General features: G+C 59.7%; 56 protein-coding genes and 1 CRISPR repeat array (1 of these 57 cut by a window edge). Of the genes, 27 read left to right on the plus strand and 29 right to left on the minus strand.

Going from position 1 to position 56827, the window contains the following annotated elements; all coding sequences use genetic code 11:
* Positions 1-27 precede the first annotated feature (27 nt).
* A CRISPR array of direct repeats spans positions 28-1157; the repeat unit is 29 nt; unit sequence CGGTTCATCCCCACGTGTGCGGGGAGCAG.
* Between the two features lie 84 nt (positions 1158-1241).
* The 10 genes from cas2e to A9G06_RS01075 form a co-directional block, all read right to left on the minus strand.
* Positions 1242-1535 (minus strand): type I-E CRISPR-associated endoribonuclease Cas2e, encoded by a 294-nt coding sequence (gene cas2e, locus A9G06_RS01030; protein WP_064341168.1) that lies wholly within the window; start codon positions 1533-1535, stop codon positions 1242-1244.
* The gene (gene cas1e / locus A9G06_RS01035) at positions 1535-2449 is read right to left on the minus strand and encodes a type I-E CRISPR-associated endonuclease Cas1e (RefSeq protein ID WP_069554000.1); all 915 of its coding nucleotides are present in this window, start codon (positions 2447-2449) and stop codon (positions 1535-1537) included. The genes cas2e and cas1e overlap by 1 nt, the downstream gene beginning before the upstream one ends.
* Entirely contained in the window at positions 2449-3075 is a 627-nt protein-coding gene (gene cas6e, locus A9G06_RS01040; RefSeq protein ID WP_234784142.1) for a type I-E CRISPR-associated protein Cas6/Cse3/CasE, read from the minus strand. The genes cas1e and cas6e overlap by 1 nt, the downstream gene beginning before the upstream one ends.
* Positions 3066-3611, minus strand: a complete 546-nt coding sequence (cas5e, locus tag A9G06_RS01045) for a type I-E CRISPR-associated protein Cas5/CasD (protein ID WP_216093208.1) — start codon at positions 3609-3611, stop codon at positions 3066-3068. The genes cas6e and cas5e overlap by 10 nt, the downstream gene beginning before the upstream one ends.
* A 93-nt stretch (positions 3612-3704) precedes the next feature.
* The gene (gene cas7e / locus A9G06_RS01050) at positions 3705-4841 is read right to left on the minus strand and encodes a type I-E CRISPR-associated protein Cas7/Cse4/CasC (RefSeq protein WP_064341171.1); all 1137 of its coding nucleotides are present in this window, start codon (positions 4839-4841) and stop codon (positions 3705-3707) included.
* A 19-nt stretch (positions 4842-4860) separates the two neighbouring features.
* Positions 4861-5376 carry a type I-E CRISPR-associated protein Cse2/CasB gene (gene casB / locus A9G06_RS01055; protein ID WP_064341172.1) on the minus strand — a complete coding sequence of 172 codons (516 nt, stop codon included), beginning with the start codon at positions 5374-5376 and terminating at the stop codon, positions 4861-4863.
* Complete coding sequence (casA, locus tag A9G06_RS01060; RefSeq protein ID WP_234898256.1) at positions 5373-6896, minus strand: type I-E CRISPR-associated protein Cse1/CasA; 1524 nt, start codon at positions 6894-6896, stop codon at positions 5373-5375. Before casA ends, casB begins: the two co-directional genes overlap by 4 nt.
* A gap of 14 nt (positions 6897-6910) precedes the next feature.
* The gene (locus A9G06_RS01065) at positions 6911-9613 is read right to left on the minus strand and encodes a CRISPR-associated helicase/endonuclease Cas3 (RefSeq protein WP_069554002.1); all 2703 of its coding nucleotides are present in this window, start codon (positions 9611-9613) and stop codon (positions 6911-6913) included.
* Between the two features lie 54 nt (positions 9614-9667).
* Positions 9668-10654 carry a WYL domain-containing protein gene (locus A9G06_RS01070; RefSeq protein WP_069554003.1) on the minus strand — a complete coding sequence of 329 codons (987 nt, stop codon included), beginning with the start codon at positions 10652-10654 and terminating at the stop codon, positions 9668-9670.
* Between the two features lie 99 nt (positions 10655-10753).
* Positions 10754-10945 (minus strand): DUF3283 family protein, encoded by a 192-nt coding sequence (locus tag A9G06_RS01075; protein WP_064341176.1) that lies wholly within the window; start codon positions 10943-10945, stop codon positions 10754-10756.
* A 115-nt stretch (positions 10946-11060) separates the two neighbouring features.
* On the opposite strand from A9G06_RS01075, the gene umuD reads away from it, so the two are divergent.
* The 14 genes from umuD (at position 11061) to A9G06_RS01150 (ending at position 22913) form a co-directional block, all read left to right on the plus strand.
* The gene (umuD, locus tag A9G06_RS01080) at positions 11061-11504 is read left to right on the plus strand and encodes a translesion error-prone DNA polymerase V autoproteolytic subunit (protein ID WP_025327594.1); all 444 of its coding nucleotides are present in this window, start codon (positions 11061-11063) and stop codon (positions 11502-11504) included.
* Positions 11485-12744: a translesion error-prone DNA polymerase V subunit UmuC gene (gene umuC, locus A9G06_RS01085; protein WP_069554004.1), complete on the plus strand. Its 1260-nt coding sequence runs from the start codon at positions 11485-11487 to the stop codon at positions 12742-12744. Before umuD ends, umuC begins: the two co-directional genes overlap by 20 nt.
* A 449-nt stretch (positions 12745-13193) precedes the next feature.
* Entirely contained in the window at positions 13194-13646 is a 453-nt protein-coding gene (locus A9G06_RS01090; protein WP_139126124.1) for a hypothetical protein, read from the plus strand.
* A 76-nt stretch (positions 13647-13722) separates the two neighbouring features.
* On the plus strand, positions 13723-13974 hold the full coding sequence (locus A9G06_RS01095) for a hypothetical protein (protein WP_069554006.1): 252 nt from the start codon (positions 13723-13725) through the stop codon (positions 13972-13974).
* 78 nt (positions 13975-14052) lie between these two features.
* Complete coding sequence (locus A9G06_RS01100) at positions 14053-14415, plus strand: hypothetical protein (RefSeq protein WP_069554007.1); 363 nt, start codon at positions 14053-14055, stop codon at positions 14413-14415.
* Entirely contained in the window at positions 14412-14627 is a 216-nt protein-coding gene (locus A9G06_RS01105) for a hypothetical protein (protein ID WP_069554008.1), read from the plus strand. Before A9G06_RS01100 ends, A9G06_RS01105 begins: the two co-directional genes overlap by 4 nt.
* Positions 14627-14953: a type IV toxin-antitoxin system YeeU family antitoxin gene (locus tag A9G06_RS01110; protein ID WP_069554009.1), complete on the plus strand. Its 327-nt coding sequence runs from the start codon at positions 14627-14629 to the stop codon at positions 14951-14953. The genes A9G06_RS01105 and A9G06_RS01110 overlap by 1 nt, the downstream gene beginning before the upstream one ends.
* Positions 14954-14981: 28 nt before the next feature.
* Positions 14982-15245 (plus strand): hypothetical protein, encoded by a 264-nt coding sequence (locus A9G06_RS01115; RefSeq protein WP_069554010.1) that lies wholly within the window; start codon positions 14982-14984, stop codon positions 15243-15245.
* A gap of 59 nt (positions 15246-15304) precedes the next feature.
* Positions 15305-16231: a DNA cytosine methyltransferase gene (locus tag A9G06_RS01120; RefSeq protein WP_064341942.1), complete on the plus strand. Its 927-nt coding sequence runs from the start codon at positions 15305-15307 to the stop codon at positions 16229-16231.
* 172 nt (positions 16232-16403) lie between these two features.
* Positions 16404-17858: a DNA sulfur modification protein DndB gene (locus A9G06_RS01125; RefSeq protein WP_069554011.1), complete on the plus strand. Its 1455-nt coding sequence runs from the start codon at positions 16404-16406 to the stop codon at positions 17856-17858.
* Positions 17859-17946: 88 nt separating this feature from the next.
* A complete protein-coding gene (locus A9G06_RS01130) occupies positions 17947-19194 on the plus strand; it encodes a MoxR family ATPase (RefSeq protein ID WP_069554012.1) in 1248 nt (415 codons plus the stop codon).
* A 172-nt stretch (positions 19195-19366) separates the two neighbouring features.
* On the plus strand, positions 19367-21334 hold the full coding sequence (locus tag A9G06_RS01135; RefSeq protein WP_069554013.1) for a hypothetical protein: 1968 nt from the start codon (positions 19367-19369) through the stop codon (positions 21332-21334).
* Positions 21335-21535: 201 nt separating this feature from the next.
* Positions 21536-22093: a helix-turn-helix transcriptional regulator gene (locus tag A9G06_RS01145; RefSeq protein ID WP_069554015.1), complete on the plus strand. Its 558-nt coding sequence runs from the start codon at positions 21536-21538 to the stop codon at positions 22091-22093.
* Positions 22074-22913: a site-specific integrase gene (locus A9G06_RS01150; protein ID WP_069554016.1), complete on the plus strand. Its 840-nt coding sequence runs from the start codon at positions 22074-22076 to the stop codon at positions 22911-22913. The genes A9G06_RS01145 and A9G06_RS01150 overlap by 20 nt, the downstream gene beginning before the upstream one ends.
* A 214-nt stretch (positions 22914-23127) precedes the next feature.
* Here the strand turns inward: A9G06_RS01150 and A9G06_RS01155 are convergent, their stop codons facing one another.
* On the minus strand, positions 23128-23628 hold the full coding sequence (locus A9G06_RS01155) for an SRPBCC domain-containing protein (protein WP_005334766.1): 501 nt from the start codon (positions 23626-23628) through the stop codon (positions 23128-23130).
* A 160-nt stretch (positions 23629-23788) separates the two neighbouring features.
* Here A9G06_RS01155 and A9G06_RS01160 point away from each other — a divergent pair, with 160 nt between their 5' ends.
* Entirely contained in the window at positions 23789-24208 is a 420-nt protein-coding gene (locus A9G06_RS01160; RefSeq protein ID WP_069554129.1) for a GNAT family N-acetyltransferase, read from the plus strand.
* On the opposite strand, the gene A9G06_RS01165 is transcribed toward A9G06_RS01160, so the two are convergent.
* The 5 genes from A9G06_RS01165 to A9G06_RS01185 all read right to left on the minus strand — a co-directional run bounded on the left by A9G06_RS01165 (position 24198) and on the right by A9G06_RS01185 (position 30007).
* The gene (locus A9G06_RS01165) at positions 24198-24716 is read right to left on the minus strand and encodes a hypothetical protein (protein WP_005353702.1); all 519 of its coding nucleotides are present in this window, start codon (positions 24714-24716) and stop codon (positions 24198-24200) included. The two genes, A9G06_RS01160 and A9G06_RS01165, sit on opposite strands and share 11 nt — an antisense overlap.
* 10 nt (positions 24717-24726) lie before the next feature.
* A complete protein-coding gene (locus A9G06_RS01170) occupies positions 24727-25440 on the minus strand; it encodes a winged helix-turn-helix domain-containing protein (RefSeq protein WP_253182299.1) in 714 nt (237 codons plus the stop codon).
* A 454-nt stretch (positions 25441-25894) separates the two neighbouring features.
* A complete protein-coding gene (locus A9G06_RS01175) occupies positions 25895-27421 on the minus strand; it encodes a methyl-accepting chemotaxis protein (RefSeq protein WP_069554018.1) in 1527 nt (508 codons plus the stop codon).
* Positions 27422-27485: 64 nt separating this feature from the next.
* Positions 27486-28217 carry an ABC transporter substrate-binding protein gene (locus A9G06_RS01180; protein ID WP_005334783.1) on the minus strand — a complete coding sequence of 244 codons (732 nt, stop codon included), beginning with the start codon at positions 28215-28217 and terminating at the stop codon, positions 27486-27488.
* Positions 28218-28768: 551 nt separating this feature from the next.
* Complete coding sequence (locus A9G06_RS01185; RefSeq protein ID WP_040065362.1) at positions 28769-30007, minus strand: uracil-xanthine permease family protein; 1239 nt, start codon at positions 30005-30007, stop codon at positions 28769-28771.
* Positions 30008-30312: 305 nt separating this feature from the next.
* On the opposite strand from A9G06_RS01185, the gene A9G06_RS01190 reads away from it, so the two are divergent.
* Together A9G06_RS01190 and A9G06_RS01195 are read left to right on the plus strand one after the other, a co-directional pair.
* Positions 30313-31503, plus strand: coding sequence for a hypothetical protein (locus A9G06_RS01190; protein WP_069554019.1), 1191 nt, complete (start codon positions 30313-30315; stop codon positions 31501-31503).
* Positions 31500-31841: an RT0821/Lpp0805 family surface protein gene (locus tag A9G06_RS01195; protein ID WP_069554020.1), complete on the plus strand. Its 342-nt coding sequence runs from the start codon at positions 31500-31502 to the stop codon at positions 31839-31841. Before A9G06_RS01190 ends, A9G06_RS01195 begins: the two co-directional genes overlap by 4 nt.
* An 89-nt stretch (positions 31842-31930) precedes the next feature.
* Here A9G06_RS01195 and A9G06_RS01200 read toward each other — a convergent pair whose 3' ends face one another.
* On the minus strand, positions 31931-33646 hold the full coding sequence (locus A9G06_RS01200; protein ID WP_069554021.1) for an NAD-dependent malic enzyme: 1716 nt from the start codon (positions 33644-33646) through the stop codon (positions 31931-31933).
* Between the two features lie 274 nt (positions 33647-33920).
* Between A9G06_RS01200 and A9G06_RS01205 the strand changes: the two genes are divergently transcribed.
* The gene (locus A9G06_RS01205; protein ID WP_069554022.1) at positions 33921-34685 is read left to right on the plus strand and encodes an ABC transporter substrate-binding protein; all 765 of its coding nucleotides are present in this window, start codon (positions 33921-33923) and stop codon (positions 34683-34685) included.
* An 87-nt stretch (positions 34686-34772) separates the two neighbouring features.
* Here A9G06_RS01205 and A9G06_RS01210 read toward each other — a convergent pair whose 3' ends face one another.
* The 9 genes from A9G06_RS01210 to A9G06_RS01250 all read right to left on the minus strand — a co-directional run bounded on the left by A9G06_RS01210 (position 34773) and on the right by A9G06_RS01250 (position 43831).
* Positions 34773-35183 (minus strand): DNA breaking-rejoining protein, encoded by a 411-nt coding sequence (locus A9G06_RS01210; RefSeq protein WP_227274116.1) that lies wholly within the window; start codon positions 35181-35183, stop codon positions 34773-34775.
* A gap of 159 nt (positions 35184-35342) precedes the next feature.
* The gene (locus A9G06_RS01215) at positions 35343-36314 is read right to left on the minus strand and encodes a formate dehydrogenase subunit gamma (protein WP_005334792.1); all 972 of its coding nucleotides are present in this window, start codon (positions 36312-36314) and stop codon (positions 35343-35345) included.
* Positions 36311-36934 (minus strand): formate dehydrogenase FDH3 subunit beta, encoded by a 624-nt coding sequence (gene fdh3B, locus A9G06_RS01220; RefSeq protein ID WP_042020245.1) that lies wholly within the window; start codon positions 36932-36934, stop codon positions 36311-36313. Before fdh3B ends, A9G06_RS01215 begins: the two co-directional genes overlap by 4 nt.
* Before the next feature lie 4 nt (positions 36935-36938).
* Complete coding sequence (locus tag A9G06_RS01225) at positions 36939-39815, minus strand: formate dehydrogenase subunit alpha (RefSeq protein WP_069554023.1); 2877 nt, start codon at positions 39813-39815, stop codon at positions 36939-36941.
* Between the two features lie 23 nt (positions 39816-39838).
* On the minus strand, positions 39839-40042 hold the full coding sequence (locus A9G06_RS01230; RefSeq protein ID WP_005303194.1) for a transcriptional initiation protein Tat: 204 nt from the start codon (positions 40040-40042) through the stop codon (positions 39839-39841).
* A 133-nt stretch (positions 40043-40175) separates the two neighbouring features.
* The gene (locus A9G06_RS01235; RefSeq protein WP_069554024.1) at positions 40176-40793 is read right to left on the minus strand and encodes a molecular chaperone TorD family protein; all 618 of its coding nucleotides are present in this window, start codon (positions 40791-40793) and stop codon (positions 40176-40178) included.
* Positions 40794-40802: 9 nt separating this feature from the next.
* On the minus strand, positions 40803-42557 hold the full coding sequence (locus A9G06_RS01240; protein ID WP_069554025.1) for a 4Fe-4S binding protein: 1755 nt from the start codon (positions 42555-42557) through the stop codon (positions 40803-40805).
* 103 nt (positions 42558-42660) lie between these two features.
* Positions 42661-43260: a DUF3306 domain-containing protein gene (locus A9G06_RS01245; RefSeq protein WP_069554026.1), complete on the minus strand. Its 600-nt coding sequence runs from the start codon at positions 43258-43260 to the stop codon at positions 42661-42663.
* On the minus strand, positions 43253-43831 hold the full coding sequence (locus A9G06_RS01250) for a DUF3305 domain-containing protein (RefSeq protein WP_069554027.1): 579 nt from the start codon (positions 43829-43831) through the stop codon (positions 43253-43255). Before A9G06_RS01250 ends, A9G06_RS01245 begins: the two co-directional genes overlap by 8 nt.
* A gap of 314 nt (positions 43832-44145) precedes the next feature.
* Between A9G06_RS01250 and A9G06_RS01255 the strand changes: the two genes are divergently transcribed.
* From A9G06_RS01255 to A9G06_RS01265, 3 genes are all read left to right on the plus strand, one after another.
* Positions 44146-45048, plus strand: a complete 903-nt coding sequence (locus A9G06_RS01255) for a nuclease-related domain-containing protein (protein ID WP_069554028.1) — start codon at positions 44146-44148, stop codon at positions 45046-45048.
* Between the two features lie 112 nt (positions 45049-45160).
* Positions 45161-46018 (plus strand): formate dehydrogenase accessory sulfurtransferase FdhD, encoded by an 858-nt coding sequence (locus A9G06_RS01260; protein ID WP_069554029.1) that lies wholly within the window; start codon positions 45161-45163, stop codon positions 46016-46018.
* Between the two features lie 15 nt (positions 46019-46033).
* Complete coding sequence (locus tag A9G06_RS01265) at positions 46034-46900, plus strand: helix-turn-helix transcriptional regulator (RefSeq protein WP_013723539.1); 867 nt, start codon at positions 46034-46036, stop codon at positions 46898-46900.
* 80 nt (positions 46901-46980) lie between these two features.
* Here the strand turns inward: A9G06_RS01265 and A9G06_RS01270 are convergent, their stop codons facing one another.
* Together A9G06_RS01270 and A9G06_RS01275 are read right to left on the minus strand one after the other, a co-directional pair.
* Entirely contained in the window at positions 46981-49083 is a 2103-nt protein-coding gene (locus tag A9G06_RS01270; RefSeq protein ID WP_069554130.1) for a cache domain-containing protein, read from the minus strand.
* A 26-nt stretch (positions 49084-49109) separates the two neighbouring features.
* Positions 49110-50465, minus strand: coding sequence for a sigma-54 dependent transcriptional regulator (locus tag A9G06_RS01275; protein ID WP_069554030.1), 1356 nt, complete (start codon positions 50463-50465; stop codon positions 49110-49112).
* Between the two features lie 255 nt (positions 50466-50720).
* Here A9G06_RS01275 and A9G06_RS01280 point away from each other — a divergent pair, with 255 nt between their 5' ends.
* The 6 genes from A9G06_RS01280 to A9G06_RS01305 all read left to right on the plus strand — a co-directional run bounded on the left by A9G06_RS01280 (position 50721) and on the right by A9G06_RS01305 (position 56624).
* A complete protein-coding gene (locus A9G06_RS01280; protein ID WP_069554031.1) occupies positions 50721-51551 on the plus strand; it encodes a substrate-binding domain-containing protein in 831 nt (276 codons plus the stop codon).
* A gap of 129 nt (positions 51552-51680) precedes the next feature.
* On the plus strand, positions 51681-52382 hold the full coding sequence (locus tag A9G06_RS01285) for an ABC transporter permease (protein WP_019446238.1): 702 nt from the start codon (positions 51681-51683) through the stop codon (positions 52380-52382).
* A gap of 34 nt (positions 52383-52416) precedes the next feature.
* Entirely contained in the window at positions 52417-53112 is a 696-nt protein-coding gene (locus A9G06_RS01290; RefSeq protein WP_005362120.1) for an energy-coupling factor ABC transporter ATP-binding protein, read from the plus strand.
* Positions 53084-53728, plus strand: a complete 645-nt coding sequence (mobA, locus tag A9G06_RS01295) for a molybdenum cofactor guanylyltransferase MobA (RefSeq protein ID WP_069554032.1) — start codon at positions 53084-53086, stop codon at positions 53726-53728. Before A9G06_RS01290 ends, mobA begins: the two co-directional genes overlap by 29 nt.
* Positions 53725-55503, plus strand: a complete 1779-nt coding sequence (locus A9G06_RS01300) for a bifunctional molybdopterin-guanine dinucleotide biosynthesis adaptor protein MobB/molybdopterin molybdotransferase MoeA (protein WP_069554033.1) — start codon at positions 53725-53727, stop codon at positions 55501-55503. Before mobA ends, A9G06_RS01300 begins: the two co-directional genes overlap by 4 nt.
* A 62-nt stretch (positions 55504-55565) precedes the next feature.
* Positions 55566-56624, plus strand: coding sequence for an FUSC family protein (locus A9G06_RS01305; RefSeq protein ID WP_069554034.1), 1059 nt, complete (start codon positions 55566-55568; stop codon positions 56622-56624).
* Positions 56625-56701: 77 nt separating this feature from the next.
* On the opposite strand, the gene A9G06_RS01310 is transcribed toward A9G06_RS01305, so the two are convergent.
* Positions 56702-56827: the 3' portion of an HD-GYP domain-containing protein gene (locus tag A9G06_RS01310; protein WP_069554035.1), read on the minus strand. 1248 nt of this gene lie beyond the right edge of the window; the window shows 126 of its 1374 coding nt (coding positions 1249-1374); the start codon falls outside the window, past its right edge — the gene reads right to left on this strand; the stop codon is at positions 56702-56704.

A 56827-nucleotide genomic window follows, 5' to 3' on the forward strand; every position in this document is an offset into this window, starting at 1 on the left:
GAAGAGATCCGCAATGCCGCGCGGGGGCGGTTCATCCCCACGTGTGCGGGGAGCAGGATGGGGGGTTCGCCCTGACCAGTGTTTGTGGCGGTTCATCCCCACGTGTGCGGGGAGCAGTTTACTGGTGTTGCAGTAGCCGCTACAGCTAACGGTTCATCCCCACGTGTGCGGGGAGCAGCCAGATAAAAGCTGTAGAAACGGCGATAAATACGGTTCATCCCCACGTGTGCGGGGAGCAGGTCAAGTGTCCACTCAGGGTCATCATGAGGGTACGGTTCATCCCCACGTGTGCGGGGAGCAGTTTCACAGGTGGTACTGTGGAGGTTGCTCCATACGGTTCATCCCCACGTGTGCGGGGAGCAGTAGCAACCTATCTGCTGGTGTCGGTCAAGGTACGGTTCATCCCCACGTGTGCGGGGAGCAGTAGCACGTAAAATATTTTGCGAAAGTGCTTTACGGTTCATCCCCACGTGTGCGGGGAGCAGTTTCTGCTAGACCAACTGCCTGAAACAGTCTGCGGTTCATCCCCACGTGTGCGGGGAGCAGTGAGCCTACCCTTGAATCCGAGAGTGACACCTCGGTTCATCCCCACGTGTGCGGGGAGCAGGCGGGCCTGTTGGAATCAATGCCGGTGATGCGCGGTTCATCCCCACGTGTGCGGGGAGCAGGATCGCAGCCTGCCCCTCAAATGTCCCCGCCTCGGTTCATCCCCACGTGTGCGGGGAGCAGTTCACGAGAACATGGCCTACAACCAGGCATTCCGGTTCATCCCCACGTGTGCGGGGAGCAGCAAAGCGGCCATCTGGCTGGCGTCCCGATTTTCGGTTCATCCCCACGTGTGCGGGGAGCAGTCAAGTAACTATTTCTACATCCCATGTTTCCTCGGTTCATCCCCACGTGTGCGGGGAGCAGAGTGGCCATGGCGGTGGTGGTGCCTCTGCATCCCGGTTCATCCCCACGTGTGCGGGGAGCAGAAGAACGAGATCGGCCACCTCACCGAGGCAGACGGTTCATCCCCACGTGTGCGGGGAGCAGGCGTTCCGTGGCACCTATGGCGAGACCATCACCGGTTCATCCCCACGTGTGCGGGGAGCAGACCGGCGATAAGCGCGGCTGGATTGGCGATACCGGTTCATCCCCACGTGTGCGGGGAGCAGACTTAATGGATGTTATTGATTTAAATGGCTTTTTCAAACCATAAAAAAGCCACCAACTAATCCAGATTGTTAATGAACGATAACCTATTGATTTTCAAAGGGTAGAAATGAGACTAACCGGCAGCCATCCAAGTCCACCGGCATCCTTCTATTTGCTCCCAAGGTTTGAAAGTCAAACCCTGAGTCGTTGTTAGCAGGCCATGCCATCACGATATTGCCCTGCTCAACCAATGCCTCACACTGTTGCCAGATCATCTCTCGTGCACGGCGCGAGACATCTCCCACATACACACCTGCACGGACCTCCAGCAACCAGATAGCCAGCCGACCACGCAAACGCGGGGGCACATCTTCGGTCACGACGACCAACATGCTCATCACTGACTCCTGTGACCGGCGTCCCCCATGCCGATCGGTTCGGGAATGGCGGGTGGCTGAGCATCCTTGGGAGGCTCAGGCGGGGTGATCCCCCCTGCAGCAAACACCTCTTCAATTAGCGGGATCAGCTTTTCCAAGGTGCGCAGTTTGTTAAAACTGTCGCGACAAGCCAACCGTACTGCGCGATCAGGGTTGGCATCGCCCCTAGCTGCGATCTCAAACGCCTGGGGCACCACGGTTTCAAATTTGATGATGTCGGCTATGTCGTAGACAAACGAGAGCGGCTTGCCACTATGGATAAAGCCGATGGCGGGGGCATACCCGGCAGCCAAGATGGCCGCCTCGGTGATGCCATAGAGGCAGGATGTGGCGGCGCTAATACATTGATTGGGCAGGTCGCCCTTCTCCCAATCCTTAGGATCATAGCGCCTCCCCTGCCACTTAACCCCATATCGAGCAGCCAACAGTTTGTAGGTCTCACGCACCCTGGCCCCTTCGATCCCACGCAACTGATCTACTGAACGACGGCTGGGAGGTGGCTCGCCAAAGCGCAGCTCAAACATCTTGCGTACTACTTTGAGACGCAGCTCTTCATCCAGTGCAAGTTTGGCCTGAAAGAGTAGCCGGTCGGATCGGGCACCTCCCGGTTGACCTGCAGCATAGAGCCTCACCCCGGCCTCCCCTACCCAAACCAGCAGAGTACCAGCCATTGCTGCCAGCTTGACGGCTGCGTGAGAGACCCGAGTGCCGGGCTCTAGCATCAGACAGGCGACAGTGCCAATGGGTATGTGAGTGCGTACCCCCTCTTTGTCCACCAGCACAAAGGCGCCGTCGATCACATCGAGCTGGCCATATTTAAGAAACAGCATGGCCCGGCGATCCTTGATTGGGAGTGGCTTTAGAGGGGGGAGCATCAGGCTTTTCCCAAAGAAAGCAAGCCGCAACCCAGCGACTTGGCTGGGCCGATACCGGCACACAGGGCGGCTCGCAAGACATCAGGCTCGACAACCTGCAAGTAACCCTCGAAGGTCGCAGTCAAGACACTAAGACGGCTTGTTCCCTTCCGCCCATGCTGCATCACAGAGCTACTGACCAGTGCATGGACAAGACTAAAACCGTGACGCTCTCCTTGCCGAGCAAGCCAAGCCAACTGCTCTTCCTCGCTACACAGCCCTCTGCGTTTGCCATCACGGGTTACCGTCGGGTTAGCCTGCAGGCGAAAGCGATAGGAACGACCTTGTTCAAGCCATTGCTCGGGTGCAAAGCGCTTCTCTTGAACTTCCCCTTGCAGGTAGTAAGGCAGATCGCGTAACGGCCCCCAGTTCCCTTCGGTTTGAGATTGCACCAGCAGTTGAGGCTGTTGCCAATTGGCTGTTGCCTCGAGACGCCACAAGAAGCGTGCAGGCGCGGTCTCTTCGTCGGGAGCAAAAGCCCTGGCCAAGGTACGATGAAGCTCGTAGGGATTGGCCAGGTCACGACGTGCCTCCTTGCTTCTTGGGTTCAAGATCAATCGACTCAGATGCAATTGATTCAGGGACATGACACCTCCTCAGGCTCCAGTTGCTCAGTGAGCACAAAACGGGGGCCAAAGCGGCGATCTGCAAAAGGGGCTATCGGTTGATCGAGGCGAACCGTCCCTTCTGTCGCCTCCAACAACAAGCGACGCACTTGCAGACCAGCCCCCTTGATCAACTCGGGATAGTCGCGCAGAGCTTCCAGCAAAGCGCTATCTCGCACACCATCAGGCAGATACACTGGCGGTGACGGCAAACACCCCTTGCGGCCCAAGCTAAGAGGCCAATGGGGCGTTTTCAGTGCCTGATGGATTTGATCGAGCAGAGCTCGTTCCCCTTCAAAACCAACCAGAAAAGCGGCATCGCTCAAGTAGTAGCGTGGGCTGACCACGGTGCGCTTCATATCGACCTTGCCAGCCGCGTTAACGATACCGGTGGCCGTCTGATAATCGCGCAACACAACCCCTTCCCTGTCCACCCTCACCCCCATCTGAAGGGCCGCAAGATCATCGACAGACTCGCTTCGATCCCGCCCCAGGGCGGCGCAGATTAGCCCGAGCACTCCCGATTTGGAAGGCTCCAGCTGGGTGTCGAGCGGCTAGTAGTCCCCCAGGATTGCATAGGCCCTTGCAGCCGCAGTAGCAGTGTCGGCATGTTACTCTCCCCACTGGGTCTCGACGACATCGCGTACCCAAGCAGCCAAGTCGCTTACCGAGCTGCGGGCCTGACTGTTCTCGAGCTGCCACTTGCCAGTGAGATCGATATGGGCCCAGCGATCGGTTGCATCTCCGTAGACGGGGGCCAGCTTGCTCTCGTACTCACCAAGCGCCGCCACAGACTGTTCGGTGAGGCTCTTGTCGTGGCGCGGCTGGATCGGACGCTCGAAGGCATTGGCCAGATTGAGAGGGCTTTTACGCAGGCTAACCCCGATAAACTCAGGCAGGTTGTGGGCAGCGAAGCTGTTTTGTTTGCCAGTCGGTATGGCTCGGACCATCGACTGGATCAAAGACTCAATGGCCGATGCTGTCAGCTCCTTGTCATCTTGCAGGTTCTGCAACAACTTGCTCACATCAAGCGCGGCATAGCGGTAGAAGGTAGCGGAGTTGAACTCGACCTGGCCAATCATGCCTGCACCGGTTTCGTCAGGGCCACCCACGTCATCGACAGCAGTAAAGTAGTCAAAGTCGCGCTCAACTCTGTGAGTGCTTATGGCATGGGCTACCTGACAGGCAGCATCCTGATTCACCTGAGGCAAGTCGGCCAGCATTCGGCCAAAGAGGGCAACATCCACCGCCTTGCCACCATCGAGTAGCGCCTTGGCCTGCTTGGCCAACTCAGCTGGAATGGCTGCCTTGCTCTCTTTTTTCCCCTTTTTCTCACCCGCCGCCGGAATGATAAGTGCATCCCAGTGTTCTTCTATCAGAGCGGCAAAACCGGCAATCTCGCGTTCGCCCAAAAACAGCAGATACTCGGTCTTGCCATCATCCTTGAGCTTGAGCCCTGCAGCCGCCAAGGCGGCCTCAATCTTACCGCTCGCTTCCTCCTGATCTCGATCAGCCAGTCTTTCCAGCAACAACGCCTGCAGTTTCTTGGTGCGAAGAGCACGATACTCGGTAGGGATAAGCTGCTGGTCACGGCTATAAAGACGAATGGCGCGCTTGAAACACTGACTACTGACCCGGGCACGGCGTTGGCCACCAAAGATTGCATCCTTGGGTGCTCCGGTATCATCACGGTTCAAATTGGAAGGGGCGAAGTTCTGGATCAGATGCAGTTCAACAAACAGGGTCATAGTTTCTCTCCTTGAAGATTTAGTCGTTTGAAGCGATGTGGGCAGCTACACGGTAGAAATCAGTGGCCCACCGGCGACGCAATTGATCGAGTCGATCGGGGTAGGCCGGGTTAAGCCAGTCGGTGAGATCCCAAAGCAGCCGCTGATAATCAATGGCCATACCATGGGATCTCAACAAGGTGACACAGTGGCGTAACGGCTCGGCCAAGGTCTCACCATCACACTCAAGCAGCGCGATAAAACGCCCCTCTATGGATGGGCTTTGTTCTTGCTTGCGATAGAGAGCCCCCATCGCCTTGGCCAAGGTCGCCTCGCAATGCTCTGGATGAAGTGCAAACAGCCCCGCCACCAGGTAGTGCGACTGACGACGGGCAGAATCAGGATGCTCGTCTGCTGCGATAAAGGGCTCAACGTAGGGAAAGACGCGCGGCGCCGTGCCAGGGGCAAAGGTGAGACTGCGGCGCAGTTCGGCCAACGCCCCACGGTTGCTCTGTGCGAGTCGCTGCAGATAATCAACAAAGGGCTGATCACTCATTGAACTTCTCCTGTTTCGTTAAGGGCTGTCAGTTGCTCCCGAATGGCAAACCACAAGCGAGACTGAACCTTGGCATTGGCACGCCATACGCTGGCTCCTCCTCCCAAGCAGGTCAGTTGTGCTTCCCAAGCAGCAATAGCAGCCTCTTTCAGCACTTGCTGCCATTGCCTCTCCGCGGCATCGGGGTCTTGTTCGATAAGAGCTAGGGTCGCCATCAGGGCGCGCTCGGCGCGGGCAAAGAAGAGCGGTGTAGCGGGGCCAGCATCAAACAGGGTGCGAGCCCGGCTGCGGGTATCTTTCTGCTGACTGTCTGGCAGGGTATCCGCAATCAGCTGCACTGCAGCTCCTTTAAACGACGCAAACAGTGTCTCGGCCATCTCCAACATCAGGCGGGCCGCGCGGGTCACCTCGGGTTGATCCAGCAGAGCCTGCGGCAACTCTAGTTGCTCGACTCGCCAACGCAGCAACTTGGCCTGATCGCTGGCAAGACCTGCTACCAACAGACGAAGATGCACTTTACCCAGCGATTCGTTTAAGCGGGTGGCATTTTCAATGATGGCTGCCGGGCGCGAGCCCCCATCGGGCAGCAGGGCAGGCAGATCACGCCAGAGTGCTCGCCCTTCACTAAAGGTGAGGCGCACGAGCCCATTGCTGCCCTCCCGAAAGTTAGCCATGGGATCAGGAGCGTGAGGATCTTCGTCCAATCCCTGCCCGGCGGCAAAGCGTAACCAGCGGATAGCACCATCCTCCTCTCGTTGAAACAGCACGGCGCGGGTCTGGCGGGTGAAGCGATCGTTGGGGCCAGTGGCAAGTAGAGGAGGCGATTTCAGATTGGTAATAGTGAGCGCGGGTCGCTCCCAGCTCGGCAAGTCTTCATGGTCAGGCGAGGCGGGATGCAGGCTCAGGATAAGGGTCTGCGTTAGGGACTCACCCAGTGGCAAGGCGGCCGCCGTATTAGCTAGCGGGCCAGCCTTGTCGGCATCACGAAACACCTTGACCAGACCACCCGGTGTGCACTGTAAAAAACCGAGCAGGGTTCGAATGGCGTGAGCCGGTGAGATGGCGTCAGGCGCGGTGTCCACCGAGTGGTTAAACACCACAGGCGCATTGCCGCTGACGCAGGCCAGATCAATCTGTGCCCAGGGTTTGAACTTCTCGCAGGTCTCGCCCGCCGTGGCCAGCGCCGCCACCTGCATAAAGGGATGCTCGGGGTGAAACAGCCAGAAACGATCGCGCCACTTTTCCAAGTAGGCGGTGATGGTCTCGGTGGGCAGCCCATGGCTAAACCAGTGGCGCAGGTTCCGTTGACCCCAGTTAGGCGTCTGTGCGTTCAGGGCTCTGTGGGTAATGGCAAGCAGCAGGCGATATTGGGCCATTAAGGAGGGTGGCGCCGTCTCTGCCAGGGCCACTATCTGCGGCGCCTGCTCAAAGAGGGCTAGCAGGCCCAGCTCCCTGACCTCTCCGCTTAGCATCCTGACCGGCAGCCAGGGCTCGTCGAGCAGATTAAAACGCATTGTCATTGTCACTCCTTTGGTTATTCCCTGTTCCGGTAGATAAGCCCCAACTCCCCATCGAGCCAAACCACCAGCCTGCCATCCAGTTGCGCCCTGCCGTCGCTATCGAGCAACAGCGGGTAGCTGTAGCGAAGCAGCGGGCTCTGAGCAAAGGCTTGCACGTCGGGTTGCTGCTTGATGGCCTTAACCAGGGCTTGATTGGAGAGGTTGAGCTGGCGGGCGCAGAGTTGGCAGGCCAGTTCAGTTGAAAGCGGTGCATCGAGCGCGAAGGGCTCAGCATCAGGCGTCAAGGCCACCCCCTTGTCAGAGACAAAGAGCGGAATCACGGTGACGCTGGGTTTGCCCAGCCGGGTGCAGTTAATTAAGCCTTTGTCCTCGCCCTCCCCCTCTTCGTAGCCTCTGGGCTTGTTCGAATAGGCAGTACCCGGGTCTGCATCGGCCCTGATAACAATATTGCGGGCCAGCTGCCGCTGGAGTTGCTCTGCAGCCAGATAAGTGGCGTAGCTGTATTCCTCGATATATTGGCGTAGCGCCTCACTCACCGAATCGGGCAACGCCCCATCGCCATAGACGGCCTGAACCAGCCGATCGATATCCTGGGGCAGTTGCAAGCTGGTTTCGCCAAGGAGCCGCACCCAGGTCATGGCGAGCAGGTAGGGATCGTAGACAAAGCGCCAACGGGTGGTCGCCAAATCGGGTAATTCACCGGGTAAGAGTCCGGCTACCGTCAGCATCGGCTGACGATGGGGCTCGGGGCGATGGGGGCGCTGATGGCGATGCAAGCGCCCCACCCGCTGCAAGAGCAGATCGACCGGGGCGAGATCGCTGATTAAAAAGTCAAAATCAATGTCCAAAGATTGCTCGACAACTTGGGTTGCCACCAACAGGGCCCGGGCCGGGCGTTTCCCCTCTTTACCAAAGGTGGAGAGCACGGCAGCTTCTCGCTGTGCCCGTTCATCGGACGGGAAACGGGCATGAAAAATCTGCAGGGTGAGACCTTCCGGCACCTTGGCCTTGAGCAGGCTATAGAGCTGCTGCGCCCGCTCGACCGTATTGACGATGATGGCGCCGCAACCGCCGTGGGTCAGGGCCTCAAGTGCTACGCAGAGCAACTCCTCGGGTGTAGTACCGCATCCGGCCAACCGGACGGGCTCCATCATTCGGCTTTCTATCTGGTCATCCCAGTCGAGGCCCCTGTCATCGGCAAGCACCAACCGCGGATAGGCAAGCTCTGGCAGCACGGCAGGGTCAACCCGCCATGCCTTGAGCAAACCATCACGACGCTTGGTTGGCAGGGTGGCACTCATCAGGATAACTGAGCAGCCCAGGCCTTTTAGCCAGCGCAGCAGCGCTTCAATCAGCCCTTCGGTATAGGTGTCGTAGGCATGAACTTCATCGAGCACCACCACTCGATTGGCCAGCCCCCAGAGCCGCACGAAGTGATGTTTGACATTCAGCACAGAGAAGAGCGCCTGATCGATGGTGCCCACTCCATAGGGAGCGATCAGCGGTCGCTTGCGACGGGAGAACCAGCGGGCGGCTTCTACTCCCTCACTCTGCTTGCCATCTTCACCCCACACGTCCTTGAGCGCTGCCATCATCTCGTGACGAGCGGCGCCACCGTGGATCAGTTGCAGATCGGGCGCCGAACCGTGTGCAAAAGCATCCATAAACTGGCGAGCACGGGCAAACAGTGCATTGCCGGTGGCCTGGGTTGGCAAGGCCAGATAGAAGCCGCGATGGCCATTCGTACGCTGCAAGTGCAGATGCGCCATAAAGGCGAGCTCTGTCTTGCCCTCCCCCATGGGGGCCTCCACCAGCAGCAAAGCGGGCCCTTGGCTCGCTTGTAACAGCTCTATACCCTGGCTCTGCAGGGCTCGTGGTATGACAGGCTTATCGGCAGCCAACATTTGGCCAAGTTGCCTATCAAGTGGGACGGGTTCTGCGAGCAAAGGTGAAAAGGAACGCAAGCCGATCGCCGTCAGCGCCTTATGAGCCAGTCTTTTGGCATGGAGGTAGTGTTGCCTGAGATCGTCGTGACGAATACCGAGGGGAAACCACTCGGGGTTAGAGCCGATCCAGTCGGAAATAGAAGTCAGCCCTGCCAGCCAATTGATGGCAGGTAGCGCCAGTTCGTCAGCGGTAATCACTCCTGATGGGGTCAGCACCTTCCAGTAGGTATCGAGCAATGCCTGCCGGGCTTGCTGCCATGCCTTATCTTCACGCAGCGGCAAGCCATCCCCAACCTCCTTTGTGGTCAACGGGTAACCGTGATGAGCTCCAACCGCCTCAGCCACATTCAGGCACCAAGGGGTCTCGGCACCTGTGTGTACCGGTAGCCATTTCTTCAAAATGGCGGTCGAGGCACAGTCATGGCGATTACTGCGCAGCGATGTACTGGCAAAGGTCAGTCCTTGAGCCTTGGCAAGTGCCTGCCCTTGCTCCCATTTTGCTTGGAATCCCGGGATGGCCTTGCCAACATCATGCAAACCAGAAAGCGTCGCCAGCCAACGAGGAGCCCCCTCAACCGACATACCAAATTGACTGGCCAGGTGTTGATGGGTAGTGGCGGGTTCAAGCTCGAGGATAGCTTCTGCTACCGCCGCGACATCTAGCATGTGAGCCAGCAAAGGATGGCCTTGATCCTCGCCACTCTTGGCCCAGAGAACCGCAGCCTGTGGGTCTAGGTTTGAAAACAGAACAGGCTCATTTACTCCATCCATTGCGGGGTCGCCTCCGGCACTCAAGTGTGACTCTCGACTGTCATTATTCCCCTCTCACTGGCTCACCGGCTGAGCCAGTGGTGCCACTGCCTCGTGTTTTTTTAATCCGGCTTCCATGGCCGCTATCACACTCTGACGTAGTTCAAGTGGCGCAAGTACCTCAACCTCGCCACTAAAGCGCATCAGATCGCGTACCAGTTCACGTTGATCGGCATAGGGGAAAGTGAGACGAATATGACCGCTTGGCTCTATGGTCTGGAGCTGCTCCCGGTGCCACTGCACATCTCTGACCCAAGGGGTAGCAGATGGGTCAAAGCGCAGTTCGGCCTGTTGCAAATCAGCTCCGGCGAAGATGCCATAGCCATTTGCAAAGAGTGCATCCAGCTCTGGTGTCCCACATTCGCAGGCGGCTTCATCCAGCGATTTGGGTTCGACTATTCGACTCAAGGCAAAGAGGCGCAGGGCCTCTCGTCCATGACACCAGGCAAGCAGATACCAGTTGTCCCGATACCAGCAGAGACGCTGTGGTGATACTTGACGCTCTTCGGACTGATGTTGTGTGGGGTGATAGAGAAAGTGGAGCTGACGCCTGGAAAACAGCGTTTGTACCAGAGGTAGGAATAGCTCTGGGGACACGTATTGGCGCCCGATGCTTTCCACACGCAGGCGGTCAGCTTCATTCTGCCACTGGGGACCCAGCAAATCTCCGATACGTGCCTGCAACTGAGCCAACCCCTGCTGCTGCAGACCCGGTTGCACATCTTGCAGCAAGCGATTGGCCATCAAGAGCGCAAAGGCTTCCGATTCGGTAAGCCAGACGCCCGGCAAGGTAAATCGACCATCATCGGTATCGTAACGATAACCACGAGCGGTCGGGTCCCAGATTATTGGCGCCTGATAACGGTCTCGCAGCAATTCCAGCAGCCGTTTGAAAGTGCTGGCTGAGCACGCAAGTCGTTCGAGTATGACGGAGCGTGGAACAGGGTAACGGAAGTCCAATAGTAACTGGTGTAAGGCAAGGGCTCGGTTAAGTTGTTCCATTCTTCTGTTAAGTTATTGGTTAATAACGACTAGGCTACCACTTAAGGAATGGAAAAACCCTATCGAGTCTCACATATACGCGACCTTTAAGACCGAGCGTTATCTTAGTTTCTTGTATTTCGCTACTTGTTCGAGGAAGTAGCGACCCAGTTCACCTTGATGTTGGTTCGCTTCGCTTTCTGCGCTGGCCAAGTGACCGTTGCGCTCCTTCCATACCGCATATGCGGCGGCCTTCTCGACCTCGACCCGTTCTTGCTGCTCTTTCGGTAGGGCACACAGATTGTGACTCATACTGACCTCTTTGTTATTTGTTGGCGCCATGGTACGCCATCACTGGCATGCGGGACTTGCGCTGGTTCAAAGGTGGCGCGCTATAATGGCTGTATATAAATACAGGTGTTTTGCCATGAAGCTGTTAACCCCAGACCCATCACCCGCCGAGGTGACCATCCCGCTGTTCTTGCACCGCGCCTCTTGCGGCTTTCCCAGCCCAGCCAGCGACTATCTGGAAGGGAAGTTGGACCTCAACACCCACTGCGTGGCGCACCCTGCAGCAACCTTCTATCTGCGTGCCGAGGGGGAGAGCATGACCGGGGTCGGCATCTTTCCCGGTGACTTGCTGGTGGTCGATAAGAGCCTCACCCCGCGCCATGGTGATGTGGTGATTGCACTACTCGATGGCGGCTTCACGGTAAAGACCTTGCAGCTCAAGCCGAGGTTGCGGCTGTTGCCAGCCAATCCGGCGTTCGCGCCTATCGACCCTTGTATGAGCCTCTCCCTAGAGTTGTTCGGAGTGGTCACCCATGTGATTGGCAATCTGAGGCAGCGTGATGGCTATAGCGCTCGTTGATGTAAATAACTTCTACGCCAGCTGTGAGCGGCTGTTTCGCCCTGAGCTGCGTGGCCGCCCGATCGTGGTGCTCTCCAACAACGATGGATGCGTAGTGTCGCGCAGCCCCGAAGCCAAGGCGATGGGTATCAAGATGGCCGGGCCCTACTTCAAGATCCGCGAGCAGTTCGAGGCGCATGGCGGTGTGGCATTTAGCTCCAACTACGCGCTCTATGGAGACATGTCTGGCAGGGTGATGAGCACGTTGGAGACCATGGCCCCCGAGCTGGAGGTCTACTCCATCGATGAAGCATTCCTGTCACTGTCGGAGTCGTTTGCCGGGGACCTGACAGCCTATGGACAACAGATCCGGCAGCGAGTGTGGCAGTGGACCGGCCTAACGGTAGGGGTTGGGATCGGTCCCACCAAGACCCTCGCCAAGCTGGCCAACTATGCAGCCAAGAAGTGGCCTGCTACGGGCGGCGTCGTGGACTTGCGTGACGAGCTGCGCCGTGCCCGGCTGATGGCTATCACCCCGGTGGACGAGGTGTGGGGCATAGGACGGCGCTTGGGGGCCAAGTTGGTGGCACAAGGCATCAATACCGTTGCTGACCTGGTGGCTAGCGACGCCAAAGGGTTACGCGCCCAATACGGCGTGGTGGTCGAGCGGATCGTACAGGAGCTGCGTGGCCTGCCTTGCGCAGAGCTGACCGTTGAACCGGCGGCAAAGCTGCAGATCCTCTCGAGCCGTTCCTTTGGTGAGCGCGTGACTGACCGTGGAGAAATGGCTCAAGCGTTGTCAGGCTTTATGGCTCGCGCAGCCGAGAAGCTGCGGGCCGAGGGGATGTGTTGCCAGCGGGTGCACCTGTTCGTGCGAACCAGCCCCTTTGACGAACGAGCGCCTTACTACAGTGAGCAGGCTGGCGTCCGGCTGGTGTGCCCTAGCGATGATACCCGGTTGCTGCTGCAGCAAGTGAACGTGCTTCTACCGCAGATTTGGCGCGACGGTTACCGCTATCAGAAGGGGGGCGTCATGCTGAGTGAGTTCACCCCCAAGGGGCAGCAACAGGCAGATCTGTTTGCCCCGTCCTCCGCTCAATCAGATGCGCTGATGGCAGTGATGGACCAGATCAAAGCCAAGGGATTGGGGCGCGTAGGCTTTGCCAGCCAAGGCACGGGGTCGCCTGAGTGGATGATGCGACAAGAGCACCTGAGCCCCTGCTACACCACCCGCTGGGAGGACCTGCCGGTGGCGAGGTAACCAAGGCACAATGAGGCCGCTACTTGGCCGCAATAGGACGTTTTGGAAAAGTGCTGCGAATGTAAGCGGGGCCCGGTGACGACTTCTAACTGCGCGGCGGCGGGGTCGTCCTCCCCCCCCTCCTTTTTTCCGACCCTCTCCCCCCCCCTTTTTTTGTGTTCGCGGGCTTCTTTTTTCTTTTATCGGGCCAAACCCATCGTTAACCAATTGATTATAAAGACCAATACGTTTCCTATCATAGGAAACACACCCTCTCTCAATGATGGCTTTTATCTATTGAAATCAAGAGATTCAACGCTATTTTCGATATTACCCCACCCCACAAATAGCCTCATACAGATCTCGATAACTTGGCGAACTGCCTGACTACCCCCTAAAGGGGGTATTAAATCTTGGGGCGACCGGCTCGGATTCCCCGACCGGAGTTCACTTCGATCAAGGAGATCGCCATGAACACTGTCGCTACTACCGCTATGACCGCCCAAGAACTCCACGCTGCCATCGTAGATGGCAAGGTCTCCGTCACCGAGGCCAAGGCCGTACTTCGTGCCCGTATCGCCAAGGCCGAGGCCGAAGGCCGCAAGCCACGCGCTCCGAGCGTCCAACTCCTGAAGGAGTTGGAAGACCTCAAGCCACGCGCCAAGCCAACAGCAGCTACGCTGCCCAATCCCGTGGACGCCCTCAAGGCAGCCAAGCCAGCCAAGCCTGCGAAGCAGCCGCAACCTGCGAAGCAGCCTGCAAAGCAACCTGCGAAGCAGGCACCGGCCAAGGCCGCTGACGCCAACGCGGATGCGTTGAGCAACGAGCAACTGCTCGACCTGCTCCGCGAACGTGCAAGTGCGGACAAGGCGTTCCTGTCCAGCGTTGGGATGCTGTTCGTCGAACTCACCCAAGCCAAGTAATCCACACCCGCAATACACCGGCCCTCACGCGACAGCGTGGGGGCTTTTTTTATGCCCAAACCAAAAGGTACGCACCATGAGCCTCTTCGCACTCAACATGATCGCACTGTCCATGATCGCCCTGACCTGCATCGTTGCCCCGTTCAACGCAGATGCTGCCGAGCTGCCACCGCAGCCCACGGCTGCATCCATGATTGGCCATCTTGAACCAGTGCAACCGACACTCGTTGAGCGTCCAGACCAACCCGAGATCGTCCTCGATATGGTTGCGCTCAATGAATCCATCGTGAGTGAGGCACTGGCAACCATCAAGGATGCCAAGCAATAACGCGAGAGATAACGCTCACACATCCCCCGTGAGGCAGCCCTAATGTGGCTGCCTTTTTTCGTTTCAAGGAGAAACAACATGATCGAGTTCAACGATTCATTCAGCCAAGCCGCAGTAGCCGAAGCCCTGCGAGCACACGAAAGCCTGCAAGAGATCGTCAACCGCAACCTGATGGTGCGTGGTTGGGAGTACGACTATGACGAGACCGGCAAGCGCACCAGTCCACCGCACATCAAGCCCGTGCCAACGATGCACAAGACCACGCTGTACGTGAACCCGAGCGACATGAGGGACAACCTGCCCCGAGAGATTGGCTTTGCGTGGTGGGAGCGCCAGTGCAACGAGCATGGCTACCCCGTGGGTGAATGGAAACGCACCATTATCGGTGCCTACTTCAACCACGGCACCAATGAGCAACCGAACTGGGGGAGCCACACATGAAAGTCAGAGTCACCGCCCGCTTCAAGGGCAAGGTTGTCGAGACCGCAGTGATGTCAATCGAGGCGCTGATAGAGCGCCTTATTGATGCCAACGAGGTGGCCAAGTGCATGGGTATCCGTGAGCAACTGGCCGACTACAACAAGACAAGCGTGGTGCGCTTTACCCAGTGCGTAAGGGGCAGGCGCTACACCATGACAGCGAGGAAAGAGTGATGGGGATCTTCGAGGGATACACATGGGGTCTGGGCACCCCGAACCTGCCCAAGCTGGGGGCTCGGGCCATCCTGCAACGTGGTTACGTGGACTTCCTGGGCGACCGTGCCGGTGTCTACGGCGAGCCAGACGAGGCGTGGCGGGCCGAGTGCGACAAGGTGTTGCCGCACTTCATCAAGGAGCTGACCGCCATGGCCAAGGCATACCAGATATGCACCGACATGGACGAGGTATTCCGCCTCGAACACAAGGGCTGGGTGTGTGAGGCCAGCCCAAGGCGTAGTTATGGCTACCTCTACATCGACATCTACCGCCCCGCTACTTAGCGGGGTTTCTGTTTCAAGGAGAGACAACATGGCCAAGATAACCTTTCGCGCCAAGGTGAATGACGGGTACGTGAAGATCCCCAAGCTGGGCCGTCAGCACTGCGACATGAATGCGTTCCACTTCCACCCACGTTACGGGGCATACAGCAACTCAACGCTGTTCCCGCAGATGCTGGCCCGCATTGCCAGCGACCTGACCAAGGGCACCGGCCACCTTAACGTAGCCAAGCTGCCCGCCAACGTGGAAGTGGACACATCCAAGTTCCTCGCCACCGTAACCATCGAGGTGTGAACCTCACCAAACCCCAACGCCCCTCACATGAGGGGCTTTTTGTTTCACGGAGAAACATCATGTTCAAACCAACTGTTCACAGCTACTTCTCAGGCGCTGGCCTGATGGACACCGGCCTTATCTTCGGTGGCCTGCCCATTGCCCGCTCGTTCGAGTTAGACCCGCTGGCCTGCAAGGTGCAGGCTGCCAACCTTGGCGACCACGTTGAGAACGTGGACGTGACCCAGCTGTGTGTGACTGGCCAAGGTGAAGCCGATGTGATCATCGGCACCTACCCATGCACCAAGTACAGCAACATTGCCGACATCAAGGGCACCCGCACGGGTGACGACTTGTTCCTCCACTTCTTCCGCCACATTGCGTTGATGCGGCCCGAAGTGTACGTGGTCGAGAACGTACCTGGGATGACCAAGTTTCCGGTGGTCATGGAAGCCATGACCCAGTTGCCGGACTACTACGTGACCACGTTCAACCCAGTGCGGGCCGAGCACATGGTTCCCCAACGCCGTGACCGGCTGATCATCATGGGCAGTCGCCGCCCGTTCACATGGAATGCCCCCGACAAGGGCAAGGTGCCAAGCCTGATGTCGCTGTTAGAACGTGACCCCGAGATAGTCATCCCGCCCTCGGTCTATGCCCGCCTCAACGGGCAGTATCGTGACAAGCCAATCATCAGCGACCCCTTTAAGGGTGACATCGCACCCACCTGCCTAGCCCACTACGCCAAGGACAAGGGCACACGACTGGTGATAGACCCAGTGACCCGCAAGCCGCGTCCTTACACGGTTCGTGAGTACGCAAGGTTGATGGGGTTGCCTGATTTCTTCACCTTTGACGCGCCCGATAGCGATGCTTATCGCATGATTGGCAACGGCGTTGTGTTCCACAAGGGCGTGTGGGTAGCGAATGAGATCGTGAGGTATTTTTCTCACTCCCATCGACAATCAAGACCACTCACAAGAGCTGCTTCACATCAGAACGTCTGAAAGATACCCCTTGGTTTTCTCTGACACCTTCTCATTAACTTTCTCACGCTTCATTTGCGCAAAAAAGAGACCCTAAAGGGTCTCTTAAATCTTGGGCTGACCAATCCGGTCGGCTCTCTTAATGGGGCCGGTTCCTTTGGGGACTGGCCCTTTTCACATCTGGAGAAATGCCATGAACGCAAAAGTAGAAACCACCCTGTACGCCAACATCACCGACCTGTTCGAGATCCTCAAGGACTTCAACAAGGCCAAGGTCAGACTGACCGGTCGGGGTGCCACCAAGGATGTCATGGGCTGGAGCCGCACGGCGAGTGAGCACGTTTGCTTTGGCTCGGTGACAGGGCGCACCACCGAGCAGAGCTTGCGGATGCACCTGTCGAACCTGCTGAACGAGGACATCGACCACCTCAAGCAGGAAGTGGCGCACAAGGGCTATGACGCCGTGCTGTCCACCGTCAAGGCGAACCTCTTGGTGTTCAAGGGGCAAGCCAAGCACACCGCCCTGGGTCAGTTGGACGAGCTGCAATCCAAGAGCTTTATGGAGGCAGTGGGCGCACTTCCGCAGCCGACTGAGGGGGTGAGCGAAGCGAACGCCCCGAAGGAGGCGGAGGCCAAGGGGGACGAGTGGGTATTCAACGTGCCCGCCTTGCGTGGGTTGCAGGGTGGCCGTGCTTACTACGCCGTGACCATGCCCTATCGGGTACTCGCCCGACTGTTGCAGATCCAGACCGGCTTTGCCGCTATCGAGCGAGCCCAACGTGAAGTGAACAAGTCTCGGGTGACTGACCTTGTGGACTACATGGGCCAAGCAGGATACGCCCTGCCAGCCCTGACTGGGTGTGTCGAGGGTAAGGCCGAGTTTACCGGCGACCACATGGGCACACTCGCCATCGACATGGGAGCCAAGATCTTGCTGGCTGATGGCCAACATCGGGCGAGTGCCATTGTCAACAAGGTGGAGGCTGATGCCGCACTTGCGGGTGAGTCGGTAATCATCCAGTTGTATACCGGCCTCACCTTGGACGAACGGCAGCAGCTGTTCTCTGACCTCAACAGCAAGGCGGTCAAGCCGAACGCCTCGATCAACAACCTCTACAACCACCGCAAGGATGGCAGCCAAGTGGCTCGGGCCGTGGCCAACGCCGTGTTCCCTGGGCTTATCGACTTCGAGCGCACCACCTGTGGTGGCCGCAGTGAGTTCCTGTACCCGTTCAAGACGCTCATTGATGCCAACAATGTGCTGATGAACAAGCGTGATGGTGAGGCGTGGCAGGAGGTAGAGAAGGTTGATGCCCTCAAGATCTGGGCGTTGATCATGAAGCGGGTGCCGGTCACAACCGCAGCCGGTTCAGGGGAGAACGTGGCCAAGCTGCGTGAAGGCTCAGTGCTCGGCACTGCCGTGGGCCTGATGGTGCTGGTCTGGGTAGCCAAGGTGCTGATGGAACAGGAGGGATTGAACGGGCTCACTCACCTGCGTAAAGCCGACTGGGACAAGGGTTGGTTCGGTTGGCAGGGCAACGTGATGTTGGGGGCCAAGATGATTAAGAACGGCAGCAGTATCAAGGATGGTGCCCGCGCCGTGTTAAGCCTGCTTGATATGCCTGTAACGGGCGTGTCCGGTAATTGACGATACCCCAAGTCATTTTTGTTGCCTTTCAAAGGGTCAAAGAGTTTTCAACATTGGTCGGATCATTTACGGATGTGAGGAAAGCCGCATGACAACCTCAAATGAATCAAAAAAAGAACCAGCCGCAGTCGCCTCGTTAATCATTGAAGCCAGCAAGCACGTCAACAAATCGTGGCAGCATCTGGCTCATTTGGCGTCTAACTGGTTGGTTGCCCAAGGGCTGGAGACTCCGATAAGCCAGCAGGATCTCGCCTCGCTGGCAGCTTGCATGATGTTCACCGGCAAGCCCCAAGCCCCTGACGCTGGCGACCGTGACTCGTTCTTCGAGTTCATCGGTGTGAAGCAGAAGCCCAAGGAGGACTTGGGCGCTGGGGTGGCGGTGGAGATAGACGGGTGCAAGGGTATGCTGCGTTATCGTCTGGCCAAGGACATGTTCGATACCACGCTGCGTGTCCCGATACCCACCATTGAATGGGCTGACCAAGCCCCGCACTCCGTCCCGCAGATCAATCCCTTCTACGAAGTCACCCCGACCTTTCACGATGTCTTGACCGCCATGGCAATGGGCTTTCGCTCATGGCTGTTCGGTCATACCGGCACCGGAAAGACGGCGGCTATCAGGGAGATCTGCGCACGTTGCAGCTTGCCGCTGGTGCGGATCAACTTCGATTCGGAAATGACCCGTGCTGACCTCGTTGGCAAGACCGAGTTGCTCAACGATGGCGGCACGACCGTGAGCCGGTTCATTGAGGGTGTGCTGCCCCGTGCTCTCCCGCACGTTGGGGTAGTGCTGCTCGATGAACTGGACTTCATCCGGCCCGACCTCGCCTACGTCATGCAGGCGGTGCTGGAGGGGGATGAACTGGTGCTGACCGGTGATAACGGTCGCCGTGTACCGGTGCATCCGCAGTGCTGGATAGTGGCCGCAGCGAATACCTGTGGCCAAGGTGATGATGTCGGCCTGTACCGAGGGGCGCGTGAGCAGTCAGCCGCATTCCTCAACCGGTTCCAGACCTTCATCGACTTCGACTACATGGAGTGGGCCAAGGAGGCGGCATTGCTGGAGCGCGAGACCAGCTTGCCTAGCCACATCTGCGAGAAGCTGTGCCTGTATGCCAAGGAGCATCGGGAAGCGTTCGGCAGGCGTGAGGTGCTCACTCCGATCTCGTACCGCCAGTTGGTCACGATGGCCAACCGGATGATGTTCATGTCCCGACATGCAGGCGTCTTGCCGCAGGACGGAGTATGGGAGGCCATGGAGTTGGTGGTCTTCAATGCCATGCCTGCCCATGAGCGCGTCAAGATGACGGGCATCGCACAACGGTTAAGCATCTAAGGAGGATGTGATGGGTTAAAGCGACATTTCTAACCTGCCCGTGTGGCCGGTCATCCTTCGACTGGGGGGACGGGTACTACACCCGTTCCATTGGTAAAGCAAAGCGAATGTAACCGAGCGGTAGCAACGGGGGCCAAGGCGGCCCCCTTTTTTATGTCATGGAGATATGAAAATGAACTCGACCGATCTGGTAATTGAGTGCAATGCGATAGCCCGCGTGTTGGGCAGGTCGCAGGTGCGCGTAGAGTTTGCAGGGAGTGAGGCGTGGAATGACGGCTCCCTGATCCGCCTGCCCGAGATAGCTGCGGGCAAGGTAAGTGACGACAAGGTAGCGATGATGCGTGGCTATACCGACCATGAGACTGCGCACTCGCTGTTTACTGACTTTGAGTTTTTCCGGCAACACGACAAGACCAAGGCCGACCAGATCAACTATCTGGAAGACCCACGGATCGAGGCGGCCTATCAGCAGCAGTACCCTGGGGCGTGGAGTAGCTTGAACGCCATGCGTCATGTGTCGGCGCAACTCCAGCTTGATGCACTGGCCAAGGTGCCGCCGCATCTGCTCGACTGGGGACGGCTGATCTTCGGGGCGGTCAAGTGGACGGCCTCCCAGATGATGGGCCACGGTGGTGACGTACAGCGGGAGCTGGTTGCCATGATACCGGAGCACTACCGGCCACTGGCCAGCGAGTTTGCGACCCGCTCGATGGCGGCCAAGAGTACCCAAGAGATAGCGGCGCTCGTTGACGAGCTGCTTGAGCGGCTCAATTTTGAGCCGGAGCCTGAGAAAGCGCCTGAGCCCGAGCAGGAGCCAAGCGAAGGGGATGACAAGGACGAGGGCGAGGATGGGCAGGACGGGCAGCCCAAGGGCGTTGGTGAGGACGGAGAAGGTGACGAGGGCCAAGAGGATGGCGGGGAGTTAGGTGGCCAAGGAGAGAAGCAAGCGCCGCTCATTGACGAGGCGGCCATCCTGAGCGGCATGGCCAGCCGTGAGGCGAGCTTGCCCAAGTTCAACCTCCAGCTGTTCGAGTACAAGCACGATGACGCCCATGTGTGTGGCGTAGCCTTCTCGGCCAAGGAGAAGGTCGCCATCAGTCCGATGGGTTCCCATGCCAAGAGCATCCTCAAACGTGCGCTGATAGGCGTTGATGACAGTCGCTGGCTGGGTGGCCGTGTCCATGGCCTGCTCGATGCCAACGACTTGGTGCGGGCCTACCAAGGCGAGGATGACGTTTACCGGCAGCGCACCAAAGACCCCGAGCTTGATACCGCCGTCACCCTGCTGATTGACATGAGTTCCAGCATGAGGGGCGAACGGATTGAGTGGGCCACCAAGACGGCGTTGATGTTGGGCGATGCGCTCGACTCGCTGGGTGTGCCGCTATCGATCCTGGGTCACACCACCATGGCCCTGCACAACTACGGTCTCTACCCCAAGGCGGATGTGGATCAAGTGTTCGCGTTTGCCAACGACAAACGCCATCCCCAGCTTGCTTGCTTCAAGTTCCAGAACGCCGACCAGACCGGACGGAAGTTGAAGGGCGGGCGCTCGGGCAAGGTGGTTGAGAGGCTGGCCATCAAGGCGTATGAGCGGTATCGGCTGGGCCACTCACTCAATGCGGACGAGGTGTACGCTCTCGGCTGCGCGTTGACGAGTGCCCCAGGGTATATCTCATCCGACCCGTTGGTGATGTTCAATCTGTTAGGGTTCGGGGTGAGGATCAGAACCGCCCGTGATGTGATCGAAAGGTTGCCCTATTTAGTGGGTGTGTACGGAGCCAATAATATCGACAACCGCGCTATTGAGTTTGCTATCAATAAGATTGGGAAGTGTAAGCAGAAGCGCAAGATACTTTTAATGTTATGTGATGGCATTCCATATGCGCGTGGGGCACTTTCTAACTTATTGAATTCCAGTACCCATAATACCCTAGCTACTGTGTCCACCCTTGGTATCAAGGTGATCACTTTCGGCTTTGGTTCAACAAGTGTTAAAGGATGTACCCATTATGATGTAACATCAGGCTCAATCGGGCAGATAGAAAAAACAGTCCTTTTTGTTGTCAATGAATTGCTAAAAACATCATACCCTCGCCATTCCCCGAGCAGAACTGGTGCAGTGGAGACAACCATATGAAAGCTAGACCGGCATATAGGATTAGGTTGAACTGGATTAGGATGGCTCCTGCACACAGACGAAGTCTCGTTAAGAACCCAAACTGGTGGGTGCTTGTCGCCCAGCGGGTGAAGTCAGGCGTGAAGATCGGGGATGCTATTAGCCAAGTGGAGAGTGAGTGCGAGGCTAGACTCGCGGCTCGCAAGGCAAATGGAGATTAATATGGATAGTTTAGAGATTGAGCGGATCTTGCATCAGTTTCAAGGCCTGGAGCTACAGAACCGCATTTTGGAAAAGAAGTTTAATAACTTACAAAACGAACATCAGAAGACACTTGATGTAATCGAATCGCTTAAATCGAACCTCGCTGAATTACAACTGCAACTTGCATCATTTGGTATTGCACCATCGCACGACAATGAATCGCTACGAGAACTCAGCGACCTGACTCCACGCCAACACGTTATCCTTCAATTGTTTATTGAAGGATTTAACTACGACCAGATGGCTCACCGAATTGGGGTCTCGATTAATACAATCAAGACTCAAGCCAAGGCCATCCGTACCAAGTGGGGCGTGGACAACCGATCCGACCTGATATTCAAGGCCCGCCGTGCCATTAGTAGTGTGGCCGACAATGTGTATGTCGAGATCAGTGGTGGGTTGCCGAAGAACTGGGGTGAAGAGTTCGCTCACCTAGCCAAGGATGCAGACCCACATAACGTGTTGTACCGGCCAAGTAAGGGAAGAGGTGCTGGACATGAAGACGAAGAAGATTGATGGCAAAGAGTTGGCGACCATGAAGGACGCCGCCCTTTGCTACCTATCCGATAGGGAACGGTCAAGATCGACCACTCATATCGTCTCGAAGCTGGCCCCTTTCTGGGGCCAGTTTCGTTTGGTCGATGTGACCCAGCGGACGATGGACGACTATGCCAAGGGACTGGAGGGCATGGCCCAAGCAACCAAGGCGCGGATGTGCAGGCAGGCCCGCACGGTCTACCTGTACGGGTGCCGTGAGTTTGACCTCGCGCCCAAGGGGATCAAGGTGCCAACCGAAGGCAAACACCGCGCCGAATTTCTGACCAAGGATGAACTGGCCAAGCTGTTGGAGGGGCTGACGGATGAAGCCAGGGCCATTGCGACCTTCATGGTCTATACCGGCGCACGGTATTGCGAGGCCCGACTGGTAGAGGTGGATGACCTCAAGCAGATGGGCACGGCATTGATGTGCCGATTACGCCACAGGAAGGGCCGTGAGACGCTTTGGCGCGAACGCTGGGTGCCGGTGCATCCACAGGTGCAAGAAGTTATCCGGCAGCACGGTAGCGTCTCTGGTGCGCTCTGGCGCAATAGTCTGGGCGAACAGTGGCACCAAGATGCGGGAGCCCTGCGCAACCAGATGAAGAGGGTATCGGCCAAGCTGGGGTTCGAGGCTCGGCCCCATGTGCTGCGGCATACCTTCGGGACGCTGCTGGCCAAGGAGGGGGGAGACCTGCGGATACTGGCGGAACTGATGGGCCATGCCAGCTTGGAGCAGACCCGAACCTATATCAATGCAGGTAATCAGGAGGCCGCCGCGCTGGTCGGGAAATTGTGATGGGTCACATTTCTGGTCATGGCTGTGACCATTGTTGTGACCATGCATGACCATACGTGACCACGGGCTAGTTAAATAGCGCAGTGGTCAAATCTGGTCATGTCTACTACAGTTTATTAAGCCGATACAAGCAGTTAGGTGAGGGGGACATTGCGAAGCCTGAACTGTTTCAACCGGCCTTTTGGCCGGTTTTTTTTATGTCTGATATCCGGGATTACTGGGCCAGCGCCTTCAACTGCGCCTTGTCTGGCGGATTGTTCCAGTCGATGGGGCCATGGGTAAAACGGTACTGCAACCGTGGCAGGCTGGTCTCCAGCCACTCTTCTCGAAAATAGGCATAACCCTGATCCCAATCCGGATCATTGGCCCAACCGCTCTGCAGGAAGTAGAGGCGAGTACCCTGCCCTTCCGGCACAAAGCGCAGGCAAACCTGGGTCTTTTGCTGGCGGATATGGGGCAGGCTGGGCGGGAAATTCCAGCTGAAACTGAGCAAATCATAGGGCATGACGGCCATGACCCGGCACCCTTCGCTGCCACGTTCACCCAGCGGGGCATCAGGCCTGAAGTAGATCTCGAAAGGGCCATTCGGTTCGGCCACCATCAAACATTCGGGAGCCAGAAAACTGCGCAGACCGCTTTCGGTAGTCCAGGCGTGCCAGACATCGTCTATGTGCGCCGGAACAAAAATGTTGCCTTCAATCAGTTTATTGTCCATAAATCAGCGATCCTCAAGCCATCCATACAAGGGACTCCGGCAGTATAGCCCCATGGCAAATACAATGGACAGTGCTTAATCACACCCTTGTCATTTGCATCGATTAACCTGCCTCTGTGCAGCTGCCTCAATGAACATTGGCTTGATCCGGGAGGGCATCATGATCCGGCTCATGGAAGAACACGACATTCCCCAACTGGCCCGGCTGTTTTTAAATAGCCGCCGCCACACCTTTCACTGGGTCGATCCAGCCCGTTTCCAACTCGAGGATTTCGAGGAACAGACCAAAGGTGAACAGGTGTGGGTAGCCGAACAGGGGGGCAATATCTGCGGCTTTATCGCCATCTGGCTGCCCGATCACTTCGTCCATCACCTCTATGTGTCAAGCGACTGGCATGGTCAGGGGATCGGGCGCGCCCTGCTGGAGCGGGGCCTGGCTGATTCGCCGCACGGCTCGCTCAAGGTTGCGACCCGCAACACGGCGGCAGTAGCCTTCTACCATCGGCTGGGCTGGCAAAACAGTGATGAGACAGGCCACTGCGAGGTCACCGGCCCTTGGTGCAAGTTGCTCAGAAGCTAGCGGGACGCCCGGCACCTGCGCTTTGCGGCTGAACAGGCACCAGCGGTGCCGGGGGGAAGAACCAGCGGTAGAGATCGAACCAGCCATCTCGCTGGGCAATCACGACCTCGTGCACTGGATCGCGCTGGAAGATCGCCACCTTGTTTTCGGTCAGCGGCACCCAGGCATAGTTGACCAGCGCATATTGCGACTGGATCAGGTTGTACTCATTGAGATAGGAGTCATCGTTACCCGATTCGTGCAGTTGGGTACGACTGTCGATGAGGTAAACAAGCTGGTTGAAGAAGGTAAGTTGAAAACCGGTCACTCGCCACTTCTCCCTGGTCGCCTCCTCCTCTTCAATCACGGTAATTTTGCCCCAGCGGCACACCCCGTGATAGTTGACTCCATTGGCCGACATTTTCAGATCGTAATGGCAGCCCAGACTGTTGATAAACATCCCGACCACAAACAGCAGCACGACAAGCAGTGGCAACAGCAGCAAGGTATTTTTCAGCGTTCGTTTCATCAGAGATCCCTTACAGCGTTTTTTCGAGCTCTTTATAGGAAAGCACGCGAACCTGGTGGCCGGAGACCAGCACCAGCGATACCGGTTTGACTGGTGGCACATCGCTCCGTGCCTCCATCTGGCAAACAACGCCGGTCGGCGAGTCGGTGCAGTGCACATGGAGCCACTCGAAATGGAGATAGCTGGCGACAAACGCCACCAGCACAGCCAGTAGCAGATTGACGTATATCAGGCCCCTTGCCAACATTGGCCGCCCGATACCGCTGAGAAAGGCAAGTTTGGCGCGCTCACCAAAAGAACGGGGAGCAGCAGGCTCTTTGATGACCTCGTGGTCGGAGCTTGGTGATGTCGACGGTGGCGGTGCAGCCGCTGCAGGCGTGGGCTCACTCATCGGCTCGGGCAAGGGCTCACTCTCTGTTGGCAGTGCCTTGCCGTAATAGCTCTTCATCTTGCAGTTAAGATGCAGGGAGTACCCTTTTTTCGGGGTACTTCTGATATCCAGCGTCTGGGGAGATGAGGTGAAGTGGCGACGAATATTGGCGATGGCCACGTTCAGGGAGTTGGGGCTGATGGGGCGACCCAACCAGCCGATTTCGAGCAACAGATCCTTGTCGCACACCTCGTCATGGTGATCGAGCAGATAGCTGAAAATGAGGCTCTCTGCGGATGACAAGCGCACCACCCGGGCGCTTTGCAAGTTGTCCTTGTCGGCACAGAAGATCAACTCTCGCCTTTTGACATCAAAGACATAATCACCGAAGTGATAGGCTGATATGTTATTGCCTGGCGCAACCCCCGTCATACCAACCACCTGTTATTTGCATTCATCATGAAGAAGATGGGATTCCACACCTGATAAAGCCAGATGGCGGCTCAGGACTCGCTGTAATTAAACGAAATTCTAAAGGGTCGGGATCAGCGGTACAATAGATGCAGGCAGGCATGAGCGGGGAAAATGAAAATATGCGTCCAGCGCTGTCGGACAGCGTATCGGGCAGAGCATGATGCTGCGAGTTTCGCCTATAGCGGTCATGCCAATCTCAGCTGAACAGTGACATGGGCATGACGAAAAGCGCTGCAGGACAAGGCCCCTTGCCCCTCACAACATCTCGCCGCGCCTCAAAATAATGGGAACCCGCCTGCCCCGCAGGATGATCCAACGGGGCGAAGTGAACTGACTAGACCCGAAACTGCTTGAGCAGGGTGTCGAGCTGGGCCGACAGCTGCCGCAGATCACTGCTGGCCTCGGCAACCTGTGCCACTCTGGCTGCACTCTCGCTGTTGAGCGTCGCAATCCGGTTGACGCTGTGGCTGACCGCCTCCGCCACCGAGTGTTGTTCTTCCGATGCCTGGGCGATATACATGTTCATCTCGCGGATCAGGCTGACCTGATTTTTAATCTTCTCCACCGATGTCTGCACATCTGCCGCCTCGATTCCGGCGCGGGATGCCTTCTCCTGACTCTGTTGCATTCCGGCCCCGACATTCTGGGTCGCTTGCTGCAACCGTTTGATACTGGCACTGATCTCCTCCGTCGACTGGCGAGTACGGCCCGACAAGGTGCGTACCTCATCCGCCACCACCGCAAAACCGCGCCCCTGGTCACCCGCCCGCGCCGCCTCGATGGCCGCGTTGAGGGCAAGCAAATTGGTCTGCTCGGCAATGCCGTTGATCACCTCGATGATGGTGCCAATACTGCTGCTCTCGGTCGAAAGGGTGCGCATCAGGGTGGCGACTCGCTCCACCTCCCCCACCAATTGATGGATGGCCTCATTGGCATGGCCCGCCAGATTGTAACCCTGCTCCACATAGAGGTTGGCCTCATCGGTAGCGCCAGAGGTTTTCACCGCGTTACCAGCCACTTCCTGCACTGCCTGACTCATTTCGGTAATGGCAGTAGCGACCTGATCCAGCTCGGATTGCTGGGCGTCACTGCCTACCCGGGTATCTGCCGAGAGGGAGTCACAGAGTTCGGCGGTTTGCAACACACCGGCAGAGAGCTCGTTGATCTCCGCCACCATCTCCTGCAACTTGGCAATAAAGTGGTTGATGTTGGTGGCCAGCGCGCCCATCTCATCCTGACGGCTGATCTTCAGACGCCGGGTCAGATCCCCCTCTCCTTTGGCCAGATCAAACACCGCCTGATTCATCTGATGGAGCGGCCTGAGCACATTGCGATGAATCAGCACCATCAGCAGCGCGATGATGCAGAGATCGAGCACAAGGATCTGCCAGACGGTGGTGATCAACTGCTGGCGCAGTTGGGCCTGAATGGCGGCATCACTGGTTTGCACCAGCAATCGGGCCACGGTGTTTTTCTGGCCACTGTCGTCATAGACCAGATCATATCCCCCATAGGCAGCGGTATCGGCAGGCATGGCTGTCACGGGGGCAATGCTCCCCGCCATGTCACGGGCAAACCCGGCCACCAGCTTGTCCTTGTTGACCACCAGCAAAGCACTCAGGATATCGGCCGCCAGCTCGGACTTGAGTGATGCCTCGATGAAAGCCGATTCATAATTCCACAGCGGGCCGGGCAGGGAGAGCTGCAGCCGGCCGATGGCCTGTTCGACCAGCGCACTCTGTTTGCTGTAGCTCTCCGCCTTGACGGCGTGGTAGTTGTAACCGCCAAACAACACCAGTAGCAGACTCACCGACAGGGAGGTCAACACGGCAATCCTGAACGTCAGACTTTTCCAATCCATGGTTTCCTCCCGGTTTTACGGCAGCCGGCGCAGTGCCATTAAGCGGCACTTGCTATTGGTACTGTTACTGGTACTTGGCATTGATCTTGTCGATGGTGCCATCCGCCTTCATGGCAGCGAGGATCTCGTTGAGCTTGGTGATGAGCTCATCGGGCGTGTCCTTGTTAAACGCCAAGCTCATCTGGGTTTCCTTGAACACGAAGACCGGCTTGGGTGAGGCCACCTTCTCCTTGCTGGCCAGATAGGGGGCCAGATACTGGCCGGTAGCCCAGAGATCGATGCGGCCCGCCTCCAGTTTCTTCACGTTGGCGGTATCGTTGGCAGCCAGCTGCAACTTGGCAAATCCCTGGGCCTTGAGATATTCGGCGGCCGCATCGCCGTTATAGCCACCCACCGAATACTGCTTGGCATCTTCCAGCGACTTGACCGTGATATTGGCGGTCGAGCTGGAGAAGAACACCCAGTTGTTATTGACCAGCGGCCCGACCCACTTGAACAGCGCTTCCCGCTCCGGAGTGCGGGTCGTGGAGTAGAGGGCGGTATTGGGAGTACCTAGGGTATCTTCGTACGCCCGTTTCCAGGGCATCAGGGTCAGCTTGTATTCGACTCCAGCACGCTTGAACAGCTCTTCGACCACCTCAGTCGACAGCCCGACAATCTTGCCCCCCTCACCCTGCATGTTGAATGGCGGGTAATCCTCGGTCATCACGTTCAGTGGCGCAGCCTGAACAGCGCTTATCGCCATCATGGAAGAGACTGAAAAAATTGCACTTTTCCACAGCAGTTGATAGTTCATTGCAACCTCGCTTTGCTTGCCATTCATCCCTGAACATCCGCCGTTACCGATGGCGGTGCACGTCTGACCCACTGGGGTCATGCCGGCTTTCACGGCTCGCCGCCCACCCATGTGCAGCAGCAAACAGATCCGGATTTTGCCTGTGCGCAACGAAACGCAACCGGCGAGGGAGGCTCACAACAAATCGAGGAGGAAACATGCCAGGGCAGCATGAGGGGAATGCGGAGTGGGGCGGATAAGCCTCTGCCATACAACAGCGCCGTGGCAAAGAAAAAGCGCATCGTTTTATGACAGGGGTCTGGGAGAGAAATGATAGAAAACGCCAACATCCATTTTCCCATACTGCTCGAGGAGACCTCAGAGCCAAACCTGTCCTTTAGCTAAGGTCACGAAAAGAGATACGTCAAATGAGAATGCTAACCCCCTCATCTGCTTCCAAATTAGATTCCAGATGAGCTCCGTCGAACCGAAAAATGGCGCTAGATACCCGAAAAACAGAAGGCCACCGCGAGGTGGCCTTCTCCAAATCAACAATGAACGTCTGGTGGAACTCAATCCTTGGCCGCGTCCATCACCCCCTCTTCGGAGTGCGCAGGCAGGATCAGGTTGAGCAGGATGGCGGCAACAGAGGCCAGGCCAACGCCGGCCAGCGCGAAGTCGCCAATCTTCATCTCCAGCGCACCGACACCGACGGTCAGAGTCACGGCGACGATGGCGATATTGCGTGACAGCCCCAGATCCACCTTGGATTCCACCAGCGTCTTGAGACCGATGGCAGCGATGGATCCGAACAGCAGCAGCATGATACCGCCCATCACCGGCATCGGGATGGAGGTGAGCAGCGCATTGAACTTGCCGAAGAAGGCCAGAATGATGGCAAACACCGCAGCCCAGGTCATGGTGACCGGATTGAAGTTGCGGGTGATCATCACGGCACCGGTCACTTCGGCGTAGGTGGTCACGGGTGGGCCACCGATGAAACCGGCGAAGCAGACGCCGATGCCGTCACCGGCGAGCGTACGGTGCAAACCTGGCTCCTTGGTGTAATCCTTACCAGTCACGCCACCAATCGCCAACACGCCACCGATATGCTCGATACAGGGGGCGATGGCTACCGGCAACATGAACAACGCAGCAGCCCAGTTGATCTCCGGAGTTTCGAAGTGGGGCAGCGCCAGCCAGGGGGCGTTCACCATGCCATCGAAACTCACCTGGCCCATGAAGACCGCCGAGACATAACCGGCAATCACGCCGCACAGGATGGGGATCAGCTTGATCCACCCCTTGCAGAACACAGCTGCAATCAGGGTGACCGCCAGCGAGATACCGGCCAGCGTCAGCGCAGTCCCCGCAGGTACTACCTGCTCACTACCGGCACGGCCCATCGCCATGTTGCAGGCAACCTGCGCCACAGAAAGACCGATGACCATGATCACCGGGCCAATCACCACGGGCGGCAGCAATTTGTGCACAAAGCCCATCCCTTTTGCCCGGATCAGCGCAGCCAGAATGAAATACATGAAACCGGCGGCAAACAGGCCAAACATGGTGGATGGCAATCCCCAGGTCTGGGTGGCGTAGATGATGGGAGCGATGAAGGCAAAGCTGGAACCGAGGAAAATCGGTACCTGGCGGCGGGTGCAGAGCTGGAACAACAGGGTGCCCACACCGGCGCCAAGCAGGGCCATGGAGGGGTTCAGTCCGGTGAGCAGGGGCACCAGAACCATGGCACCGAAGGCGACAAACAGGATTTGCAGCCCGGCGACACTTTGCTTGACTAAGGAAAACATGGATGTCCTTAATTTTTTGATAACTGATGGGGATATTTATCACTTTTCAGTTATCACAAGACTTTTTCAAGGCGCGAAATGAACACAAATGCGTCACTTGTTACCTTTTACTGCTTGGGAAGGGCATGAAACTGGCTTTTTAGGCGGGATTCGTTGCTACAAGCATCGAGTATGCGATTTTACGCATTATTGTGACGAACGCCAATCGTTTTTCCATCATGTTTATTGTGTTCATGGTCAAAAATGCCGCCACCAAGGGGCGCTCTATAATGGATCCTGTGAATCAAGATGGACAAGGAGTCCCCATGTCACAGCCCCCATTCAAGGCCAGCCAGCGCAGATTGCTGATCGGCTCGGCCATCGCTCTCGCCCTGTTTGCGAACCCGTTCAGTTATGATTTCGCCCACAATGAGTGGCAAATGAATCAGGCCTATGCCAAGTCCTGCTTTATCGCCGGCACTCGCATCACGATGGCCGATGGCTCCACCCGCCCCATAGAGACGCTCCGGGTCGGTGAACGGGTGCGGGATCAGCACGGCGGCAGTAACCGGATCCTGGCGATCGAACGGGTCATACTGGGCAAGCGCAGACTCTACGGGATCAATGATCTGCCCCCATTCTTTACCGCAGAGCACCCTCTGCTGACCACGCGGGGCTGGGCAGCCATCTCACCGGCCATGACCCGAACAGAAAACCCGCAACTGGCGGTGCTGCCGCTATTTACCGGCATGCAGATAATGTGTCGCCCGGCACCTGCCATGGTGACGGGCAATCTGGCCCTGCAACCCCAGCTGGAATTACTGCTGGTTGAGTCACTCTGCTGGATCGAGGCATCTCCCACTACCGCGCTCTTCAATCTGCTGCTCGATGGCAGCCACAGCTACATCGCCAATGAGCTGATCGTTCACAACAAAGATGGCGATGGTGGCAGTGGGGGCAGCAGTGGTGGTGGCGACAGCGGTGGAGGCAGCAACAGCGGCGGAGGCAGCAACAGCGGCGGAGACAGCAACAGCGGCGGAGGCAGCAACAGCGGCGGTGGCAGCGACAGCGATGGGGGCAGCAACAGCGGCGGTGGCAGCGACAGCGATGGGGGCAGCGATGACCGTGGCGGCCAGGGCGAGCATGCCGGCGGAGAGCTGCATGGTGGAGGTGAACGGCATGCTGGTGGAGAAAAACATGCAGGGGGAGAACGCCATGGGGGTGGCCGCGGGTTTGGCAATGGCGTTGATGACAACGGCGTGGATGCCGTCGATGCCAATGGCAACAAGCTCAGAGGTGACGGCACGGTCGATGACAACGGTGTGGATGCTGTCGATGCCAACGGCAACAAGCTCAGGGGTGATGGAACCATTGATGACAACGGTGTGGATGCCGTCGACGCCAACGGCAACAAACTCAGAGGCGATGGCACGGTCGATGATCGCCAGCAAGTGCTTACCGATGAGCAGGAACGGACGCTGCTCAACGACGGCTTTCGCCAACAGGGGCTACCATGATGCGTTATCTGCTAACACTCCTCCTGCTCGGCCTCGCTGGCTGCGCCATAGTCGATACCCAGCCGCTTTACCATCAAATGGATAAGGCAGATGTTCAACTGGCCAATCAGGCACTCGCCAAGGCGCTGGAAACCCGCACCAAAGGGCAGAGCCTCACCTGGTTCAATCCGGCTAACCGTCACTCGGGTAGCGTCACCCCGCTGCGCACCTTCCGCCATACCAACGGAGAGTGGTGTCGCGACTATCGCGAGCAACTCTATATCGGTAAGGCCAGTCAGCAGTGGCAGGATACCGCCTGCCGCAATCAGGAAGGGCGCTGGCGGCCATTACGCACTTAACGCGTGCCACAGGCAATAAACGAAAGGGGGTAGCAGTGCTACCCCCTTGTCATCTTGGCCGACCCGTTATCAGGGTAGTGGGTACGCGGTTATACCCGACGATAGGGCAGGTAAACCGGCTCCCACATGTGGTTGAGGATATGCTGCTGCAGATCCTGACCGATCAGCGGGTGGGAGGGATCCCGGCGCACGATATCCTTGAGCACGGCGGTCGCCACATGCACCGAGATGCTGCGCAGCTCGCGAATGCGGGGATAGACGGCCCCTTTCGCCAGATCCACCTCACTCACGCACTCGGCCAGCGCAAAGGCAGCAGTAGTGAAGACATCGGGCGTGATCTCGCGGATCTGGCTGACAATGGCCGCCAGACCTACCCCGGGGAAGATAAAGACGTTATTGCCCTGCCCGACCCGAAACTCCTGCCCCTCGTAGCTCACATCCTTGAACGGGCTGCCAGTCGCAACAATGGCTTTGCCATTGCTCCAACGGTAGATATCTTCCGGCAGCGCTTCACAGTTGGCGGTCGGGTTGGAGAGCGGGAACACCATGGGGCGCTCGCAATGCTGCAGCATCAGCTGGATATGCTCTTCCTGGAAGGCACCGCCCGAGCCGCTGGTACCCAGCAACACGGTAATGGGCACATGACGCAGCACATCGGCCAGATTGGCCTTGCCGGGCACCTCGGTATCCCAACCCGCCAGCAGTAACCCCGGTTTGGCGTAGCGACGCTTGTACTCGTCGAGCCCGTCCCGGTTGTCGCACACCAGCCCCTGGGTATCCAGAATGTAGATGCGATCGCGGGCCGCCTGCGGATCCATCCCCTCGCGGATCATCCCCGCGCAGATCTGATCCGCGACGCCAACCCCACCGGCGCCAGCGCCATAGACCAGATAGTTCTGCTGGCCCAGGGTCTCCCCCTTGACCTTGACCGCGCCTATGATACCGGCCAGCACCACGGCACCGGTGCCCTGAATATCATCGTTGAATGACGGCAGTGACTGCTGGTAGCGGGCCAGATTGTTGAAGGCATTGGATTTGCTGAAGTCTTCCCACTGCAGCACGGCGTTGGGGAAGTGGCGCTTGACCCCCTGCACGAACTTGTCGATGAACTCTTCATACTCCTTGCCGCGAATGCGCTTGTGGGGGCGGCCCAGATACATGGGGTCATCGAGCAGTTTCTGATTGTCGGTGCCCACATCCAGCGCGATGGGCATGCAGCAGGCGGGGTGAATACCGGCCCCAAGGGTATAGAGCGCCAGCTTGCCGATGGGGATGCCCATGCCACCTACACCCTGGTCGCCGATCCCCAGAATGCCCTGGCTGTCGGTGACGACTATGATGCGGATCGACTTGGCATCGAAGTGACGGGCCTGACTGCCCATGTCATCCACGTTGTCCGGGGTGATGTAGAGGCCGCGCGGCTTCTGGAAGCGGTGGCTGAACTCCTGACACGCCTTGCCCACAGTCGGGGTATAGATGTAGGGAGTCATCTCCTCTACATGGCGTGACAACAGGGCATAGAAGAGAGTCTCGTTGCGATCCTGCAGGGCACGCAGGTTCTGGTACTTCTCGATATCGCTGCAAGCGCTCTTGAACCCCTCATACACTCGCTCGAGCTGGGCTTCAAAAGTTTGCACCTGAGGCGGCAGCAAACCATCGAGATCAAAATCGGCCCGCTCCTGTTCGGTGAAGGCCGTGCCCTTGTTGAGGTATCGATTGTTAAGCAGATCAGTGCCGGTCAGTGCAACGGGGCGAAAATCCTGTCCCTGTGCATCTTTCCACAGCAGATATTGTCCGGTAGCCATAGTCATTCTCTTTGATTTACGTGAAATTGCCGTTCGGCAGGAGAGCAAGACTCATAATGAAATCAATCATATGACGTTTACTCGATCGGTTTTGTGAGCTTGGGCATACCCTGCGGCCAAAATAGGCGCCCGGCGGCCCCGGCGAGACAAATTTCCACGGCAAGGAATGAGACTCATGTTAGCATTGCGGGCAACCCAGCCCCTTTCACCGCATCACAGCCGGGAGTGATCTGATGCCCTCACCTCTGCCAGCCTGCGCCCCCTTCTTCCTGCCATGCGCCTGATCCCGCTGCTTGCTCTGTGGTTGTTTCTGACCTGCCAGTCGGCTCTCGCCGCACCGGGTCGGGTGCTCAACATCATCGTGGGTGAATGGCCCCCTTTTGTCTCCGAGCAATCAAAACAGCACGGGCCAGTGGCCCACCTCATCAGCGATCTGTTCAAGGAGGCGGGCTATGAGGTGAAGTTCCACTTCGCCCCCTGGGGCCGGGTCTATTCGCTGGCGGCCAACAGCCAGCTCTACGACGCCACCGCCGTCTGGATGCACAAACCGGAGCGGGAGCAGGATTTTCTGTTCAGCGAAGCGGTGCTGCAGGAGCAGTTTGTCTTCTTCTCCCTCAAATCACGGCAGCTGCGGGCCGAGCGCCTTGAGCAGATCATCGGCATGCGGTTGGGGGGCGATATCGCCTATAGCTACGGGCCCGAGCTGGACAAGATGGTGGCCGATGGCAAGGTAACCCAACAGAAAGTCACCGACGTGAAACAGAATTTCGGCAAGCTGCTACGCGGGCGGATTGACCTCTATCCGCAAGAGCTGCGAGTCGGTCTGGCCGAGTTGCAGAGCCAGTTCGACCCCGCCAGCGCGGCACTCTTCACCCACAGTCAGACCCCTTTTCTGCGCAACGACAGCTTCGTGATGTTCCCGCGCAAGATGCCGGATTCAGCCAAACTGCGAGATCAGTTCAATCAGCAGTTGCAGCAGACCATCGCCAGCGGACGTTATCAGCGCTACTTCGAGCGACTGGCCCGGGGTGAATATTGACCTTGGAGAGGCAAAAACAGAGAGGATAAAACAACGGTGGCGGCCCTTTGTGGCCGCCACCTCTGTGATGCTTGTCAGCTGCAGGCATTAGCCGCTGATGCCCACCTCCAGCTTGAACGGCGTCTTGGCCTTGCTGCTCTCAGCCGCCCCCATCTGGTAGACCCGAATGGTATAAGTGCCCTTGGCGGGCAGGGTCGCCTCAAAGTTGTTCCCGTCACGAGAGCCAACAAAGATCGCCTCCCCCTTGCTGCCCGGCGGCAGAATATTGAAGTAGGGCTTGCCGGTCAGGATCACCACCATGCTCTGGCCCTTGTTGGCCGTCAGCTTGTAATCGAGGGTCTGGCTACCCTGAATGGTGCCGTTGATAGTCGCCCCTGATTCCCCCTTCTTGAACTGCACCTGCTGGGTCTTGATCCCGTCAGCCGCCTGCGCCACGCCCGCAATACCACCGAAGAGTGCAGATGCACATACCGCTGCCAGCCATGCTTTTCTCATCATTTGTCATCCCTTGTGTGAATGGAACCCCTGTTACTGTTGCTCAAGGTGGCCCAAAAAACCATCGCCGTTTGCGGCATCGCTCAATCAATTTGCCATCACATTTGACCCGCCATCAAAAGGGGCGCCGCAGCGCCCCTTCTCTTTACTCTTTGTCGACGATCAGCTTGATTTGCCCGCCTTGGGCTCATCAAGGGTGTGTTTCACCTCTTCATACCAGAGGTCGTGGTGCTCCTTGGCCCAGGTCTCGTCCACCTCGCCGGTCACCATCCCCTCCAGCGCCCCTTCCAGCTGGAACAGACCCATGTAGATATGGAAGATAAAGCCGCAGATAAGGATCAAGGCGCCTACGATATGGATAAAGCTGGCCCACTCCATCTGGCGGCGCAGCTGGCCGAAGATGGGGAAGTCGAGGAACAGCCCGGTCGCCACCACAATGCCGCCAAACCAGATCAGCAACCAGAAGATCGCCTTCTCGCCGCCGTTGGAGAAGCCTGCCGAAGGGTGACTCCCCTTGTGCTTGCCGAGCATGCCACCAAACTTCATGAACCACTGCACATCCACCATGTTGACGATGTTGTGGCGGAACCACTTGATGAGTACCCCCATCAGGCAGAGGAAGAAGAGCGGCCCCACGTAGTTGTGGAACACCTTGGCGAACCAGATCCAGTTCTCCCACACCCCGAGGCTCACCACCGGCTTGATGAAGTACTTGCCGTAGATGATGGCCAGCCCCGACCCGGAGAGGGTCAGGAACATGGCCGCCGTGGTCCAGTGCAGCGCCCGATCCAGCCGACTCCAGCGCTTGAGCTTGCGCCCGGTGCGCGGTTTGGAGAGCTTGGTTTGCCCCACCACCAGGTACATCAGACCGCACATGGCCAAGGATCCGAAGATGGCGATGGCACCGAGCGGCGACACCCACTTGGTCTTCACCTCGAACCAGAGCTGGCCCGGCACCGAGATCAGTACCCCGTGCTCCGGCGAGCGGGAGGTGGTCACCCCCTCCTGCCCATCCTTCACCGCCCGCCAGTAATCGGCGCCGGCAAAGCCAACCGCCTCTTTCTCGGCATCGGCGAAACTTGCGGTACTCACCAGCAGCAGGGCAGCAAACAGGGCCATTAGCCAGGTTTTCATGCTGCCCCTCCCTTGCCCGCCTTGCTGGCATCGTGAAACAGCTCATCGCCATTACCCCAAGCCGCATCCTTGGCGCCGCGATAGGCAACCCGCTCACGGAAAATATCGGAGATCACCTGCGCATCCCCTGCCAACAGCGCCTTGGTAGAGCAGAGCTCGGCACACATGGGCAGCTTGCCCTCGGCGATGCGGTTGGCACCGTACTTCTGGCGCTCCGCCTCACTGTGATCCTCCTCCGGGCCACCGGCGCAGAAGGTGCACTTGTCCATCTTGCCCCGATCGCCAAAGGCGGCAGTTTTCGGGAATTGGGGGGCACCGAACGGGCAGGCAAACAGGCAGTAGCCGCAACCGATGCAGAGATCCTTGTTATGCAGCACTATGCCGTCGTCGGTGTGATAGAAGCAGTCGGCCGGGCAGACCGCCATGCAGGGGGCATCGGTGCAGTGCATGCAGGCGACCGAGATGGAGGTCTCCCCCGGCAGGCCGTCGTTGAGGGTCACCACCCGGCGGCGCTGGATGCCCCACTCGAGGGCATCGTCGTTCTCGTTCTTGCACGCCGTCACACAGCCGTTGCACTCGATGCAACGCTTGGTGTCACACATGAATTTCATTCTGGCCATGGGATCAGGCTCCTACTTTGCGAAAACGGCACAGGGTGACCTTGGTCTCCTGCATCTGGGTGACCGGGTCATAACCATAGGTGGTGACTATGTTGACCGACTCCCCCAGCACATAGGGGTCAGACCCTTCCGGATATTTGGATCGCAGATCCTTGCCCTCGAAGTGGCCGCCGAAGTGGAACGGCATAAAGGCGAGCCCCGGCTTGACCCGCGGGGTCACCAGCGCCTTCACCTTGACCCGGCCTCCTTCCGGCCCCTCGACCCACACATCCTGACCGTCGCGCACGCCGACATCGTTGGCATCCGCCGGGTTCATCTCGACAAACATCTCCTGCTGCAACTCGGCCAGCCAGGGGTTGGAGCGGGTCTCGTCGCCGCCCCCCTCGTACTCCACCAGACGGCCGGAGGTGAGGATGATGGGGAACTCCTTGCTGACATCCTTCTCCTGCACCGAGGCATACTGGGTCGGCAAGCGCCACAGACTCTTCGAATCAGGCCAGGTGGCGTAGTCGGCCAGCAAGTCGCGGCGCGGGGTATAGAGCGGCTCGCGGTGCTTGGGCACCTGATCCGGGAAAGTCCACACCACGCAGCGCGCCTTGGCGTTGCCGTAGGGCACGAAGCCGTGCTTGATGGCCACCCGCTGGATGCCGCCGGAGAGGTCAGTCTTCCAGTTCTTGCCCTCGGCCTCTTTCTTCTCGGCCTCGGTCAGCTCATCCCACCAGCCGAGCTGCTTCATCAAGTCGGCAGTGATCTCGGGATAGCCGTCTTCCACCTCACTCCCCTTCGGCCAGGAGTCTTCGGCGAGCAGCGAGACGCCCTGATACTCGATGCCGAAGCGGGCGCGGAAACCACCGCCCCCTTCCGACACCGGAATGCTGGTGTCGTAGAGGATGTGGCTGCCGGGGTGTTTCATCTCAGGGGTGCCCCAGCAGGGCCACGGCAGACCGTACACTTCGCCACTGACCGGGCCGCCCTCGGCCTTGAGGTTGGTCTTGTGGAAGGTGTGCCAGTTCTGCTGGTGCGCCTTGAGCCGCTCCGGGCTCTGGCCGGTGTAGCCCACGCTCCACATGCCGCGGTTGTATTCGCGGGTGATGTCTTCCAGCAGTGGCTGGTTATTCTCCACCTTGATGTGCTTGAACAGCTGGTCGGCAAAACCTAGCTTCTTGCTCAGCAGATACATGATCTCGTGGTCGACCTTGGATTCGAACAGGGGTTCTATCACCTTGTCGCGCCACTGCATGGAGCGGTTGGTGGCGGTCACGGAACCATAGGTCTCGAACTGGGTGGTGGCCGGCAGCAGGTAGACGCCGTCGGTGCGATCGTTCATGACGGCAGCGACTGTGGGGTACGGGTCGACAATCACCATCATGTCGAGCTTTTGCATCGCCTTCTTCATTTCCGGGCCGCGGGTCTGGGAGTTGACCGCATGGCCCCAGTAGAACATGGCGCGGATATTGGAGCCCTGCTCGATGAGATCAGCGTTCTCCAGCACACCATCCACCCAGCGGGAGACCGGAATGCCGTTGTTGTTCATCGGCAACTTGCCGTTGTAGGCCTTGTTGTCGAAGCGCGCCTTGATCCACTCGTAATCGACATCCCACACCCGGGCCCAGTGCTTCCAGGAGCCCTCTTCCAGCCCGTAGTAGCCGGGCAGAGAGTCGGAGGTGACGCCAAAGTCGGTGGCCCCCTGCACGTTGTCGTGACCGCGGAAGATGTTGGTGCCCGCTCCGCTCTTGCCCACGTTGCCGAGGGCCAGTTCGAGGATGCAGTAGGCACGGGTGTTGTTGTTGCCGGTGGTGTGCTGGGTACCGCCCATGCACCAGACCACGCAGCCGGGGCGGTTGTCGGCCAGCAGTTTGGCAGCGCCATAGACCTGCTGCTCGTTGAGGCCGGTCACCCGCTCTACTTCGGCCGGAGTCCAGCGCGCCACCTCTTTTTGCACCTCGTCCATGCCATAGACGCGGGTGCGGATGAACTCCTTGTCTTCCCAGCCGTTCTTGAAGATGTGCCAGAGCATGCCCCAGATAAAGGCGACGTCGGTGCCCGGACGCAGGGAGAGGTACATGTCCGCCTTGGCGGCGGTACGGGTGCGGCGCGGGTCGACCACCAGGATCTTGCAGCCGTTGCGCTCTTTCGCCAGCAGGATGTGCTGCATGGCGACCGGGTGGGCCTCCGCCGGGTTGGAGCCGATAAACATGATCGACTTGCTGTTGTGCATGTCGTTCAGGCTGTTGGTCATGGCACCGTAGCCCCAGGTGTTGGCGACGCCAGCGACCGTGGTGGAGTGGCAGATGCGCGCCTGATGATCCACGTTGTTGGTGCCCCACAAGGACGCCATCTTGCGAAACAGGTAGGCCTGCTCGTTGGAGTGCTTGGCGGAGCCGAGCCAGTAGACGCTGTCGGGGCCGGACTCCTTGCGCAGGCGCAGCACTTCGTTGCCCACCTCTTCGATGGCCTGATCCCAGCTGATGCGCTGCCACTTGCCGCCCACCAGCTTCATCGGGTACTTGAGGCGACGCTCACCGTGGCCGTGCTCGCGCAGGGCCGCCCCCTTGGCGCAGTGACCGCCAAGGTTGAAGGGGTGATCAAAGGCCGGCTCCTGACCGGTCCAGACGCCGTTTTGCACCTCGGCATAGACGCCGCAGCCCACCGAGCAGTGGGAACAGATGGTGCGCTTCACCTCGACCGGCACCTCGGCCGCCACGGTTTTGGCCTCGGCCCGCTGCATCATGGCTGGCGCCAGCCAACCGGCGGCCACGGCGCCACCGGCCACCAGACCTGAGTTGACCATAAAGGCGCGGCGGGTCAGCCCCTGACCGCGAATGGCCTGATTGCCCTGCTCGCCCACTTGGGGCTGCTCGGCACGTTTTGTCAGTTTCATGAGTTCTCCTTCACTGATCCGGCTCAGTCGGTGCCGCGCAGGGTGCGATAAAAGTCGTGAACATGGGGGGTCTCCCGATAGCCCTTGTCAGGCTCGGTGTCGTGGGTCAGCACCTCTTTGCCCACCACCCGACCAGTGGCACCGGCCAATACGCCTATGGTGGCGACCACGCCAACTCCCTTGATCAGATTGCGGCGGGACGGGTCTTTCAGCTGTTCATCGCTCATTCTTGTGACCTCTGTTGTTGTTCTTGCCGGCGCCTGCGCGCCAGCTTCGCGTCCAATGGGATATCTCGTCTGTTCGTTTTGTTGTGGGCGGCTCTTGTTATGCACAGCTCTTGTGATGCACAGATAAGGGCGTTCAGCCCGGCACCACGCAGGCGCCAAACGGCAGGCGCAATTCGTTTTCCAGCTTGAAGAAATCTTCGGCAAGGGCCCCGACCGCCCGGTAGAAGCTGCCCCCTTTCGCCTGTTGCTGATCGCGGCAGCAGGCGAGTACCCAGGGGGCAAGGTGGCGCTCATAGAAGCGGTTGCGATCCGGGTGTTGCTCACCAATCAGTACCGCCATCACCTCGCAGAGGGCAGCGAGATGATCTTCCGGCTCGCACACTCCGCTCTGGCGCTCGAAGCCAAGGGACTGCAGGTCTGCACGCAGTACCGCCAGCGGCAGCTCCATCAAAGAGCCGGTGAGATACCAGGAGGCAAACGGCACAATCTCCCCGCGCCCCAGCCCGATAAAGAGATCCTGATACTCCTCGGCAAGCTCGTTTTCGTGGTGGCTGCTGGCTGCCAGCTGCACCAGCCCCAACCCTCTGGCAAAGGGGCCCGGCATAGCCTGCAACCCTTGCAGCCAGGCGAGCTGTTCACCACGGGGGGCGGCGCGCCAGAGGCTTGCCAGCAGGGCGTAGAGATCGGCGCTGCTCTGTTCCAGTTCGGTCATGGTCAGTTCGCCAGCCTTTTCGTTATGTTGTTCACTCATCACTGGCCCTCACACCTTGAGCTGGGAGACGGGATCCGCCGCCAGCGCCGCAAACACATCCTTGACCCGGCACTCCTCGCACATCAGCAACCGCTGGGCGGCCTCGTTCTGGAAGTGGGAGTGACCGGCCAGTTTTTGCTGGATGCGGCGGATCATCGAGGCGGGCGCGAACGGCTTGGAGCAGCGAATGCAGCAGGCCGCCTCTTCAGCTTTCAGGCTCTGGACGGCGCGGCGCGCCTCGGGCACGGGTTGCAGGCGGGGCATCAGTACGATGGCCTGCTCGGGGCACGCCTTTTCGCACATGCCGCACTGGATGCAGTCCTGCTCGATAAAGTTGAGACCGGGCGTGTGCCCAACTGCATGCAGGGCGCGGCTCGGGCAGACAGCCACGCAGCCCATGCAGAGGGTGCAGTCAGCCTCTTTCAGTTCCACGCTACCGTATGGGGCGCCGTGAGGCACCGCCAGCGGCTCGCGGCGCCCTTCGTTGGCCTGCCAGAGGGCATCGAAGGCGGCAAACAGGTTCTCCCGCTTATCCCCCTTCAGCGGCTTCTCCAGCAGGGCAACGGCTGGCTCACAGGAGGTCTGCTTATCTTGTTCAGCATCAGGGTTAAACAGGACGATGCGATCGGTAGAGAGACCGGCGCCCGCCAGCAGCACGGCAGCGCTGGCCAGCTCCCGCTCAACCAGCGCACGGACGCTCTCGGGGGCATCGTCACCGAGCGCAATGCGCACCGCACTGGCGCCATAGGCGAGGGCGGCGAACCAGCTCTCGATGCCTAAACTCGCGCTCTCCTCCACCCAGACCGGCAGCCAGTTGGCAGGCAGGCGGGTGAGTTCGGCTTCCACCCATTCGCGCTCGTTTTCACCGGCGATCAGCAGTCGAGGCGCTTCGCCGCCCGCCTCCCGATAATGCTTGAGCAATCGGAACAGGTAGTCGCCGCTGGTGTTGGCATCGGGCTGGTGATAGGCAATCGACCCGGTCGGACAGGCAGAGGCACAGCTGCCAAAGCCCTGACAGAGATGGGGATCGATCTGGATGCGACCATTGATGGGCTTGAGGGCATCGGTCGGGCAGACATCAAGGCAGCGGCTGCAACCGGGCACGCCGCGGGCAGTAAAGGCGCAGGCCTCGGGGTCGAGGCGAAAATAGCGCGGCTTGTCGAAGATACCGGTCAGCGCACCGAGCTCGGCAAGCCGTTCGGCCAGCCCTTGGTCATCAGCCAGATGCAGATAGCCGACCGGCGGGCGCTCCAGCGCAAAGAGCGGGGCACGGCCCAGATCGGCCACCAGATCGAAGCGCGGTTCGCGTGGCGGCTCACTAACAGCAGCCGCTTGGTGTGGAAAGCCTTGTTGTGGGAAGCAAAGCGCCGCCAGGTTAACCCGCTCACCCAGCCCATTGAGGCCGGTGAGCTGGAACTGGCCGAGATACCCTGTCAGGCTCGGTTCGCGCAGGGCCAGGGCCGCGAGGGATGCGGTGGCATCGAAAATGGTTTCGAGATCGGCCGCCTCGGCATCGTGGACCGCTTCGGTCACCAGCAGGGTGGGCTTCACCCCGACGGGCAGCAGGCTGGCAGCGCGGCGAATGCGATCTTCCGGGCCGACCAACAGCAGGCGCCCCTGACTCTGGTAAGAGACAGTGGCCGGGATCAGGTTGTCGGTCTTGACCGTATGCTGCAGGGCATAGGCGCGAGCGCGCGCGTTATGCTCGGCCGCTTCGTCGGTCAGCTTTGTGACAGATGTGGTTATGGGGTGTTCGGTGATCACATACGCTCCTGTGCGCGCCACCTCATGGGATGGGCGCTTGTTGGTAAGCCGAGAGAGCAAGAGGCGAGCCAACTCCCTCGGAAAAAAAGTGACTGACAGGGAGTCAGGATCCTGAGGGTTCCATTTCCCCATCTTTGGTTGGGACATTTTGTCCACCAGAGGAAACCAAAATGTCCCGATCGTCGGTGTGGGTTTGAGAATGGTTATCAGCCAGCTCGGGCGGCTCGGCGGCAGGTTCGCTGGCAAGCGCCACCAGTTCAGCGGATCCGGTTGGCGGATTGGTCGATTCGCTCTCCGGCGCAATCACCTGTTCTACCAGCCAGTTGCGCAGCCCGGCGGTCAGGGCCGCAGGCAGCAATTCGGGCTGGCTGAAATCCTGGGTGTAGTCGTCGAGCCCATCAGGCTTGTGAGTGCGAAACATGGCCCGCAGCGCCTCCCTGTCGGGGAGTTTGGCCTTGCCCGGCTGAGCCGTTTTCAGCGGCGGTTCGCCACTCTCGGCCCCTTCAACTGCAAGGGGTTCACCGCTCCCCTTGTCAGTGCTGACTACGGGGCTATCCAGCGCAGTATCTGGAGTTTCACCTTCGCCACTGCCTTCGATGGGGGCGGCAACCGCCTCGGGGCTAACCTCTTCCCTCGGCTGCAATATCTGATGCTTGCGCGCCTCACTCTTGCGCGACGACCAGCGCTTAAGGAACTCACTCATGGGCGCTGTTTCCGGCCTTGTTGACGGCACAGGTTCCGGCGTCACTGCCACGCTCGCGGCCATCGGGGCCAGTGGCTTTAACGGCGCCACAGCTGGCTTGATCTACCGTATCGACACCGAGCTGATCCTGCGCCCGTCCCTTGCCCTTCTTGCCCTTGCGGCGGGCCTCCAGCAGCTCGCCGTGACGGCCGATAAAGGCCTCCACCCAGGCTTGCAGCGCCTCGGGCAGCGGGCAGGAGAGCACCTGCCGCTCGCCATCCATATAGGCGGCGGCCACGGTCTGGCTCAGGGTCAGGCCATCGGTCACAAAACCATTGTCCACGCGGCTTCCGGTCACAAACAGGCGGGGCGAGCCGGAGCTCAAATTAAAGCGATAATCCCCCCGCTCATCGCGAAACAGGGTAAGGGGCAAGGCACCGGCAGCCTCAGGTTCAGCGGGGTGGATCGCAGCTATCTCGAAACGGCGGCTCTGCCAGCGGCCAACCTGGCTGTCGATGGCCTTTAACTCCAGTTGCAGCCAGCGCTGCGGGGGCAAGGTATTGGTTGTCTCTTGCACTGTCACGGCTCCCATCAGAAGGTCCCTGCCGGACCGCCCTCCCCCCGTAATTCACCCAGTTTAGGGCGGTTCACAGCAGGAGATTCAGGGCGGCCACGGCCATCAATGGGATAAGACTTAGCAAGAGTGGGGCCAAGGCAGGATGAGGTTTCGGCTGCTCGATTAGCGAATCTCATTCGGATGATCGCGCATTCAGAACATGGCGCAATGACAGAGGATTTAGCGTCTAACTTTTAGCTTTATAAACAATTAACTAACGCAAAATCATATTGATAGACTCTTACAGGACCGCTACGCTACAGCGTCACACTTCAACAAAGACGATCGAAATGGAATTCTCTTCGCTTGTTGTATCTACTCTGGCGACCACCAGCTTGTTATTGGTGCCAATGTTCTTATCAGTAGGGATCATCTTGTTGATAAGAAAAAAACTGCGTTCACACAACGTCAGTCCCTTAACCGCAGATCTTCTAAGGCCAGCAGGCCATACGCTTCAGCAACAGATACAGGATCTGGAGATAGATCTCTTTTCCCAAATCATCTTCACTCCACTGGTCATGATGATGATAGGGTTCTACGTCTTGCTGCAGCATTACACGCAGAATACGGCCATTACCTCTCCTGTGTTGCTTTTCATTGGGATAATGATGCTTGGGATCTTCAGTTACGGCACAGCCAAAACATACAAGACAGCAAAACGGCTACAGCATCTCAAACTGGGGTATTCATGCGAGCTTGCCGTTGCTCAAGAGCTGGATCACATTGTACGTCCCCCTCAACACCCCTATCGGGTCTACCACGATATTCCCTTTGATAACTTCAACATAGATCACCTGATCATCTGCCCCAATGGGGTATTCGTCATAGAAACCAAAGGCAGATCCAAGCCCATCAACGATGGTGCAAAGCAGTTCAAAGTGCGGGTTGAAAATGATGCTCTCCATTTTCCCAATCATACGGAAACAGAACCATTGGAGCAGGTTCGCCGTAACGTCACCTCAGTTCGCAACTGGCTCAACAGCGCCACAGGTAACGATATTCCCGTTGGGGGGATATTGGTGCTACCTGGCTGGTTTGTGGATTTGCGGCAAAAAGCAATATCACCCTATGTGGTAAACCCTTCGGCATTGCCAAAGTTACTGCATCAGTTTCGCGTTGGAACCCTGGAACTCTCGCAAATTCAGGCCATTGCCTATCAAGTCGAGCAAAAAGTTCGGGATGTAGCCAAATAAGGCTGAACAAGGAACTCACTGGCTCCACAGAGAGAATCTCGCCCAAAGTAATCTGGAACAAAACTTGCTGTATCCCTCCCCTTAGATCCCGGCAACCGGTCGCGAGGGGCCCATGACACCGACCTTTATCAAAAGCAATGCTGCCGCCCAGCTCACCATGGCCGTCGAGGTGATGGATGAACAGGGCACGATGAACACCCGCCAAATCGCCTGTGAGCGGCCACTGACGGTCTACCTCAACTGGAAGGAGATAGTCACCCTGATGACGCTGGGGGCCCGCCCCGAAGCGCTGGTGCTGGGTTACCTGAAAAATCAGGGCTTTATCGAGGATATCTCGGCCATCGAGTCGGTCATCGTCGACTGGGAGAGCGAGGCCGCCGCCGTGGTGAGCAGTCAGCAGGCCGCCGATCTCGACAAGTCGCTGGAGAAGAAGACGGTCACCTCCGGCTGCGGTCAAGGCACCATGTATGGCAGCGTGATGAAGAAGCTCGAAGGGGTGGTTTTGGCGGCGCCCGAGCTTAAACAGAGCACCCTCTACGCCCTGCTCAAGGCGCTGTCGGCCCATAACGAAACCTACAAGATGGCGGGTGCCGTGCATGGCTGCGCCATCTGTCGCGGCAGCGAAATCCTCTCTTTTGTCGAGGACGTGGGTCGCCACAATGCGGTGGACACCCTGGCGGGCGAGCTCTGGATGCGCGGCGAGGCTGGCCACGACAAGATCTTCTACACCACCGGGCGGCTCACCTCGGAGATGGTGATCAAGGTGGCGCAGATGGGCATTCCGGTGCTGCTGTCACGCTCCGGCGTCACCCAGATGGGGCTAGATCTGGCCCGCCAGCTCGGCATCACCATGATTGCCCGCGCCAAGGGGCGCCATTTCGAGGTATTTAGCGGCCACGACCATATCGTGCTGGACGAGAAGCCGCCGGTGCTGGCGCCCGGTTCAGCCGGTCGCGGGATGCGGGATTAAGTCATGAACGAGTTTATGAACGTGAAGCAGGTGGCGGAATACCTCGATCTCAACGAGAAGAAGGTCTACCAGCTCGCCAACGAGGCGCGCATCCCCGCCACCAAGGCGACCGGCAAGTGGCTGTTTCCCCGCTCCCTGCTCGACCGCTGGCTGCTCGGCAGTTGCCACGAGGGGGTGATGAACGACCGGCTGCTGCTGGCAGGCTCGGACGATGTGCTGCTGCACTACGCCAGCAGCCGCTTGGCCCAGCAGCTCGGCACCCAGGCACTGGTGGGCTACACCCCGTGCGGCACCCGTCAGGGGCTGGCGATGCTGGCGCGCGGCCATGTGGATCTCTGCGCCATCCACTGGGGGCAGGCCGAGGAGGCGCACCTGCGCCACCCGGCGCTGGTGCAGCAGTATCAGGGCCACCGGCAATGGGTGATCGTTCATGGATTTCGCCGGGTGCAGGGGCTGGTGCTGCGGCAAGGGCTGCAACCCAAAGAGGCGAAAGAGGCGCTCGACTGGCGCTGGGCCATGCGTCAGGAGGGGGCTGGCAGCCAGCGGGCCCTGCAGGAGTGGCTGCAAACGCAAGGGGAGTCGCTGACCCGGCTGGAGCGCACCCTCGAGGTCAATAGCGAGCGGGAGCTGGCTGCCGCCATCAGCCGCGGCGATGCGGACGTCGGGCCCGGCGCCCAGAGCACCGCCACCGAGTTTGGCCTCGGCTTTATGCCCTTGTCGCAGGAGTGCTTCGATCTGGTGATGCCGCAGGGGGTCTTCTTTCGCACCCTGCTGCAACAGCTGATCGGCTGGCTGCAATCCCCCGAGGGGCGCGAGCTGGCGGCTCGCCTCGGCGGTTACGACCTGACCCAGAGCGGCAAGCTGGTATGGAGCCCGCAGTAAAGAACCACTCACCCACCGACAAAACAGCCCGCCAACCATGTTGACGGGCTGTTTTTATCACGGGCCTTTTTATAACAGCATCAATCGCTTGTCTCACGCCCCTCGGCATTGAGGGCGATGCGCCACCCTTCCAGTTTCGCAGGCTCGCTGCCGCTGGGCAGCAGGGCATGGCTGCGCAGCCGCACGGTAAAGCAGCTCCCCTGCCCCGGGGTGGAGTCCACCAAGAGCTCCCCACCCCAGCGGCTGATGATGCGGTGGCTCAGGGCCAGCCCCAGACCGGTGCCGGTGGCGCGAGTGGTGAAGAAGGGGTCGAAGATCTTGTCGATAATGGCCGCCTCGATGCCGCTCCCGTTGTCGATCACCCGCACCTCGGCCCCGCGCAGCTGACCCAGTTCATCGACCCAGTCGCGGCTCTCGACCCGGATCTCCCCCTGCTCCCCCAGCGCGTGGCTGGCGTTGACCAAGAGGTTGATAAGCACCTGCAACAGCTGCTGGCGATCCGCCTCGATGGGCTGCTGGGCCCTGAGATCGGCCACCAGCTCCACCTGCTGCTGACGCAGGGCGGAGCGCACCAGGGTCAGGCTCTCCTCGATGATGGGGTTGAGGTGCTGCCACACCGGCGCCGTCTCGTAGTCGCCGGGGCGCGAATATTGCAGCAGGCTGCGGGTGATGGCGCGAATCCGCTCGATCTGGGCCAGCACCAGCGCCAGCTCCTCGCTGACCGGCTCGGCCGCCTCCCCCAGCTCCAGCTTCATCAGCTCCACATTGCCGAGGATCACCGCCAGCGGGTTATTGATCTCATGGGCCACCCCGGCGGAAAGCTCGCCAAGGGCCGCCAGCTTCTCGCTGATAAGCAGCTGCTGGCGCGCCTCGGTCAGCATATGGATATGATCTTCCAGCTCGGCGGTCTTGAGCTCAAGGCTTTGGGTACGCTCGGCCACCTTCTGCTCCAGCTCGTCGGCGCTGCGGGCCATCTGCTGCTGGTGCGCCTCTTGCCTGTCCAGCATGGCGTCGAACTGGCGACCGAGCTGGGCCAGCTCGTGATCGGGATCGAGTGCCAGCGGGCCGATGCGGGCCGACTCCCCGGCCTGCACCTGCCGCACCACCTTGTGCATCCGCTCGATGGGGGTGAAGAGATCCCGCGCGCCGCGATAGACCAGCAGGCCGGAGAGCAGCAACAGCAGCACCACGCCGGAGCCCAGCTCCACCAGATTGGTGAGGTAGGTGCGGATGATGGGCCACTCGAGAAAGCCGACATAGAGCATGCCGAGCCGTTCGCCCCTGGCCCCCAGCAGCGGCTCGTAGCCGGAGACATACCAGGCGTCGTGGACGAAAGCGCGGTCTATCCAGATATCCCCCTGCCCCAGCACCTGTTCGCGCACCGGGGGCGAGACCCGGGTGCCCACCGCCCGGCCAACCTGACGGCTGCTGCTGACCGGCACATTGGTGCTCACCCGCAGATCATCGAGAAACAGGGTGACCGTACCTATGCTCCCCTCTGGCAGGGTGTTTTTGGCAAACACCTGACCCTTGATCTCATCCACCAGCCGGGTGCTGCCGTTAATCAGCTCCCCCCCCTCCAGCACTGCCCAAAGGGATCCGTCGCGCCCCATCACAGGCGTCAATGACAGACTGATCAGCCCCCGGCTCTCCACCGCTTTGGTGCCATCCCGCTGCCACAGCACGGCTCGCTTGGCCAGTTGCGGGGAGAGGGCGAGCATCTCCTGCTGCGACCAGACCACGAAGTGACTGACGCTGCGTCCGGCACTCAGGGTCGTCAGCTCCTGCGCCGTCAGAGCCTGAAGCTCGGCGCCGCTACGCAGGCGCAGAAAATCGAGACCATAGTTGGCAGCCAGCGGCATCACCCACTCGTCCAGCCGGGTTGGTGACTCACGCAGCCGCAGCTGAAAAGCCCAGGCATCCCGAAGATGTTCGAGGTGCTCGGCCTGACGCTGCTGCTGCACGATCACCGCGTGGTGGGCGCCAGCCAGATCGCTTCTGACCGTGGTGAGCAGGTTCTGCCAGCTGTAGGTGAGCGTCCAGTAGAGGGTGAGCGCCACCATGCCCGCCAGACTCAGCATGATGGGCATGGAGGTGAGCAGCAGCAGGCGCCAGCGCACCTTGGTGCGCACACAGCGCGGCAACAGAATTCGAATACAGCGTGACAACAGGCTCTTTTTCATCGCCACTCCCTTGGCATCGGCAGACCTCATTCGATGGCCCACTCCTTGAACTTGCGATCCAGCGTCTTGCGCGCCACCCCGAGCACCCGGGAGGCGGCCGACTTGTTGCCATCGTGATTCGCCACCACTTGCAGGATGTGCGCCTTCTCCACCTCGGCCAGCGGCCACTCCAGCGGATAACCGTCGCCGCCATCGCTTTGCGGCGCCGGCTGGCTGCTCTGCCAGTAGTCGGCGGGGGGCTTGCCGAGCAGCAGGCAGCGCTCGATAAGGTTGCGCAGCTCGCGCACGTTGCCGGGCCAGGGATAAGCCTGCATCGCCACCACATCCTCGTGGGTCCAGCTCAAGGAGCCCATCCCCATCTCGGCGGTGAGCTGGCGGGTAAAGTGGTGCACCAGCGCGGGGATGTCGTCGATGCGCTCGCGCAGCGGGGCGACCGGCAGCGCCACCACGTTGAGACGATAGAAGAGATCCTCGCGAAAGCGACCCGCCTCCACCTCGGCTTTGAGGTTGCGGTTGGTGGCGGCGACGATGCGCACATCCACCGCCAGCTCCCGCTCGGCGCCAACCGGGCGAATAGCCTTCTGCTCCAGCACCCGCAGCAACGAGGCCTGCATGGCCAGCGGCATCTCGCCGATCTCGTCGAGAAACAGCGTCCCCTGATGGGCGACCCGAAACAGGCCGTCACGCCCCTTGCGGGCGCCGGTAAAGGCCCCCTGCACATGGCCAAACAGCTCGCTTTCCAAAAGCTCGGGGGCTATGGAGGCGCAGTTGAGGGGCACAAAGGCCCCCATCCGGCCAGAGAGTTGATGCAGGGCGCGAGCCACCAGCTCCTTGCCGGTGCCGGACTCCCCCTCCACCAGCACGGCGGCGTTGGAGGGGGCGACGCGGGCGATCAGGGTCTTGAGCTCGCTGGTTTTGGCGCTGTCGCCAATCAGGGTGGGCGGGAAGAGCTTGCTCACCTCCCGGCGCAGCAGCAGGTTCTCCCGCTCCATCTGGCGGCGCTCGATGACCCTGTCCACCGCCTGCACCATCTGATCGAGATTGAAGGGTTTGAGAATAAAGTCGCTGGCCCCCAGACGCAGCGCCTTGAGGGCGGTCTCCATGTCGCCAAAACCGGTCATGAAGATGATGTCGCTGCGGCGGGTGCCGGGTTCGATGGCCTCGTGCCACTCGATGCCGGAGCGCCCCGGCAGCCGGATATCGGCGATGATGAGATCAAAATGGAGGCGGCAGCGCAGGGCTTCCGCCTCCTCCACGCTGGCGGCGGTCTCTATCTGGGCGAAGCGCCTGGCCAGCGCCTTGGCCAGAAAACTGCGCATGCCGGGCTCATCGTCAACGATGAGCAGGGAGAGGGCAGACCAGCGGCTGGGAGGGAGTGTCATGGAAAAAAGTACCTCGGATGCACGTACGGTCGGTGAATGTCCCGATAACCGGAACCTTAGTGGGACATTTTGTCCTTACCGTATCAAAAGCACCAACACCAATTATTAAAAGCGATAACAAGCTCACCTAATTGATTCTAATAAGCTTCTGTTTTTAAACGGCAAACCGTGAATGCAGCGGCAAAGGAACAGTTTGGCACCCTGCTTGCTTACTCTTGCCCTCTCCTCATCCACCCTGAAAAAAGTTGCATCACGATGACGATAAAAACCAACCTCAAACGTTTTGCCCTCTCCCTCGCCGCCAGCCTGCTGATCGCCGGCGCGGCCCATGCTAACACTACCAAGGCGCCAATCCGCCTCGCCACCACCACCAGCACCGAGCAGTCCGGTCTGCTGGGCTGGCTACTGCCCCAATTCACCAAGGAGACCGGTTATCCGGTGCAGGTGATGGCGGCCGGTACCGGCCAGAGCCTGAAGATGGGCGAGAATGGCGATGCGGATCTGGTGATGACCCACGCCCCCTCTGCCGAGAAGAAGTTCGTCGATGCGGGCTTTGGCATCGAGCCGGTGCACCTGATGTACAACGACTTCGTCATCGTCGGCCCGGCCAAAGACCCAGCGGGTCTGGCCAAGCTGCATGACGCGGCCAAGGGGCTGCAAGCCATCAAGGATAAAGGCCAGACCTTTATCTCCCGCGGTGACGAGTCCGGTACCCACATCAAAGAGAAGAGCCTGTGGCAGGCGGCTGACGTCAAACCCGAATTTGCCGGTTACAAATCCATCGGCCAGGGGATGGGCCCGACCCTGACCATGGCCTCGGAGCTGGGTGCCTACACCCTGACCGACCGCGGCACCTGGCTCGCCTACCAGAGCAAGCTGGATCTCGCCGTACTGCTGGAGGGCGACAAGCGCCTGTTCAACCCCTATCAGGTGATCCTGGTCAACCCCAAGCGCTACCCGGATCTCAACACCGAAGGGGCACGCACCCTGAAGAACTGGCTGGTCTCCGAGCATGGCCAGAAGCTGATCGGCGACTTCAAGGTGGCGGGTCAGGCGCTGTTTGTGGCGGATGCCAACGGGAAATAATGGCAACGCTGACCGCTGAGCTGACCTTGATGGCCCTCCCCCGGTTCGCTGAGGGAGGCGCCTGATGCCGACCCTGCTCGACACGACCGTATTGACGGCCCTCGCCCTGCACGATGAGAGAGAGGCGTCATGCCGACCTTGATCGATACCACGCTGGCGGCCCTCGCCCTGCTGTTCAGTGGTGACACTGAACTGTGGCAGGTGGTGGGGGTCTCCTTCTCCGTCTCCTGCATCGCCCTGCTGCTGGTGCTGCTGCCCGCCTTGCTGCTGGGCTTTGCCCTGGCCTATCTGCCGCTGCCCGGCCGCTGGCTCTGGCTCTCCTGCATCAATACCCTGCAATCGGTGCCGACCGTGGTGATTGGCCTCTTGCTCTATATGCTGCTGTCGCGGGCCGGCCCCTTTGGCGACTGGAAGCTGCTCTTTACCCAGCAGGCGATGGTGGTGGGGCAGATGCTGATCGCCTTTCCGGTGATCGCCACCATGGCCCACGCGGCGTTTGTCCAGAGCGACCGGCGCGCCTGGGAGACCGCCCTGACCCTGGGGGTCTCCTGGCCCAAGGCGCTGATCGGCCTGATGCACGAGTGCCGCTTTGGCCTGCTGGCCGCCATCATCGGCGCCTTCAGCCGCATCGTCACCGAGGTGGGCTGCTCCATGATGGTGGGGGGCAATATCCTGCACTTCACCCGCAATATCCCCACCGCCATCGCGCTGGAGACTCAGAAAGGGGCCTTCACCCAGGGGGTGGCGCTCGGCATAGTGCTGCTCACCCTCGCCCTCTTGCTCAACCTGCTGCTGACCGCCTGTCGCGGCCACAGCTATCTGAAGAACTGACCATGCCCCCACTGTGTACCAACAGGAGTACCCCATGGCCCTGACCGCCCACCAGCTGACGATGCGCTTTGGCGAGCGCCAGCTGTTCGAGATTGACCGGCTCGCCATCGCCCCGGGGGATGCAATCTGGCTGCATGGAGCCAACGGGGTGGGCAAGACCACTCTACTCAAGATCCTGGCGGGGCTGCTGGCCCCGACCCGCGGCCACACCAATCTGCCGGGGCGCTGGCAACAGCGGCTCAACCGGCTGCTCAAGCGGGATCTGGGGCCGGGCCGGGTCACCTATCTGCACCAGACCCCCTATCTGTTCGATCGCACGGTGCACGACAACGTCGCCTGGGCGCTCGATAAACAGCTCGGCAGTGAGATCCGGGTGTTCGAGGCGCTGCGCCGGGTCGAGCTGGAGGGGCTGGCGCGGGAGCACATCAGCATTCTCTCGGGTGGCGAACGGCAACGGCTGGCAATGGCCCGCGCCTGGGCGCTGCAACCTGCCTTTCTGCTGATGGATGAGCCCACCGCCAATCTGGACACACATTCGGTTGCCCTGATGGCCGCATTGGCGCAAGATCTGCGGGAACATGGCAGCGGCCTGGTCGTCATCAGCCACCAGAGCAACGCCCTGACCGACCTGTGCGAGCGGCAATGGACCCTCGCCCGTGGCCAGCTGCAAGAGACGACCCCTTTAAAAATCATCGAGCGACATGACTTCAAAAAGCGACAGCCACTCTGATCCCGTTGCCGTATCAGCAGTGATCCTGGCAGGAGGCCGCGCCACCCGGATGGGAGGCGAAGACAAGGGATGGGTAGCACTGGCGGGACACCCTCTTATCGACCACGTTTTGGCACGCCTGCGCCCCCAGGTGGATGAGGTGCTGATCAACGCCAACCGCAGTCAGGCCCGCTATCAGGCGCTGGCCCCGGTCATCTGCGATGACAACAACGACTATCTCGGCCCGCTGGCGGGCATGCAGGCAGGTCTTGCTGCCGCCCGTCACGACTGGGTGCTGTTTGTCCCCTGCGATGGCCCCGCCCTGCCGCTGGATCTGATGAGCCGCTTTCGCGCCGCCCTGACCCCGGATACCGAGCTGGTAGTGGCCCACGATGGCGACTGGCTGCAACCCGTGGTCGCCCTGCTGCACAAATCCCTGCTCCCCTCCCTCACCGCTGCGCTGGCGGAGGGTGAGCGCAAAATCGATATCTGGTTTGCCCGCCACAACATGGCGGTGGTGAGCTTTGCCGATCAGCCGGATGCCTTTATCAATCTCAACAGCCCTGCCGAGCTGGCCGCCTACGAGGCCCGTCTGCTTGCCCCGGCTATCGACCCCCAACAAGGAGTCACCTCATGACCCCGGCCCCCACCCTTCCCCTTCTCGGCTTTGCCGCCTGGAGCGGCACCGGCAAGACCACCTTGCTGGAGCAGTTGATCCCCCTGCTGGTGGATCGCGGCCTGCGCATCGGGGTGCTCAAGCACGCCCACCACGACTTTGATATCGACCAACCGGGCAAGGACAGCTATCGCCTGCGCAAGGCGGGTGCCCAGCAGATGATGGTCGCCTCCCGTCGTCGTCATGCTCGCATTACTGAAACAACGCACGGCGAGACCGAGCTGGCCGAAGCGGACTTTCGCCAGCTGCTGGCCAGCTTCGATCAGACAGAGCTCGATCTGCTCTTGGTCGAGGGGTTCAAGCACGAACACTTCCCGAAAATCGAGCTGCACCGCGCCGAAATTGGCAAGCCGCTGCTCTTCCCCGAAGACAGCGACATCATCGCGCTGGCCAGCGATCAGCCCCAACAGAGTGGCGAACAACAGCAGACAAGCCTGCCCCGACTCGATATCAACGATCTGGCGGCTATCGCCGACTTCGTCTGTAGCTGGCTTGACGGCTGCCTGAGCAAGGAGCCTGAAGCAGGCAAGGGCTTTCTCTCGGTCGAAGCGGCCCGCAACGCCATTCTGGCAGCCCTCACCCCGAGCTCAGCCAGCTGCGACAAGCCGTTGGCCCAGTGCCACGGCGCCGTGCTGGCCGCCGATCTGATCAGCCCCATCAATGTGCCCCCCCACGCCAACTCGGCGATGGACGGTATTGGCCTTCGTAGCGACGATCTCGCCGCCGGTCGCTGGCAACTGGTGGGGGAAGTGCTGGCGGGCCAGCAGCGCCACGAGCCTGTGCTGGCCGGTCAGGCGGTGCAGATCATGACCGGCGCTCCGCTACCCCCCGGGGTAGATACTGTGGTGATGCGGGAAGAGACGCTGATTGAAGGTGAGTGGGTTACGGTCACCGCCCCGATCCGGGCGGGGCAGAATGTGCGCCTCGCCGGCGAAGATCTCGCCAAAGGTGCGGTCGCCATCCCGGCCGGTACCTGGCTGGGCGCCCCCCAGCTGGGGCTGGCGGCGTCCCTCGGTCAAGCCAGTCTCACGGTGCGCACCCCGCTGAAAGTGGCGCTGTTCAGTACCGGTGACGAGGTGCAGGCACCGGGCGAGCCGCTCGCTCCCGGCCATATCTTCGACAGCAACCGCTTCACCCTGATGGCCCTTATCCGTGCCGCCGGTTGCGAGGTGATGGACCTTGGCATCATTCCCGATGACAAAACCATTCTGCGCCAGCAGCTGGAGCAGGCCGCCGTCAGCGCCGATCTGGTGCTGAGCTCGGGTGGGGTCTCGGTAGGCAACGCCGACTTTATCAAGCTGGTGCTGGCAGAGCTCGGCCAGATCGATTTCTGGCGCATCCAGATGCGGCCGGGCCGCCCGCTCGCCTTTGGCAAGCTGGGGCAGACCCCCTTCTTCGGCCTGCCGGGCAATCCGGTTGCGGCGATGATCTGCGTACTGCAGTTTGTCGAGCCCGCTATCGCCCGCTTGCAAGGCAAGCGGTGGCAGCCGCTGCGCCTCTCGGCACTGGCGGACGAGAAGATGAAGAGCCGCCCGGGGCGCACCGAGTTTCTGCGCGGCATCTTTCATCAGGACCGTAACGGCCAGTTGCGGGTGCGCACCACAGGGCCACAGGGCTCCGGCATTCTGAGCTCCATGGCCGATGCCAACTGCCTGATTGAAATCGTACCGGATCAACCCGGGATCGCCGTTGGCGAACGTGTCTGGATCCACCCCCTGCAGGGACGACTGGCCTAAATCCCGACGGGGCGTCGGCCGGATGCACGGCGCCCCGTCCCCCACCTGACAGGAGGCAGACCGTGCGTCTTGATGCCCCCCTCTCCCGACTCGATCTGCTGGTCTATGGCCGCTACCGGATCGTCCATGGCCTGCGCATTGCGCTCGCCTTTATGCTCACCTTTCTGCTGACCCGCGAGCTGAAACTGCCGGAGAGCACCTGGCCGCTGATAACCTTGGTGGTGGTGATGGGCCCCATCTCGTTTTGGGGCAATGTGCTCTCCCGCGCCCTGCAGCGGGTGGTGGGCACCATCTTCGGCGCCAGTTGCGGGGTGGTGGCACTTTATCTCGAGATCTACTCCCTGCCACTCACCCTGATCTGGTGCGGGTGCATCATGTTCCTCTGCGGCTATCTGGCCCTCGGCAAGCGCCCCTATGTGGGGCTGCTGATCGGCATCACGCTGGGAGTCACCATGGGGGCCATGCCGGGGGATATAGAGACGGCGCTGTGGCGCAGTGCCGACGTGATCCTGGGCTCCCTGCTGGCGCTGCTCTTTTGCAGCATCTATCCCCAGCGGGCCTACAGCCACTGGCGGCTGCAACTGCACCAGATCCTGCAGCAGTCGGGGCGGCTCTATCACACCCACCTCTCCCCCAATGTGCTGGAGCGCCCGCGCCTCAAGCACAATCTCTCCCAGTTGCTGGCACAGACCGGCAAACTGCGGGCCCTGCTGGCCCCTGCGGCCAAGGAGACGCGCCACAGCGTCGCCCTGTTTGATGCGGTGCAGGTCACCATGCGCAACACCCTCTGCACTCTGGAGATGCTGGCCAACACCTACTGGAACGATCGGGAGAGCCACTTCCTGATGCAGAGCACGGCTGAGCTGCAAGCCTGCCATCTGGCCACCGAGGAGGCGATCAACCAGCTTGCCCTGATGATGCAAACCGGCGATGGTCGCGGCGCAGATGCCGCCATCGCCCGCCTGCACGAGGTGGCGACCCAGGTATCGCTCCCCCCCAATACCGAGGCAGCCATCAATGGCTACCTCTGGCTCAACGTGCAGCTGACCGAACAGCTCACCCACCTGCGCCGCCTGCTGGGGCTGATCCTCACCCCGCCCCATCGCAAGCAGCCCGACTAGGCACAATGCAAAACGCCCCGCAGTGGCGGGGCGTTTTGCTGTCTGACTGGCCACTTGGGCCATGAAGGCTGCAAATCTTAACTGGCATTGGCCAGCGGCTGCTCGGTGGTGAGGTAGAGGGAGAAATCCTGAATACCCGCCTGCAGGGCGGCAAAACAGTCGGGGTCTATCGCAGTGCCCAGATTCTCCGCCATCATCTCCAG

Origin of the sequence: Aeromonas sp. DNP9, from assembly GCF_001728955.1 — a bacterium.
In the GTDB taxonomy this organism is placed as follows: Bacteria; Pseudomonadota; Gammaproteobacteria; order Enterobacterales; family Aeromonadaceae; genus Aeromonas; species Aeromonas veronii.

Coding starts and splice junctions, on each gene's coding strand:
- cas2e (WP_064341168.1), bottom strand. CDS start 1,535: ATGAGCATGTTGGTCGTCGTGACCGAAGATGTGCCCCCGCGTTTGCGT.
- cas1e (WP_069554000.1), bottom strand. CDS start 2,449: ATGCTCCCCCCTCTAAAGCCACTCCCAATCAAGGATCGCCGGGCCATG.
- cas6e (WP_234784142.1), bottom strand. CDS start 3,075: ATGTCCCTGAATCAATTGCATCTGAGTCGATTGATCTTGAACCCAAGA.
- cas7e (WP_064341171.1), bottom strand. CDS start 4,841: ATGACCCTGTTTGTTGAACTGCATCTGATCCAGAACTTCGCCCCTTCC.
- casB (WP_064341172.1), bottom strand. CDS start 5,376: ATGAGTGATCAGCCCTTTGTTGATTATCTGCAGCGACTCGCACAGAGC.
- casA (WP_234898256.1), bottom strand. CDS start 6,896: ATGACAATGCGTTTTAATCTGCTCGACGAGCCCTGGCTGCCGGTCAGG.
- A9G06_RS01065 (WP_069554002.1), bottom strand. CDS start 9,613: ATGGATGGAGTAAATGAGCCTGTTCTGTTTTCAAACCTAGACCCACAG.
- A9G06_RS01070 (WP_069554003.1), bottom strand. CDS start 10,654: ATGGAACAACTTAACCGAGCCCTTGCCTTACACCAGTTACTATTGGAC.
- A9G06_RS01075 (WP_064341176.1), bottom strand. CDS start 10,945: ATGAGTCACAATCTGTGTGCCCTACCGAAAGAGCAGCAAGAACGGGTC.
- umuD (WP_025327594.1), top strand. CDS start 11,061: ATGAAGCTGTTAACCCCAGACCCATCACCCGCCGAGGTGACCATCCCG.
- umuC (WP_069554004.1), top strand. CDS start 11,485: ATGGCTATAGCGCTCGTTGATGTAAATAACTTCTACGCCAGCTGTGAG.
- A9G06_RS01090 (WP_139126124.1), top strand. CDS start 13,194: ATGAACACTGTCGCTACTACCGCTATGACCGCCCAAGAACTCCACGCT.
- A9G06_RS01095 (WP_069554006.1), top strand. CDS start 13,723: ATGAGCCTCTTCGCACTCAACATGATCGCACTGTCCATGATCGCCCTG.
- A9G06_RS01100 (WP_069554007.1), top strand. CDS start 14,053: ATGATCGAGTTCAACGATTCATTCAGCCAAGCCGCAGTAGCCGAAGCC.
- A9G06_RS01105 (WP_069554008.1), top strand. CDS start 14,412: ATGAAAGTCAGAGTCACCGCCCGCTTCAAGGGCAAGGTTGTCGAGACC.
- A9G06_RS01110 (WP_069554009.1), top strand. CDS start 14,627: ATGGGGATCTTCGAGGGATACACATGGGGTCTGGGCACCCCGAACCTG.
- A9G06_RS01115 (WP_069554010.1), top strand. CDS start 14,982: ATGGCCAAGATAACCTTTCGCGCCAAGGTGAATGACGGGTACGTGAAG.
- A9G06_RS01120 (WP_064341942.1), top strand. CDS start 15,305: ATGTTCAAACCAACTGTTCACAGCTACTTCTCAGGCGCTGGCCTGATG.
- A9G06_RS01125 (WP_069554011.1), top strand. CDS start 16,404: ATGAACGCAAAAGTAGAAACCACCCTGTACGCCAACATCACCGACCTG.
- A9G06_RS01130 (WP_069554012.1), top strand. CDS start 17,947: ATGACAACCTCAAATGAATCAAAAAAAGAACCAGCCGCAGTCGCCTCG.
- A9G06_RS01135 (WP_069554013.1), top strand. CDS start 19,367: ATGAACTCGACCGATCTGGTAATTGAGTGCAATGCGATAGCCCGCGTG.
- A9G06_RS01145 (WP_069554015.1), top strand. CDS start 21,536: ATGGATAGTTTAGAGATTGAGCGGATCTTGCATCAGTTTCAAGGCCTG.
- A9G06_RS01150 (WP_069554016.1), top strand. CDS start 22,074: ATGAAGACGAAGAAGATTGATGGCAAAGAGTTGGCGACCATGAAGGAC.
- A9G06_RS01155 (WP_005334766.1), bottom strand. CDS start 23,628: ATGGACAATAAACTGATTGAAGGCAACATTTTTGTTCCGGCGCACATA.
- A9G06_RS01160 (WP_069554129.1), top strand. CDS start 23,789: ATGATCCGGCTCATGGAAGAACACGACATTCCCCAACTGGCCCGGCTG.
- A9G06_RS01165 (WP_005353702.1), bottom strand. CDS start 24,716: ATGAAACGAACGCTGAAAAATACCTTGCTGCTGTTGCCACTGCTTGTC.
- A9G06_RS01175 (WP_069554018.1), bottom strand. CDS start 27,421: ATGGATTGGAAAAGTCTGACGTTCAGGATTGCCGTGTTGACCTCCCTG.
- A9G06_RS01180 (WP_005334783.1), bottom strand. CDS start 28,217: ATGAACTATCAACTGCTGTGGAAAAGTGCAATTTTTTCAGTCTCTTCC.
- A9G06_RS01185 (WP_040065362.1), bottom strand. CDS start 30,007: ATGTTTTCCTTAGTCAAGCAAAGTGTCGCCGGGCTGCAAATCCTGTTT.
- A9G06_RS01190 (WP_069554019.1), top strand. CDS start 30,313: ATGTCACAGCCCCCATTCAAGGCCAGCCAGCGCAGATTGCTGATCGGC.
- A9G06_RS01195 (WP_069554020.1), top strand. CDS start 31,500: ATGATGCGTTATCTGCTAACACTCCTCCTGCTCGGCCTCGCTGGCTGC.
- A9G06_RS01200 (WP_069554021.1), bottom strand. CDS start 33,646: ATGGCTACCGGACAATATCTGCTGTGGAAAGATGCACAGGGACAGGAT.
- A9G06_RS01205 (WP_069554022.1), top strand. CDS start 33,921: ATGCGCCTGATCCCGCTGCTTGCTCTGTGGTTGTTTCTGACCTGCCAG.
- A9G06_RS01210 (WP_227274116.1), bottom strand. CDS start 35,183: ATGATGAGAAAAGCATGGCTGGCAGCGGTATGTGCATCTGCACTCTTC.
- A9G06_RS01215 (WP_005334792.1), bottom strand. CDS start 36,314: ATGAAAACCTGGCTAATGGCCCTGTTTGCTGCCCTGCTGCTGGTGAGT.
- fdh3B (WP_042020245.1), bottom strand. CDS start 36,934: ATGGCCAGAATGAAATTCATGTGTGACACCAAGCGTTGCATCGAGTGC.
- A9G06_RS01225 (WP_069554023.1), bottom strand. CDS start 39,815: ATGAAACTGACAAAACGTGCCGAGCAGCCCCAAGTGGGCGAGCAGGGC.
- A9G06_RS01230 (WP_005303194.1), bottom strand. CDS start 40,042: ATGAGCGATGAACAGCTGAAAGACCCGTCCCGCCGCAATCTGATCAAG.
- A9G06_RS01235 (WP_069554024.1), bottom strand. CDS start 40,793: ATGAGTGAACAACATAACGAAAAGGCTGGCGAACTGACCATGACCGAA.
- A9G06_RS01245 (WP_069554026.1), bottom strand. CDS start 43,260: ATGAGTGAGTTCCTTAAGCGCTGGTCGTCGCGCAAGAGTGAGGCGCGC.
- A9G06_RS01250 (WP_069554027.1), bottom strand. CDS start 43,831: ATGGGAGCCGTGACAGTGCAAGAGACAACCAATACCTTGCCCCCGCAG.
- A9G06_RS01255 (WP_069554028.1), top strand. CDS start 44,146: ATGGAATTCTCTTCGCTTGTTGTATCTACTCTGGCGACCACCAGCTTG.
- A9G06_RS01260 (WP_069554029.1), top strand. CDS start 45,161: ATGACACCGACCTTTATCAAAAGCAATGCTGCCGCCCAGCTCACCATG.
- A9G06_RS01265 (WP_013723539.1), top strand. CDS start 46,034: ATGAACGTGAAGCAGGTGGCGGAATACCTCGATCTCAACGAGAAGAAG.
- A9G06_RS01270 (WP_069554130.1), bottom strand. CDS start 49,083: ATGAAAAAGAGCCTGTTGTCACGCTGTATTCGAATTCTGTTGCCGCGC.
- A9G06_RS01275 (WP_069554030.1), bottom strand. CDS start 50,465: ATGACACTCCCTCCCAGCCGCTGGTCTGCCCTCTCCCTGCTCATCGTT.
- A9G06_RS01280 (WP_069554031.1), top strand. CDS start 50,721: ATGACGATAAAAACCAACCTCAAACGTTTTGCCCTCTCCCTCGCCGCC.
- A9G06_RS01285 (WP_019446238.1), top strand. CDS start 51,681: ATGCCGACCTTGATCGATACCACGCTGGCGGCCCTCGCCCTGCTGTTC.
- A9G06_RS01290 (WP_005362120.1), top strand. CDS start 52,417: ATGGCCCTGACCGCCCACCAGCTGACGATGCGCTTTGGCGAGCGCCAG.
- mobA (WP_069554032.1), top strand. CDS start 53,084: ATGACTTCAAAAAGCGACAGCCACTCTGATCCCGTTGCCGTATCAGCA.
- A9G06_RS01300 (WP_069554033.1), top strand. CDS start 53,725: ATGACCCCGGCCCCCACCCTTCCCCTTCTCGGCTTTGCCGCCTGGAGC.